Here is a 56976-nt window from a genome sequence, read left to right as displayed (position 1 = left end):
GCCTGCGACGGCGCCGGCCGCGGTGACGCACTCCGCGAGCGGGGGCAGGAGCACCGCGGGCAACTCGGCTTCCACGGCCGCGTCGCTCCGCGGATCCCCCGGGTCGTTCGGAAGGTTTCTCATGGGCCGGGTGCCTTCCGCCCTTGGCGGACGCGGTCCTGCCGCACCGCCCCTGCTGACGTCGCGGAGGGTCCGGTGGCCGCAAAGGTGGGAGTCGGGCCGCCCGCACGGGGCGGTTCCGGACTATCCGAGCGTACCTCCGCATACCTGCGGCCGCCGTGCGGAGCGCGCCCGGGCGGGGCCACCGCGGGGCGGCCCGTCAGAAGAAGCCGCAGGTGGGCGCCTCGCCGTGCGGGGCCTCGGCCTCGACACCCGCGGGGGCGTAGATCTCCAGCCGGGTCCCGTCCGGGTCGCGGAAGAAGATCCCGCCGGAGGACGCGCCCTCGGCGTGCGCCACGACGCCTTCGTGGACGAAGCGCGCCCCGAGGGCCCTGACCCGGCTCTGCGCGGCCACCACATCGGCCAGCGAGTCGACCTCGAAAGCCAGGTGGTGCAGACCGGCGCGGGTGTGGGCGAAGGGCTCGTCGGCCTGCTGCCACAGGGTCAGGACGACCTGGCCCGCATGGCCGAGGAAGCAGTGGCCCCGGGCCGGGTCCTCGGCGATCAGCTCGAAGCCGAGGACCTCCTGGTAGAAGGCGCGGGAGACGGCCAGATCGGTCACGCTGATGCCGATGTGTCCGGCGCGCGGTGTGGATGCCATGGGAAGTTCTCCTGTCGGCTAATGGATGAACTCACGAGTTGACATTAGAACTGTAGTGGCTCGGGCATCGCGTCCCGGACGCCGGGACATCAGCGGAGGACTCCGCAGCAAGACAGCGGGCGGGGAGAGGGCGGCAGACGGATCGTCAGCCGAGCGTCCGGACCGTGCCCGTCCGCGCGGACGTCTCGATGGCGTCGATCAGCCGGTGCTGCCGCAGTGCGTGGTCGAAGCCCGCCACGGTGCTGGTGCCGGCGCGCAGGTCCTCGGCGAGGGCGGCATAGGTCTGCGCGACGTTGTGCGCGGGCCCGGTGAGGGTGCGCGGGACGCGGCCGTAGTAGGCGTCGGGCACGGGCATCTCGGTGACGCCGGTGTCGGCGTCACGACCGCCCTGGAGCCGCAGGTCGGCGACCTGCAGGTTCCCGTTGGGGCCGTCGGCGGTGAGCACCAGGTCGCCCCTGGTGCCGTTGATCTCCCAGTGGAAGTTGTCCCCGCGCGAGAAGGCGCCGCGGTAGTACACCGAGGCCACCGCGCCGAGTCCGAGCGCGCCGCTGATCGCGATCTGGTCCGGTGCGGTCACCGGCCGGACCTCACCGGTGTCCGACAGGTGCACCTCGGGGCGGGCCGTCCCCAGGCGCGCGGTCACCTCGGTGAAGTCGCCCAGCACGAAGTTCAGGGCGTCGACGGCGTGCATCGCCGGCACGGTCAGCGCGGTGGCACCCTGCGACGCGTCGAACGTGTAGGCCTGCGCGCCGGTGGTCTCGGGCCCCCACGCCACACCCGAGCCCACCATGGTGGTCCCGAGGACCCGTCCCACAAACCCTTCCTCGACCAGGTCACGCACATAGCGGATGACCGGGGCGTTGCGCGCCTGGAGGCCGATGACGGTGCGGGCCTGCGCGGCCGCCGCGTCGGCGGTCAGGCTCTCGGCCTCGCCCAGGGACACGCCCAGCGGCCACTCGCAGTAGACCGTCTTTCCCGCGGCGAGCGCTGTCGAGACCAGCGGCCGGTGATAGGGGACCTTGACGGCCACGACGACCAGGTCGACGTCCGGATGGGACACCAGATCCCGGTCGTTGTCGAACGCGAGCGGGACGCCGTACTCGGCGGCCGCCGCTTCGGCGGAGGCCTGACGGGTGGTTGCGACCGCCCGCACCTCGAAGCCGTCGAGGGCGCGCAAGGCCGGCAGGTGGCTGAGCGAGGCCCAGCCGCCGCTGCTCGCGCCGATAATGCCGACGCCGATGGTCTTCATGGGATGTTCCTTTGCTTGGATGCGCCGGCGCGCAGGTGCTGCCGGCGGACTGCCGAGGGACCGGGCCGGTCCGGGGCGGGGGTGGAGGTCAGTCGGCGAAAGCGGGGGTCAGTCCGCGGCGGCCGGGGGAGGGAGCCGGAAGCCGGGGGAGGAGGTGTGCGCCGATGCCGAAGAGGTTGGGCGTCAGCCGGTAGGGAGTGCCGCCGGGCGTCGCCATCGGACCTCCTGTCCCGGTCTGCCGGTGCCGAGGTCAGGCCACATCGACGACGACCTTGCCGCGGGCGTCACCGGTCTCGACGGTCCGGTGGGCGTCGGCGACGGTCTCGAGCGTGAAGTGGCGGGGATCCACCAGGGGAGTCAGCAGACCCTGGTCCACCAGCGCCGTCACGTTGGCCATGATCTGCCCGTGGTGCTCGCGGGCCCGGCCGGTCAGCATCGGCAGCAGGGTGAAGACGCCCGAGTAGGTCGCGCCGCGGAACGACAGCGGGGCGATGCTGTGCGTGCCCCAGCCGAGCGCGCTCACCACGTGGCCGGTGTAGTAGCGGGCGGCGGCGAAGGACGCGTCGAGGGTGGCGCCGCCCACGGTGTCGAAGACGACGTCGAAGCCCTCGCCCGCGGTGTGCGTCTCGACGTACTCCTCCACACTCGTGGAGGTGTAGTCGATCGGTGTCGCGCCGAGCTTCTCGATGGTGGAGAGGCTGCGGGGGGAGCCGGTGGCGAAGACCTCGGCGCCGCGCGCCCGGGCGATCTGGATCGCCACGTGCCCGATGCCCCCGGCGCCGCCGTGGACCAGCACCTTCTGGCCGGAGTCCACGGCCGCCCGGTCGACCAGCCCCTCCCAGGCGGTGATGGCCACCAGGGGGAGCGCCGCCGCCTCGCGCATGCTCAGCGAGGCCGGCTTGGGCGCCAGGAGCCGGGCGTCCACGGCCGCGTACTCGGCCAGCGAGCCCTGCAGGTCGCCGACGCCGCCGGTGAGCCCGTACACCTCGTCGCCGGGGGCGAAGCCGGTGACGTCCGGGCCGACGGCCGCCACGACGCCCGCCAGGTCGAGGCCCAGCACGGCCGGCAGGACGCGTCGTGCGTGTGCCGCCTTGCCCGCCCGGATCTTGGTGTCGAGCGGGTTCACGCCGCTCGCCCCGACCTTGACGAGAACCTGGCCCGGGCCGGCCGTCGGGGTCTCGATCTCGGTCAGCCGCAGGGGCGTGTCGAACTCGTTCAGGACGAGAGCGCGCATGGTGACTCCTCAGGTCGGTCGCGACCGCGAGGCCCGGGGCCGCGGCGGCACGTTTCCACTGTCGTTCCGACCCGGCCGCTCTTCATCTCGGGCGGGGCGGGGCCCGGCCTGAGACAAGGCCGGTCCGGGCTGGACGCACCCCAGTATGTGCACATGCATGCTTTTGCGAGTGGTCTTCCGGACCCCGGCGCATTTTCTCAGGACGCTCGCGCACAAAGCGGGGTGCGGGGAATAGCCCAGGCCTGGTACGCGCTGGCGCCATTCCCTGGCAGGGGCCAGGACACGGAATTCACGAGCGCGACCACCCTTTCCCGGAAAGGGATCGCGCGTCGCGGAAGACCGGAACCGCCGAAAACACCGGAAACGCCGGAAACACAGAAAGGATGGCGCATGCCCGCCAACGACATGAGCCGCCCCACCGTCCTGCTGGTCCACGGGGCATGGCACGGCGCCTGGTGCTGGGATCACCTCACGCCCGAACTGGAGCGTCTGGGCTGGCAGACCGCCACCGTCGAGCTCCCCAGCGCCGCGCCGGACGCCGGGCACCACGCGGGCATGTACGAGGACGCCCGTGCCATCGGCGAACGCCTGGCCGCACTCGACGGCCCGGTCACCGTGCTCGCGCACTCCTATGGCGGCATCCCCGCCACCGAGGCCGCCGCCTCGGCCGCCAACGTGACGCGGCTGATCTACCTGTCGGCGTTCCAGCTCGACAAGGGCGACTCGCTCGGCAGCCAGAGCGGCGGCACGCTGCCGACCGGGCTGACCGGAACTCTGCCGCCCAACCCGGAGCCCCGCGAGTACTTCTACAACGGCGTGCCCGACGAGGTCGCCGCCTGGGCCGCCGGGCGGCTGGTCCCGCAGAGCATCGCGTCCTTCAACGAGCCCCTGAGCGCGGCCGCCTGGCAGTCCGTCGAGTCCCGCTACATCGTCTGCGAGCAGGACAACGCGCTCCCCGCCGGCTTCCAGCGGATGATGGCGGCCCGCTCCGGGCGCACCTACAGCCTGGAGGCCGGGCATTCCCCGTTCCTCTCGATGCCCTCGCGCCTCGCCGAGATCGTCACCGCCGACGCCGACGCCGCCACCTCCTGAGACGCCGCGTCCGGCACACCGAACGCCGGTTCCGGCGGGTCGTCACGACCCGCCGGAACCGGCGTCGGCGGTGCCCGCGGTGCCCGCAGGTGTCAGGGGAGCCGCACCACGGACTTCCCCGCGCCCGGCGCGCTCTGCTCGGCGATCATCCGCGGGACCTCCGCGAAGTCGTACACCCGGCCGAGCGGGACCGAGATCCGCCGGTCCCCGGCCAGCTCCGCCAGGCGTCCCCAGGCCGCGGCCTCCGCCTCGGGCGAGACGGGCGTGGCGAGGACGCCGACAGCCGAGTAGTTGCGCAGCAGCAGGTCCATCGCGTCCAGGGCCACCGGCCTGCCGCTGGCGAGACCGATGAGGACGATGCGCCCGTTGCGGGCGATCCCCCGCAGCGCGGCCGACGCCGTGTCGCCTCCCACCGGATCGAACACCACGTCGGCGCCGCGGCCCCCGGTGAGGTCCGCGATGCGCGAAGGGAGGTCCTCCGTACGGTGGTTGATCGGGTGATCGGCGCCGAAACGCGTGCAGAGGTCCAGCTTCTCCTGGCTCCCCGCCACGGCGATCACCGTGGCGCCGAGGGCCTTTCCGAGTTGCAGGGCCGCCCCGCCGCTGCTGCCGGCCGCGCCCAGCACGAGCAGCGTCTGCCCGGCCTCGACCGGAGCGCGTTCCACGAGACCCGCGTAGGCGGTGCGGAACGCGATGGGGAATCCCGCGGCCTCCTCGTCGGTCATGCCGGCGGGCACGCGCATCGTCGACTCCTCGCGCAGATAGGCGTATTCGGCGTATCCGCCCCAGCCCTCCAGGAACGCGGTGATGCCGGTGACCCGCTCGCCCACGGCGAACCGCGAGCCGGCCGGCGCCGCCACGACCTCGCCCGCCGCCTCCTCGCCGAGACCGAACGGCGGGTTGCCCAGCAGCGGGAACCGGCCGGCGGTCATCATGACGTCGGGGTAACCGGCGCCCGCCGCGCGGACACGGACGAGCACCTGGCCGGGCGAGGGCTCCGCCCACGTCATCTGCCGCAGTTCCACGGACTCTTCGGGGGGACCGAACCGCTCGAGACGCCATGCCTGTCCGGAAAACATTCCGCTGTGCTCCTTGTGCGAGACCGAAAAGTTCAGTGTCGTGCCGGCCGCGCCTCGCGCGGTGCTTCCAGGGACGCACGAACAAGAGGTCCGGACGCGCGCGCACGCATTTCGCGCGTGCGGCGGGAGAGATCGGGCTGTGTGCCATGATGGAGGAACGCTGGCGCATACCCGGAGTTTCAAGGGCGACCTATGGATCCGTTGACCGATGTATTCGGTCTGCTCGACGTGCGGGCGGCCCAGTTCGCCCGTCTCGAAGCACAGGCGCCGTGGGGCATTCAATTCCACGGATATCGCCACATCAAACTCGGCGCCGTACTGCGGGGGAGCTGTGAGGTCTGGGCCGAGGGTCTGGACGAGCCCGTCCTGATCGAGCAGGGTGACTGCTACCTGCTCGGCAACGGCCGCCCCTACTGGCTGCGCAGCGGACCCGACGTGCCCCTGACGTCCAGCGCGGAGGTCTTCCGCAACTTCGTCCCCGGCGGCACGGTCCGGTGGGGCGCCGCGCCCGACACAGTCGTCGTCGGCTGCGGCTTCCACTTCGACGAGGCCAACGCCGCCGTCCTGCTGGACGTCCTGCCCGAACTGGTCCACGTTCCGGCGGCCTCGCGGCCGGCCGAGCCGATCAGGAGCTCCCTGCGGCAACTGGCCGCGGAGACGGCGTCGTCCGGACTCGGATCGCAGCTGATCACCGAGCGGCTGGCGCACATCGTCCTGGTCCAGGTCCTGCGCGCCCACATCGCAGCCAAGGGGAACGCGGGCGGGGCGTGGCTGACGGCCCTGGCCGATCCGCAGATCGGCCAGGCCCTCGAGCTCATCCACGAGTCGCCGGCGATGCACTGGACGGTCGCGGAACTGGCGGCCAAGGTCGGGCTGTCGCGGTCGGGGTTCTTCGCGCGGTTCTCGAACCTCGTCGGCATGCCGCCACTGGAATACGTGGCCCGCTGGCGCATCCGGTCCGCGGCGCGGGACCTGCGCGGCGGCACACGGAAGATCTCCTCGATCGCGTCCGAATGGGGCTACAGCTCGGAGAGCGCCTTCAGTCACGCATTCAAGAGGATCATGGGCACGTCGCCCGGCCGCTATCGGGCGGTCGCCCGGGCCGGCCCCGGGGCGGACGCCTCCGGGTGAGACGCCGTCTTCCCCGTCGCCGTGCCCGGCGAGCTGTTCCAGCGTCGGGTGCGGTCCCAACTTCTGCGGTGGAGACGCATTCTCCTTGCTGCACTCCGCGAAGCGGAAATACCGTCATGTGCCACGGCTGGACGGCGCCGCAGGAATTCCGGACGGTCGCGCGCACGCTTCAAGCGGTCTCGGGCGGTTTCAGGCGGCCGAGGCGCCGGCGCGGGCGTAGAAGGCGGCGAGCGCGGCCGGGTCCTTGACGTAGACATCGATCTTCCGCGTCGTTTCGCCGACGACGTCATGCAGTTCCACCATGGTGAGCGGGAATGCCTCCCCGGTGGAATGGGCCGTGAGCGTCCCGGTGAGGGTTCCGACGACCCCCGCGGCGCTCTCGAAGACGTCGAATGCGGTGATCTCGACCGCCGCGTACGTCATCATCGCGCCCAGCACCGCCTGCGCGAACACGTCGCGGCCGCGGTGGACTCCGCCGTAGGGGAGGGCCGGAGGTTCGTCCACGACCACCTCGGGATCGAGCCGCGCCATCACGCCGGGCACGTCGCCGGCGCGCAGAGCCTCGTACAACGCCCGCACAACATCGCCGCCACTCATCGAAGCCTCCAAGTTGCTGAGCACTTAGCAAGTAAGTTTGCGCGCTACGATTCTCCCGTGTCAACCGAGCAGAACTCCGAGGACAGGCCGGCAGCAGCCGTCGCCGCGCCCCCGCCCGCGCCTTCCCGGACGCAGGCGGAACGACGTGCACTGACCGAGGAGCGTCTGCTGGACGCCGCCTTCGCCATCGTCGCCGACCGCGGCGTGCGGGCCGTGACGACCGCCGCCGTCGGCGAACGGGCCGGCTACTCGCGGGGCATCGTCAACCACCAGTTCGGCAGCCGCGACCAGCTGATGGTGCGTCTGGCCGAGACCGTCCAGGGACGGTTCACCCCGGCGCCCGAAGGACGGCGAGGGCGCGCGCACGTGCTCAACGTCGTGGACGACTACCTGGGCACCGTCCGCTCCGACGCCAGGGCCATGCGCGTCTTCCTGCGCCTGTGGGCCGCCGCCGTCGGCGACGAGGAGCCGGGCCTCAGCGCCGCCTTCACCCGCCGGGACGCCTTCTTCCGCGACTACCTGCGCGACGCGCTCGCCGAGGGCCGGGCGGACGGCAGCGTGCGCGCCGACATCGACCCCGCCGCGACGGCCGTGGCGCTCGTCGGGCTCGTCCGCGGGATCGCCATGCAGTGCCAGGTCGACCCCGCCCTCGCGTCCGACGACCGGGTGCGCGCCGCCGCCCTGGCGCTCATCGACCACGGGCTGCCCGTGCGGGGCTAGTGCTCCGGCCGGGCGGGCCTCGCGGGTTGGCGGCGGCGGGCCCGGAACCGGTGGGAAAGGGCCTTCGCCGGGGAGGAAGGGGTTCAGCGAAGTGGCGTGAACGGCCTGCCCCGGCGGGGTCACTCACCCAAGGCCTACACCGGCACGCGGACGAAGCCCTCGGTCCAGTGGTCCTCATCGAGGCCGTACTCTCCGATCTGGAAGCAGTCCGGCTCGTCGGTGAAGCCCGGTAGAAGACGGGCGCGGCGCATCCGCTGATCGGCCGCGGCCTCGGAGGAGTAGATACCGAGCAGCTTGACGTCGTCGCCGTCCTGCTCGTCGATGAACACGCCCCCGTCGTCAAGGTGGATCGTCTCGCCGTATGGGCCGGCCTCGTTCTGGTGACTGATGTGCCAGAGGGGATAGACCTTCACGGGCGCAGGCTACCCGGCGCCCATCCGGTGAACGCTCGCGTCAGAGCTGAGGTCGTTGCCGTTCACCCGTGGCCGGGCAGGCACTCTTCACGGACCTGCGCGAGCTCAGTGGAAAGTGCGTCCGGGGCGTGGGGTGGGCCTGCGGAGATCGGGTCGGCCGGCCACCCGATGGCGCCGCACCCCTCCCGGTCACGCCACCGCCCGCCGGGTCATGCGGCGTGCAGCAGGGCCTCGGTCTCGGCCGCGGACAGCTCGGCGCCGTAGACCGTGGTGCCCGGCTGGTGCTTGCGGCCGCCCTCGCCGAGCCGCCCGGCGTCCACCGGGTCGAACCCGATGTCCCGGATCAGGCCGGCGACGACCGCCTTGGCCTCCTCGTCGGCTCCGGAGACGGGGATCGCCAGACGCCCGGGATCCCCCCGCGGCCGCCCGCGGTCCCGCAGGTACTCCCAGTAGATGGCGTTGAACGCCTTCACCACGTCCGCACCGGTGAACGCCTGGATCTTCTCGCTGGACGTCGTGCTGTCCCCGTCCAGCTCGGCGTCGTGGCCGTCCCGCTCGGGGTAGTAGTTGCAGGTGTCGATGACGACCTTGCCCCGCAGCGTCTCGGCGGGCAGTTCGCGGTGGCGCCCGTACGGCACGCTGACCACGACCACCTGGCCGAACGCCGCTGCCTCCTCGACCGTGCCCGCCCGGACCGGCCCGCCGATCCCGGTGACCAGCGCCTGCAGCGTCTCCGGTCCCCGCGAGTTGGCGAGCACCACCTCGTGGCCGATCCCGGCGAAGTGCCGGGCCAGGGACGAGCCGATGCGGCCCGCGCCGATGATCCCGATACGCACGATGTCCTCCTGGTCGCTCGCGCGATTCCCGCCGCGACCGCCGGCCCGGCCGGCCGCCGGACCCACGGCATTCCGTCAACGGGTTTCCCGGCACGTCCCCGGGAAACCGGCACGGCGTTCCCGCCCCAGCGCCCCGCGAACCCGGGTTCCCCGAGGCCGCCCGCGCCGATTCGTCCGCGCCGACCAGTCCCCGCCGACCCGCCCATACAGACCCGCCCGCACCGGCCGGGCGCATGCCGCCGTCGCCTTCCGTGGGACGAACGCGACCGAGGGGGTAGCCGGTCCGTACAGGCCGACCGTGCGGCGAGGAGGCGACGATGCCGGATCCGGGACGCGAAGGGACGACGGCGGCGGGCCGCCAGGACGCGGCCACGACACGGGTCGAGGACCCGCCGCTGCTGTCCGGACACGGCCGATTCGTCGCCGACCTGCGCGTTCCCGACTGCGCCGACGCCGCCTTCGTCCGCAGCCCCGTGGCGCACGGCCTCCTGCGGTCGGTCGACCTGACCGCGGCACGCCGGGTCGACGGGGTGCTCGGCGCCTGGTCCGCCGCGGACCTCGACGACGTTCCCCTCGTGCCGCCGATGATGCGCCCTGAGCCTGGCCACGGCCGCGCGTGGCCTGCCCTCGCCACGGACCGCGTCCGGTACGCGGGCGAAGCGGTCGCGGTGGTGGTGGCGGACGACCGCTACCTGGCCGAGGACGGCCGGGACGCCGCGCGCGTGTCGATCGACGCCCTGCCCGCCGTGCTGGACCCCGCCGACTCCGCCGGCGACGAGGTCCGTCTTCACCCGGGCGCCTCGAACGTCGCCATGGAGACCACCGTCGGCGAGCCCGTCGACCCGCGGGTGTGGGACCGGGCGGCCGTCGTCGTGCGGGCGCGGTACCGGCATCCGCCGCTGTGCCACACGTCGATGGAGGCCCGGGCGATCCTCGTGCGGCCCGAGCCCGCGGGGGCGCTCACCGTGTGGTGCTCCCACCAGGCGCCGCACCGGCTGCGGAACGACATCGCGGAGGTGTTCGGCCTGCCGCCCGGGGACGTACGCGTGGTCGTGCCCGACGTGGGCGGCGCGTTCGGCGGCAAGAGCGAGACATGGCCGGAGTACCTGGCGGTGGTCCTCGCCGCACGCCGGCTGGGCCGCCCGGTGCGCTGGGTGGAGGACCGTCACGAGGCGCTCACCGCCGGCCCGCGCGGACGCGCGCAGACGCAGGACGTACGGCTGGCCGCCGACGCCACCGGCCGTTTCCTCGCCATGGAGCTGCGCACCGACGCCGCCGTGGGCGGATATCCGCACACCGGCTGGTTCCTGCCCGAGGTGACCGCCCGGATGGCCGCCGGCGCCTACGCCACCCCACACGTCCACGTGCGGGCGCGGGCGTTGCTGACGACGACACCGCCGCTGTGCCCCTATCGCGGCGCGGGCCGGCCGGAGGCGGCCTACGCGGTGGAGTGCACCGTGGACCTGCTCGCCCGATGGCTCGGCATGGACCCGGCGGAGCTGCGGCGCCGCAACTTCGTCCCACCGGACCGCTTCCCGTACGACACGCCGACCGGCTTCCGCTACGACAGCGGCGACTACGCGGCCGCCCTGGACCTGGCCCTGGAAACCGCCGGCCACGGGCACTGGCGCGCCGAGCAGGCGCGCCGCCGCGAGCACGGCGGCCCTCCGCTCGGCATCGGCATCTGCGCCTACGTCGAACGCTCGGGAGCCGGCGGCGAGTTCGGCGCGGTCGAGGCGCACGCCGACGGGACCTTCACCGCCACCTCGGGGTGCTGCTCGACCGGGCAGGGTCATGCGACGAGCTTCGCCCGCGTGGTCGCGCGCGAGCTGGGCGTGGACCGGCACCGCGTCCGGGTGGTCGAGGGGGACACGGCCCTCGTGCCGCGCGGCGTGGGCTCCTTCGCCTCCCGCTCGATGCAGAACGGCGGCGAGGCGCTGCTGCAGAGCGCGCGGAGCCTGGCCGGGGAGGCCCGCGAACGGGCCGCGGCCCTGGCCGGCGTCCCTGCCGGCGACGTCACTCTCGACGGGGGCACGCTGCGAGCGGGCGGCCGGACGTTCACGTTCGCCGACCTTGCCAGGCGCGAACCGCTGCGCGCCGAGGCACAGGTGGAGCCTCCGCAGGCGTTCCCCTTCGGTGCCTACGTGGCGGTGGTCGAGGTCGACCCGGAGCTGGGATCGGTACGCGTCCTGCGGCTGGTCGCCGTGGACGACTACGGCACGGTGATCGACCCGCTGATCGTGCGCGGCCAGACCTACGGGTCGATCGCGCAGGGGCTCGGCCAGGCGCTGTGTGAGGAGAGCGTCCACGACGAGGACGGCGTGCCCAGGTCGGTGTCGCTCCTGGACTACCTGCTGCCCACCGTCGCCGAGATGCCGGAGGTGGCGCAGGCGGAGACCTGCTCGCCGGACCCGAACACCGCGCTGGGCGCCAAGGGAGCCGGTGAGGCCGGGTGCATCGGCGTCCCGCCGGCCGTGGTCAACGCCGTCGCCGACGCGCTGCAGATCGACCCGCCGGCCCTGGCCATGCCCCTGACCCCCGAGACCTGCTGGGAGGCCGCGCGATGAAACCGGCGGCGTTCGCGTACACCGCGGCGAGCACGCTGGAGGACGCCTTGCGGGAACTGGCCGCCGCCCCGGAGGAGTCGCACGTCCTGGCCGGCGGGCAGAGTCTGGTGCTGGAGATGAACCACCGCGCCGTCCGGCCCACCCGGCTGGTCGACATCAACACCGTCCCCCATCTCGGCCTGCTGCAGACCGATGACGCCCCGGACGACGGGGCACGGCTGCGGGTCGGCCCCCTGGTCCGCCACCGGGCTTTCGAACAGCCCGTGGACGAGGGTCCCTTGGGGCGGCTCCTGGCGCTCGCGGCCCACTGCCTCGCGCACCCGCCGATCCGGGCCCGCGGCACCATGCTCGGCAGCCTGGCCTACGCCCACCCCACGGCCGAGTGGCCCACGCTGGCCGTCACCCTGGGCGCCGAACTGGACCTGCGAAGCGTGCTGGGACACCGCACCCTGGCCGCGGAGGAGTTCCTCGCCGGCCCCTTCACCACCGCGCTCGCGCCGGGGGAGATGCTGACCGAGGCCCGCTTCCCCGTCCTTCCCAGCGCCACCGGCGTCGCCTTCCTGGAACACCGGCCCACCGCAGCCGGGTTCGCGGTGCTCTCCGTCGCCGTCGCCCTCCGCGTGGCCGACGGCACGGTCGTCGACGCCCGGATCGGACTGGCCGGCGCAGCCCCGCGACCCGTGCGCGCCCCCGCTGCCGAAGGGCTGCTGACCGGCCGGCCGCCGACCGACGAGGCGATCACCGAGGCCGCGGCGGCGAGCGCCGAGACGGTCGCGGACCCGCCGGCCGATCCGCCCGCCGGCATCCCCTTCCGGCAGCACGCCGTGCGGGTCCTGACGCAGCGGGCCCTGCACCGGGCCCGCGACGACCTCACGGAGCGGACATGAGGATCACGCTGACGGTCAACGGCGAGGAACGCCGCCTGGACGTCGAACCCCGGCGCACCCTGGCCGACGCACTGCGCGAGGACTGCGGCCTCACCGGCACGCACCTGGGCTGCGAGCACGGGGCGTGCGGGGCCTGCACGGTCCAGGTGGACGGCACCGCCGTCCGCGGCTGCCTGTTGTTCGCCGTCCAGTGCGACGGCAGCACCGTGCGCACCGTCGAGGGCCTCGCGGCGGCCGACGGCACGCCCCACCCGCTGCAGACGGCGTTCAGCCATGAACACGCCCTGCAGTGCGGCTTCTGCAGCCCGGGCTTCCTCATGCTGACCGCCGCGGCCCTCGACGAGGACCCGGCCGTCGCCGACGATCCCGACCGGCTGCGCGAACTGCTGGCGTCCAACCTCTGCCGCTGCACGGGCTACGCCGCGATCCGCCGGGCCGTCCGCCGCGCCGCCGGCAGCGGCGGGACCGAACCTCCCGCCGGCTGACGGACGGTGCCACCCTGTGGTCAGGCGGGCCCGGCGATCGTCCGGCCCGGCATCGGCTCCGCGAGCGCGGCCCGCCGGGCCGGGGCTTCGAAGGGATCGGCGAAGTACTGCGTCTCGTGCACCACGTGGTCACCGTCGAACTCCATGACGCTGACCGAGAACGTCGGCACGCCGTCGTAGGTGATGACGCATTCGCTGACCCACAGGGTCGCGTGGCCGGTGATCCGCGTGACGGTGAAGTGCCGGTCCGCCGGGTGACCGCCGCGCTGCGCCGCGATCGTGCCGCGGCCGTGGAACCGCTCACCCGATTGCGGGTAGTCCAGGATCGCGTCGGCGGCGTAGACGGCGTGTTCGGCTTCGGTGTCCCCGCGTTCCGAGGCCTGCCAGTGCTCCTCGATCGCGGCCCTGATGCGGTCGTCGGCATCCATGGCATCGTCCTTCCGTGGCGGGGCCAGCCTAACCGCCGGTCAGAGAGGAAACCGGGATCGACGGGGCGTGGCGGCGGGGGCGACCGCGGCGCCGGTGGCCGCGGGCGGCGGGCCGGGCCTGCGCAGGGAGACCCCGGCGACCTGCACGACACCCCCTCCGCGCTGCGCGACCACGTCCGGGCCATGTGCCGCCGCCACACCGAGGCACCGGCCCGGGTCGTCGCCGCGGAAAGGGGCCTGGCCGCGGACGATCCCGCCTGCAGCGCCCCGGCCCCCTGCGCCCTCGAAGCGCCGCGCACGGCCCGTGGCCACGACGACCCGTGTCAGGCCGTCGCCCGCGCCTTCGCCCTTCGGGAGGACGGCCGGTCCTCTCCCGGTCCGGGCGACCGGCAGGCGAGTCGACGAGAGCGGCGACCACGGCATGCCGAAGGGGCTCCCGGGACGGATTCCCGGGAGCCCCCTCACGTGCCGGCCATGCTCAGGCGGCGGGCCGGTGCGCGCTCAGTGCCGCGCCGTCACCTTCATCGTGGCGGCGAGCGACGGCACCGCGTACGGGGAGTCGGTGCCGACGGTCAGCCCGCCGGCGTACGTGCCGGTCCGACCGACCTTCCCGGCGTCGAAGGCCACCCGTACGGTCACCGTGGCGCCCGGCGCGACGGTCACCGAGTGCGGCGCCGACAGCCACGCGGCGCTGCCGGAACTGCCGCAGTCGCCGTACCCGGGAAGCTGCTCGACGCCGGTGACCGGATTGTTCATGGCGTCCGAGCCGCCCACCACATACAGCCCGCACGCGCCGCTGCCGCGGTACGCCAGGGTGTTGGCCGCGGGCAGCGCCGACCAAGCGTCGGTCGCCGGGTCGTACTCCTCGCCCTGGTTGGTGAGTTCCCCGCCGCTGACACCGCCGACCAGCTGCAGCCGGCCGCCGGAGGAGGCAGAGGACATGGCCCAGTTGGGGTAGGGCAGGTCGGCCCGCGCGGTCCAGGTGCCCGCGACCGGATCGAACGCGTACGTCGCCGCCGTCTCCTGGCCGCTGACCGGATCGGAGCCGCCCGCGCAGACGACCTGGCCGTCGATGCCGGCGCAGGAGAGCCACGTGTCGGTGACCGGGTAGTCCGCGGCCTGGCTCCAGGAGTCGGTCCCCGGGTCGTAGACGTAGGTCGCCTGCGAGACCGGGAAGCAGTTGCCGCCGCAGCCCGCGATCACGTACAGCCGGCCACCGAGCACCGCGGTGCCGCCCGCGACGACGCCCGAGGGGAGCGGCGCGACCGCGGTCCAGGTGTCGTGCGCCGGGTCGTACCGGTACACCGCGGCCGACGCGCTGCCGGTGCTGTCCCAGCCGCCGAAGACGTAGACGCTGCCGCCGATCGCCTCCACGCCCGGCTTCTCCAGGCCCTGCGGCATGTTCGCCAGCCGCCGCCACCCGCCGGTGGCCGGGTCGTGGACCGAGGCCTTGAACAGCAGGCTCCCTCCGTCGGTGCCGCCGAAGGAGTACACCTTGCCGTCGACCGTCACCGAGCCGCTGTCCATCACCGGTCCGGGCAGGGCGTCGGAGACGGTCCAGGCCGTACCGCCGGCCACGGGCGCCGCGTCCGCCGAACCGGCCTCGGCGCTCCGCGGCGTGCCAGTGAGCAGCGAGCCGCGGGTGAAGTCGCCCCCGGCGTGCCGGACCCGCGCGCCGCCGGACGTCGCCGTGCCGGCGGCGTGCGAGCCGGGCGTGTACGAGCCCTCCTGCGGGCTGAGCAGGACGTGGACGGGAGCCGTGCCGGTGTTGCGGAGCGTCACGGTCCGGGTCGTGGATCCGCCCAGTGGCTGGGTGACCCGGAGCGGGCCGCCGGAGACGCCGATGCGGCCGGCGCCCAGCCGCCAGTCCTTCCCGGTGACGCGGTCGCGGGCCACGCTGATCTTCGCCGTGGCCGCGGTGTAGGCGCCGTCGGTGACGCCCAGTGCGGTGCGGCCCGAGCCGTCGGCGGCCGAGGCGGGCGCGAACAGCTCGTAGGCCCCGGCGTCCGTGGTGTCCGCCGGGGTGCCGGCCACTCTGACGGTGGCGCCGGTCAGTCCTGTGCCGGTGTTGGCGTCGGTCACGGTGCCCGCCACGAGGCCGCCGGCCGTGGTGTCGCAGGAACGCTCGCCGATGAAGACGTCGTCGACCTTCCAGAACCAGGAGTGGACGGCGTCGTACCGGAACCGCACCCGCACGTCGCTCTTGCCCGCGGCCTGCGGGAGTGCGACGACCTCGGGCCCGTAGGAGATCGTGCGGGCCATGTGCCAGACCGAGGTCCAGCTCTTCCCGCCGTCGACGCTGACCTCGACGTACGCGTTGGAGTTGTACAGCGGTGAGGTGAAGGAGTTGGCGAAGGACACGATCGGCGTGGCGTCACCGCTCATGTCGAGCACCGGCGAGACCAGGGTGGTGGTCTCGTGCGTGTCGTTGCCGCCGTTGCGGGAGTCGACCTCGGCGAACTGACCGGTGCCGCCCGTGTCGTTGCCGTAGTGCCCCGGGTCGTCGAACCGCCAGGTGATGCCGGAGCCGCTGTCGTCGGTGACGGTCCAGCCGTCCTGCGGCGTGGCGCCGTTCCAGCCCTCGAAGTCGGTCGTGGTGCCCGCGTAGCCGTAGCGGTAGCCGGGCGCGGTGCAGGCCGTCGCGTCCACGGGCAGCGTCACGTCGTGGCGGACGTCGCGGGTGCCGACGGCGACCGCGGCGTCCGCGGCCCGGTAGCCCGGCAGGGACGACGACACGTGCAGCGTGTACGACCCGTTGTCCGGCAGCCGGACGGTGTACCGGCCGGTCACCGGGTCGGTGTGGACCGCCGTGCCGGGGTAGCCGCTGACGGCGACCGTCGCGGCGAGCGGCCAGCCGTGGCCGGACGCGTCGGTGACGGCGCCGGAGACGGCGTGGGTGGGCAGGGCCCGCAGGGTGAACGTCTCCTTCGCCGTGCCCCCCGCGGCCACCTTGAGCGTCGCGGTGGCCGTCGCGTAGCCGAACTGCGCCACGGTCACGGTGTACGAGCCCGGTGCCGGGGCGAGCGTGAAGGCGCCCGAGGCGTCGGTGGTGGCACTGTACGTGCGGCCGCCGGTGCCGGTGCCGGTGCCGGTGGCGGTGACGGTGGCGCCCGTGACCGCCTTGGAGCCGGTCGCGCGCACGGTTCCGCTCACCACGCCGTGCGGGCCCTGGCGCAGCGCGCCGACGCCGGCCGGCGAACCGAGCCCCGTCGGGCCGTCCCAGCCCGCGCGGGCGGTGCAGAGCTGGTTGCCGCAGTACCCGTCGGAACCCGCGGTCACGTCGTTGAGGTCGGCGGCGTTGGCGTCGGCGTACGGGTACGTCACCGGGTAGGTGCCCGGCGTCGGGGTGCCGGCGAGCGCGTACATCGCGGCGACGAGCGGCGACGACAGCGAGGTGCCGCCGTACCGGGCCCAGCCGCCGACCGCCGTGGAGTTGTAGAGGCCGAGACCGGTGGCCGGGTCGGCGTCGGCGGAGATGTCGCCGATGGCGCGGTCGGCGCAGCCGGTGTCCAGGGCCTGCTGGTACGCCGGCCGGGGCTCGTACTGTGAGCAGCCCGAACCGCCGGAGGCCCAGGCGGCCTCCGTCCAGCCCCGGGCGGTGGTGGCGTCACGGGTCAGCGTCGTCCCGCCGACGGCGACGACATTGCCGTTCGACGCGGGCCAGTTGACGATGTTCCCGTAGTCGCCGGTGGACGCGGTGACCGCGATCCCGGGGTGGTCGTAGTAGTGGTCGTACGCCTCCGGGGTGCTGATCTCGTTGGGCACGCCATAGGAGTTGGAGATGGCCACCGGGTGGTGCGCGGCGGCGGTGTCCGTGGCCTCGCCGAGGTCGTCCAGGGCCGGGGAGTCGGCCTCGACGAGCAGGATGTGGCAGCTCGGGCAGACGGAGGAGACCGCGTCCAGGTCGAGCGAGGTCTCTATGGACCAGTCGGGGTTCTCCGGCGGCAGGTTGTGGCCGCCGGCCTGGTCGAGCTTGCCGAAGCAGCCGTTCGCCGTGGTGCACGCCGGGAGGCCGTAGGTGCTGCGGAAGACGGCCAGGTCGGCCTCGGCCGTCGCGTAACCGCCGGCGTCGACGATCGCGACCGTCGCGCCGGAGCCGCCCGAGGGCAGGTGGTACGCGGCCTGGAAGTCGGCCGGGGTGAGCGAGCCGGCGGGCGGCGCCGGGGAGCCCGCGGCCAGGGCGCCGTGGGTGTTCGTCGCGCCCATGAGGTCGCAGGTGGCGTACGGCGCGTCGCCCTTCTGCTCGGAAGGGGGCACGGGAAGGGCGCAACCGGCGGGCTTGTAGGTCGCCGTGCTCTGCGGTGTGCCGCCGCTCGCGGTGGCCACCGCCTGCGCGGGGACGGCGGCCGTCAGGCCGAACGCCGCCGCGCAGGCGATGGCCACCCCGGCGGCCCACATGCGTGTCCGTCTGTGCATCGCTCTCCTCGGGAGGGTGCGTCGGCCGGGCCGACTCTGATGGGGGCGCCGGTCAGACCGGCCGGTACTCCACGCCGGGCTTCCGGCGGGAGGGGCGCGGAGGGTCCGCGGTCTCCGCCGGGGCCGGATCCTTGGTGCTGCCGTCGGCGGCGGCCTGGGTACCGCCCCGGGGGGAACCGCCGGCCGCACCGGTCGCCGACGGCGGCGCGGCCGCGGGCTCCCGGCCGCCGTCCGCCGCAGGGGCGTCGTCGGGCACGCGGCCCTCGCCGGGCTCGTCACCGTCCTGCGGAGTGCCGCCGTCCGCCGGCTCGTCACCGGACGGTGCGGACGCCGCCGGAGCCGCGCCGGGCCGTCCGGCGGCCGGCGGTTCCTCGCCGAACCGCTCGGCACCGTTGCCAGAAGTCATCGCGGCAGCTCCGTTCTGTCCCAGAGCCAGCAGTGAACGCCGCGCGACCAGGGGCGGACAATGCGCAGAACTACCCGGGAAACCCCGGTGACGGCACGGCGGTCAGCCCGTCGTCAGGTGCGGCCGGGGCGCGTTCCCCGGTGGGGGCACGTCACCGGACTCCACGACGGCGACGGCGAGCGCCGTGCGCGAGGGCGCGTTCCGCTTGCGCATCGCGGAGAGGACGTGCTTCTCGACGGTGCGGGGCGAGAGCCCGAGTACGCGGGCGATCTGGGCGCTGGTCCGGCCCTCCACCAGCAGCCCCACCACGTCGAGTTCGCGCGGTGAGAGCCGGTCGCCGTACCCGGGCCTGCCCGCCCGCCCCCCGATCCGGACCCCCTCGTCCGCGAGGCGGCGCCGCACCCGGTCCGCGTCCCCGGTCGCGCCGAGGGAGGTGAGGCCGTCGAAGACCTCGCGCAACGCCGCCACGGCCCGGTCCCGTTCACCGGCCGCGAGCCGGCAGCAGGCCGCGTCCTCACGGGCCAGCAACGCGTCGTGGGGGCGGGGGAGGGCCGCCCAGGCGGCACCGGCCTCCTCGAACCGCCCGGCGGCGTCCGCCGGTTCGCCTTCGGCCCGGGCCAGCAGGGCCGCCGTCAGCTTCCCGGCGGCCGCCGCCATGGGCGCGTCCAGGCCGCGCGTTCCCGCCGTGAAGGCCGCGGCCGCGCGCCGGGCCTCCGCCACGCGCCCGGTGGCGAGCAGGGCGCGGATCCGGAGCGGGGCGATCTCGGCGGCCCAGAGCCAGAGTTCCTTCGCCGCGACCAGCCGCCAGGCGGCCTCGGTCGCGGCGAGCGCCTCCTCCGGCCGGCCGGCCGCGACGGCCAGCCGCGCCACGACGGCGGACGGATCACGCGAGCCGTCCGCGGGGCCGCGGGGACGCCCCACGGCGATCGCGGCCCGCACCCGCTCGCTCGCCTGCCGGTGGTCGCCGCGCGCCGCCTCGTCCAGCCCGAGCAGCAGCAGGGCGTCGGCACGCAGCACGGGTTCGTCGGCGTCGAGCGCCGAGGCCGCCCAGTGCACCGCGGCGGACCTGGCGCCGGTGAGCCAGTCGAGGTGGGCGAGGGTCGCCCCCACGAGGTCGTGCAGCCGCAGGTACTGGTGGCGCCGGGCCAGGGCGGCGGCCGCGTCCAGCCGCTGCCGCGCGTCACCGTAGCGGCCCCACAGCATCGCCGCCTCACCGATGTTGGCGAACCCCCGGGCCTGCTGCAGCACTTCGCCGGGGCTCGTGCCGTCCGCCGGGAGCCCGCGGGCCGCCGTCCAGCCCTCCGGGTCGCCCAGCACCAGCAGGGTGTCGGCGCGGTCCACCAGGAAGGAGAGCCGGTCCTCGGGCACCGGGTCCGGCGGGCCGGCGACCAGACGCCCGGCACGCTCCAGCCACTCACGGTGGTGCGCCGCGGGGTGCGCGGTGGCCAGCGGGCGGGCGAGCATCATCATCGCCCGGACCGCGGCGGCCGGCCGGTCCCGGACGAGTCCGGGCACGATCCGCTCCATCTCGGCCGAGGCCGCCTCCACGTCGCCGGCGTGGAACATCAGCCGGGCGAGCTGCCAGGCGGCCTCCGTCCGCTCCTGAGGCGTGAGTTCACCGTCGGCGGCCTCGCGCAGCGCCGCGACGAGCTCACTCAGCGGGGCGTTGCCGGGCGCGGCGTACAGCGGCATGCGCTGCACCAGCCGGGACACCGCCGCGCCCCGGGCGGCCCGCCCGGTGAGGACGTCGAGCAGCAGGACGAACGCCGTCCGCGGGTCGCCCGACGAGACCGCCCGGTCCGCCGCCTGCTCGGCGTACACGGCCCAGCGGCCGTCGTCCCCGGCCTCCCGGAAGTGCCGGGCCAGTTCGGCGACGCGGCGCACCGGTTCTCGTTCGAGGGCCTCTCCCGCCCGCAGGTGCAGGCGGCCGCGCTCGAGGCCGCCGAGGGCGTGGTAGACGGTCCGCGCGGCCAGGATGTGGCGGAACCCCACCCGGGAGCCGCGGTCCTCGTGCAGCAGGCCGCCCGCGACTGCCTCGGCCAGACCGCTCTCCGCCTCGTCCAGGGACACACCGGCGACCTCGGCGACCAGGGTCGGCCGCTGGTCCCCCTCCAGCACCGCCAGGGCGGCGAGCACCGCACCGGTCGCCGGACCGAGGCGCGAGGTCCGTTCGAGGACGGCGTCCCGGATGCTCGGCGGCACGACGAGCTCCGCGAGGTCGCGCCGGAGCCACGCGCCGTCCTCCCACACCAGGTCGGCACGGTCGTAGAGCAGACGGACGCACTCCTCGATCGCCAGCGGCAGCCCGTCCGTGTGGCCGTGGAGGAACGCGGCGAACTCCGCGGAGACCGGCTCGCCCCCCAGCATCGAGGACACCAGGTCCGCCGTCCCCGCCGTGTCCATCGGACCCGGCTCCAGGCGCGTGACGCCGCTCTGCGCGACCAGGCGGCGCAGCAGCGAATCGGGACGGACGTCCTCGGGCCGGTAGGTGAGGACCACGCGCGGGTGTGCGCGGCGGGCGCACAGGAACAGCAGGAGCTCCAGTGTGGTCTCGTCGGCCCAGTGGGCGTCCTCCACCGCGAACAGCCCGACGCCGAGGGCGTCGATGAGCTCGACGAGCGCGCGGAGCAGGCGGTGCCGGGCCGCCGCCGCGTCCGGCAACGGCTCGGGGGCAGGCGGCAGTTGGTCCGCCCACTCGGGGAACAGCGGTCGCAGGGCCCCGGCCAGACCGGTGAGGGACAGGTCGGCGACGCCGCCGGCCAGGGTCCGGACGGCGTCGACGACCGGGCCGAGGGTGTACGGCTCCCGGAAGGGCAGGCACACCGCGACCAGGGCCGTCTCCGGGCGCTGCCGCAGCAGCTCGGCCAGCAGCCGGCTCTTGCCGATGCCCGCCTCGCCCGCGACCACGACCGGACCGGGACGCTCGTCGAGGGCCCGGCCGAGCAGCGACAGATCGCGGACGCGGCCGACGAGGCGGGGAACGCCCAGGCCCGCCCGGCGCCCCGAGGCACTTCCCGGTGCCGTTCCACTCATGTGCGCCTCCGCTCCGCCGCCCCGGCGGCACACATTCTGCCCGTAGCACCTTTGCCCCGAGCGTGGGCGTCGGGTGAGCCGGCCCCTCACCCGGTGCCGTGGGCGGCGCGCGGCGGATAACGTGGCGTCGTGGCACAGCGCATGAGCACGGTGGTTCTGATGTGCGGTCTTCCGGGAGCGGGCAAGACCACATACGCGTCGGAACTGGTCCGGCAGGGGTATGTCCGGCTGTCGATCGACGAAGCCGTCTGGGAACGGCTGGGGCATCGCGACGCCGGGCTGGTGCTGGAACCGGCGGCTTTCGACCGGCTCAAGGAGGAGGTCCGCGCCGAGCAGCGGCAGGAGCTGGTCGAGCTGATGCGGGCCGGGCGCGACGTCGTGGTGGACTACAGCTTCTGGAGCCGGGCGGCCCGTGACGACTACAAGGCCCTGATCAGCAGCCACGGCGGCCGCTGGGAGCTGGTCCACCTCAAGGCCGACCGGACGACTCTGGAGCGTCGCCTCCAGGCCCGGAACGGCGAGCAGGGCGCCAACTCCGTCACCGTGGACGCGGGGTTGCTCGCGCGTTACGTCGCCCAGTTCGAGGAACCGGTCGGCGAGGGCGAGCACGTCGTCCGGCCGCCGTTCCCGGACTGAGAGGCGCTCGTCCTCGATTCCTCAACCTCGGGCGTGGGCTTCGATGAAGGGCCGGAGGAGCGCCAGGGTCCGGTGCGGATCCTCCAGCATGGGTGAGTGCCCGACGCCGGGGATCATCTCGACCAGGGCGCCCGGAACGCCGGTGTACTCGGCCGCGGAGGAGGGGCGCCACCTGCGGTCCTGCTCGCCGAAGAGCACCAGGAGCGGCTTCCCGAGGGCCGACAGCCGGTCCGGGAGCGGCTGCCGCGTCAGATAGTCGATCGCCCCCTGCGAGGTCGCCACCGTTCCGTGCAGGGTCATCGTCCGTACGTCGGCCACGAGGTGCGGGGGGATCTCATAGCCGGGCCGGCTGAAGGCGGTGCTCAGCGCCTTGCGGATCAGCGCGTCGGTCCGGACCCGCCACAGCAGCGAGCCGAGGCCCGGAGCGAGCATCAGCCGCCCGGCGAGCCCGTTCGAGACGAAGGCGCCGAGCCGGGGCCCGGTGTCGATCAACGCCAACGCGCCGAGCAGGCCGGGCCGTTCCTCGGCCAGCGCGGTGACGACCAGGCCGCCGGTGGAGTGGCCGATCGCGACCGCCTGTTCCACGCCGAGCCGGTCCAGCGCGGCGCCGACCCGGCGCGCATGGTCGGCGATCCGGTAGCCGGGACCGTCCGGTCGGGCGGACCGGCCGTGTCCGAGGAGGTCGAGGCGGACGACGTGACGAGCCGCGGCCAGTTCCGGCACGATCGCGTCCCACCAGGACGTCGAGGCGGCGAGGCCGTGGACGAGTACGAGAGCCGGGGCGTCACGCGGGCCGTCCTGCCGTACGTGAAGGTCCCCTGCTTCGAGGGGCAGCGGCGAGTTCTCGGTGGTCATGGGCCCACGATGGCGCCGGCAGGCCCGGATGTCCTGGACGAATGTCCCCGGGCGCCCGGCGTACGTAGCATCGAAGCATGGGATCCAGCGCGTACGGTCGCGTGGCGGTGTGGGACGTGGTGGGCCCCTCGCGGCCGAGCCGGCTGCCCGGGGTCGGCATGGCGGGTTTCCGGGACGGCGGTGCCGCCAAGGTCGGCCAGCGGGTGATCCCGCATCCGTCCGTGATGCTGGCCGTGGACTTCGGCGCGGGCACGCCGGTCGTCACCGATGCCCGAGGGCGGCAGCAGCGGGGAAGCGTGGTCGCCGGGCTCGGCATGGGCTCGGGGGGCTCGGCGTGGGTGCGGGGCGAGAACGTCGCGTGCCTGCAGGTCCGCCTGTCTCCGCTGCTCGCGCGCTCGTTGCTGGGCGTGACCCCGGCCGAACTCGACGGCGTCGTGGCCCTCGACGACGTGTGGGGCCCGGAGACGTCACGCATCCGTGAGCGGCTGAGCGAGACCACTTCCTGGCAGCAGCGCTTCGCGTTGCTGGAGTCGCTGCTCGAACGGCGTTACCAGGCACGGGCGTCGGCGGACGCTGAGGTCGCCTGGGCCTGGCGGCGCATCGTCGCCGCGGGAGGGACGGGACGCGTCGAGGGGCTGGCGGCCGAGGTGGGATGGAGCCGTAAGCGCCTGTGGTCCCGCTTCGGGGAGCAGATCGGGCTGCCGCCGAAGCGCGCCGCGCGACTCGTCCGCTTCGACCGTGCGGTGCACCGCCTGGTCGCCGGTGACGGCCCGGCGCGCGTCGCGGCGGAGGGCGGCTACACCGACCAGTCCCACCTGCACCGTGACGTGGTGGCCTTCGCCGGGGTCACGCCGACGGCCGCGGCGGGGGAGGCGTGGCTGGCGGTCGACGACGTGGCGTGGCCCGAGCGCCTCGGCTGACGGAGCGCGGCCGCCTCAGCCGGACGGCGGCGCGTCGAAGACCGGGGTGCCGGCGGTCTCGTAGGGGAGCGTGGCGATGAGGTCGGCGTGGTGCCGCTCCAGCGTCCGCCGCTGACGCGCGGTGTTCGGGTGCGGGGGACGTGCGGCCAGGCGCGCCATCCGTTCCGCGTGCGCCTCGGTGACGATGCGTGCGGTGGTCTGCCACACGGCGTCGTCGGGGACACGGGCGAGTTCGACGCCCTGCGGCTGCATGCCTTCGGCCAGCGCCGCGACGGCCCGGTCGTGGCCGTCGAGGAGCACCCAGCCGTCGAGGAAGGAGATCCACCACACCAGCACCGGTGCCAGGGTCCCTTCGCGGGCGTGCTTGCGGAGCGCCTTGACGCGGGGGGCGTCCGGCGACGGCAGCGGGCGCAGGGGCAGGATCCCGTGCCAGCCACCGCCGCAGAGCAGTTCGAGCGTGGCGTGCGGCCAGTCCTGGACGAGGTCGGCGCTCCAGATGCCCGGAGCGAAGTGGCGGCGTGCGGTGAGCCGCCAACGCCCCCCATGCAACGGGCCGTTCTCTGTGTCCTCCAGCTGAAGTGCGTACCGGTGCGGCCAGTCGGGTCCGGTGCGCATGGCCGCGGCGGACACCGGCGGCAGGGGAGAGCGGAAGCCGGTAAAGCGGTGCAGGCGCAGGTCCCGGCAGCAGCCGTCGCCCTCCACGCGTGCCCGGATCAGCGGCCGTTCGCCCTGCCGGAGGACCCACGCGCCGTCCCTGCGGGACTCGAAGCGCATCCCGGGCGGGCCGAGAGCCTCACCCGGCACGGCCAGGACGAGACCGTCTCCCGGCAGAGGTTCACGCGTTGCCCGTCGCATGGAACCAGTGTCAGCACGAGGGTGTCCTGTTCGGCAACGGAATACCGGGACGACCACCATCCGGGTCTGCGAGACGCGACACGGCCGGAATATGTTCTGAACATATTCCGCCCCGGCCCGCGCAGCCCTAGGATCTGCGCTGGTCCTCCGCGAAGAGATGTGAGGGGCCATGATCCTTGGGGGAGGGGCGATGCGAAACACCGCGGCAGCAGCATGCTCACTGGTGATTCTCACCGCGGCGGTCGGATGCGGCACAGCCGGGCACGCGTCGCCGGCGCGGAGTGCCGGCAGAACGGCCCACACGGTCGCGACCGTCACCACGGCCCCCGCTGCCGTCCGGAAGGCCGCCCCGGCCCAGGCCGCCGCAGCCGATGCCGACGCCAAGCCCGAGAACGACCCGGCCCGCCCGCAGTCCCTGCCCGATGGCCTGAAGGTCCTCTACCAGACCCACGGCGTACGCGGACCGGCACAGCTCACCACCCTCGCGCGGATCCCGCGCGGCACCCTCGGCGTCGTGGCCCTGTGCAAGGGCCCCGGCAGCATCCGCGTGCACCTGGGAACCATCGCCTCCATGGACGTCGCCTGCGGCACCCCCGGCGTCTACAACGAGATCGCCCTCGACGGCGCCAGGACCTCGGTGGCGCTCTCGGTGACGGCGAGCCCGCAGAACGCGTGGGCCCTCACCCTGGGCTGGACCTCCGTCATCGACCATCCCGCGGACTGAGGGCGGCCGGCGAGGACGAGAAAACGGCCCGGCAGGAAGACGCGTCCCGGCGCGAGAACGCGTCCCGGCGCGAGAACGCGTCCCCCACGCCGTGACGTGAAGGACGCGCCAGGTCCGGCCGGGCCCGCGTCCGGGCACGCAGTACAGCCTCCTCCCGCAGGTGCCGTGCGTGCCCGTCGCCGGGCGACGGCCTACGGTCACTCCTCGCGTTCGTACTCGGCTTCGGCGCGCTGGGCGTCGAGTTCCTTCTGGGCGGACTCGTAGACGTCGCGGACCAGCGATTCGGCCTCCTGCTGCGACGCCTTCTCGGAGAGACTCCTCACCCGCTCGACCCAGTCATCTGCAGATTCCGTCATGTCGCCCTCCTCCAGGACCGGGAAGACTGCGCTTGTGGCGCGACGGCTTCGAGGCGTCGCACCGGCGACTCCGTACTCAAAACCCTACGCCTCCTCCGCCCCGCGGACATGCGCGGACGGCAGGCCTCAGGCGAGGCGCCGGACGCGGGGCACGGGGCGGGGCATGATGCGGCGCCGGGACGGGCGAACGGACAACCGCACGCCCGCCCGGCCCCCGGGCGTCCCGGCTCAGCCGCCCGCGTACGCGGAGAGACCGACCACCGCCGCGGTCGCCGAGCCCACCGCCGTGTACCGCACATAGCGAGCGGTCACCGGCGTCGCGGTCACCGTCGTGCTCGATCCCGAGGCCGCGGCCACGGGCGCCCCGAAGGGCGTCCACGCCGTACCGTCGGCCGAGACGTCGATCCGGTAGGCGGTCGTCGCCCCGTAGGACTGGACGACCGTCCGTCCGACCGTCGTCGCGCCGCCGAGGTCGACGGTGAGGGCGGCCCCCGGCCCCGTCGCCTTCCAGTGCGTGCTCGGGCTTCCGTCGACGGCCGCGACCGCCGGGAAGCTCGGGTCGGCGGTGGTCGCGCTCACGTCCTTGCAGCGTGCGGCGTCGTCCGTCGGCGTCAGGTCGGGCCGCCTGGTGGGGACGGTCACGCTCTGGTGCCCGTGCAGCGTGGATGTCCGGCCCGCGGCGGAGACGGCCAGCGTGTGGCCGCCGCGCAGCGTCACCCGCGTGCCGTCGGGGCGGATCGAGATGTCGAAGGTGTTGCCGTGCCACTGCACCCCGGTGACGTCGATGCCCGGGATCTGCGGCGGGAGCATCGGGTCGAGGCCGACCGCGTCCGCACCGAACCGCAGACCGGTGAAGCCGTAGTAGAAGGCCTGCAGCACCCCGCCTATCCCCGTGGTGAAGGTGAACGCCCCACCCGCGCGGGTCTCCGCGAACTGGTCGAACGGCGCGTAGGTGTACGGGTCAAGGCTGCGCCTGAGGAACGTGTCGGTGACGCAGCCCGGCGTGCCGAGCCGGGCGCTGTCGATCAGGTTGATCGAGTCCGTCATCGAGGGGCCGTTGATGTCCGTGCGCGGCGTGTAGTAGTCGAGGTCGGCCTGCGCCTGCTCAGCGGTCATCGGGTAGTTCAGCGGGTACTGGAGCATGACGGTGTCGGCCTGGTTGATGGTGTCACCGCGATAGCCGTCGTACTCGGGGTGCACGCCGGTGGCCGGGTCCACGGCGACGCTCAGGCCGCCGGACACCTGCGCCCACAGCGGGTCCGCCTGCTCGCCGACCAACTGCGCCGCCTCGGTGGCGATGTCGAGACTGTCGATGGCGCCGGCGTTGGTGTACGCGCTGTTGTTCTCGTGGTCGTGGTTCTCGTCCGGCGACTGGACGTTGTCGAGGCCGTAGCCGCCCTTGCCGTCGGGGGTGACCCGGCTCGCCCAGAACGCGGCGACCGCCTTGATCACCGGCCAGCCCTTGGTGCGCAGCCACTGCAGGTCGCCGGTCGCCTGGTAGAACTGCCACTGCGCCAGGGCGACATCGGAGTCGATGTGGATCTCGCGTGGGTGGATGCCTACGTCACTGCCGGTGTCCGCGCTCTCCCACGGGTACTGCGCGCCCTGGTAGCCGTGCGCCTCGGCGTTCGCGCGGGCCGCGTCCAGCAGCGTGGAGCGGTAGTCCAGCAGGCTCTGCGCGAGGTCCGGATGGCCGGCCAGCAGCGCCGGGTTCATCCAGGTGTCGGCGTCCCAGAAGACATGCCCGTTGTAGTCGGCGGACGACAGCCCGCCCGGGGTCGGACCCCAGGTGACGCCGTCGCGGACCGAGGAGATCAGGTAGAACAGGCCCGCCCGCAGTCGCCGCGTGAGGTCCGGGTCCCCGGGAACGGAGAGGTCGGACTGCCACAGCCGTGCCCACGCGCGCTCGTGCGCGCTCTGGACCGGCTGCCACCCCTGCGCCGCGGCGCGTGCCGCGTGGCCGAGCGCGTCGGCCTGCGGGTCGGCCGGACCGTTCCGCACCAGGGGGGCCGAGCCCTGTTCGGTGTCGTTCGAGGACGCGACGCCGACGAACTTCACCGCCTGGTAGGTGTGTCCGGCCTGGACGCTGAGCTTCGCGCTCTGGGCCAGCGAGTCCGCCGGCACGTCGGTGTACGGCACGGTCACCGCGGGATCGCCGTCGACGCGCAGCACGGACGCCATCCCGGCCCGCATGCCGACCTGCTGGGTGGTGAGGGTCTCGCTCAGGGTGGCGGCCGGTCCGTCGACGTGTCCGGCCGAGACCTGGGTGAGGTTCACGGACTTGCTCAGCCGGTGGTTGACGGGCAGCGTGTCGGCGCGGCCGTCGAGCTCGTCGACCACGGACAGCGGTCCGCTCCAGTTCAGCGGGGTGATGTCGACCCGGGTGACGCCGAGATGAGCGTCGGCCTGGTCCACGAGCACCTGGTAGGTGAGCCGGGTGGCCCGGCCCGCCGGTGAGGTCCAGGTGAGGGACGTGGTGATGATGCCGCGCCGCATGTCCAGGGACTGCCGGTAGTCCGAGGTCGTTCCCGTCGGCGCCTTGGCGGCCGGATCCGTGCCGACCGGGGACAGGGAGATCTGGTCGACGTTGGCCAGGCAGCTGTCGCCGGTGGCACAGGTGACGGCGACGGTGTTCACGCCGGAGGTGACGGGCACGTCGAGCGTGGCCGTCGCCCAGGTGTCCCAGGAACTCGTCCCGGGGAGCTGGATCCTGACCGGTGCGCCTCCGTCGGCCTGGGCGCTGAGGGTCTGGGCGGCACCGCCCCCGGCGGAGTACCGCACGGTCAGGCGCGCGGTGCCGGCCGGGACGCCGGACACCGTCACGGTCGCGGTGGCGCCCGGCGCCGGGTGGCCGCCGGGGCCGTAGCCGGCGACGAAGCCCGTGCCGCCGTAGTCGGTGTGGTTGGTCGCGACGAACGCACCGCCGGACAGCGTGCCGCTCTCCGCCTCGCAGACGACGCCGAAGGCACAGCCGGCCGAACCGACGTTGCCGTAGACGGCGCTGCCGTCCGAGACCCCGAGCGTCGACCAGGCCGGGATGTTCACCCGCTGGACCGAGATTCCCGGTCCCTGTCCGTAGAAGCCCGCGAGCTGGGACTCGGTCAGCAGCGGCGAGGAGGAGAAGCCGGCGCCCTGTGCGGGGACGCGCGTGGAGAGGTATCCGTTGCCGAGGAAGGCGGGGGCGTAGTCCGTCGAGGGGTCGGTGGTGCTGAGCACCCAGCCGTCTTCGGCCTGGCTCGCCGCCGCCCGCGGCGGATCGAACACCCCGGTCGACACCGTCGACAGCAGGAGCGCCGCCACCGCCACGGCGACGGTGCGCCGGGCGTGCGGCGCCTCCGCGACGCGCGGTCGGCGTTCCGCCCGCGGGGCACGCCGAGGTCTCGGCGATCTCAGCAACGTCAGGGTTCTCACGGTCACGCCTCCGGGGACTGCGGCTCGTGGGGGGCGATCCCGCACTCTAGGGCGTGACCCGCCCCTTGCACGACATCGTTGTCAAAAATCGGGCGACGCCGGTTCGTGGAGCGTTCGAGGGATCGAGCAAGCGCCGCGCCGGCTGCGCGGTCGAACTCTGGGCGTTCGCCCGGTGTGGCCCGGCGGTATCGGGCGCGTTCAAGAGCCTTCTCGGTCTACTGGCACGTTTTATCGCCGACTTGGTCCGATCCATTGACACCGTCAGAGTGGGGTTCTAGCTTCTGGCCTACGTTCAGAGCACGACAGCGATGTCATCGGTCGCTTCGGCGGTGCGGACCCGACAGGACTCGATTCCCGCACGGCCTGCCCCGCTTCTGCAACGTTCCACCCCCATGACTGCTCATGAGAGGGTCCCCCCATTGAGAACGACGATCTTCAGGCGTAAGGCGGCCGCACTGCTGGCCGCGATTCCGCTGGCCGGCGTCGCATGGCTGGCCGCCTCCACCTCACCGGCGTCCGCCACGGGCGCCTCAACCCCTGCCGCGGTGCTCGGCTATCTGCACCAGATCAGCGGCAACCACACCATCAGCGGCGTGCACAACAAGGAGCCGCTGAGCAACCCGTCGCAGTACACCGCGCAGGCACACGCACTCACCGGCAAGTGGCCGGGGCTGTGGGGCGGCGAACTCGGCTTCCGGGCCGACGACATCGCGAACCGCCAGACGATGATCAACCAGGCGAGGACCGAGTGGGCCAACGGCTCCCTGGTGAACCTCACCTGGCACATGTGCCGCCCGGACGTGACCAGTTGCGAGTTCGACGGCGGCGTCAACGGCAGCAAGCTGTCGGACGCCGAGTGGCAGCAGCTCATCACCAGCGGCACGACGCTCAACAACGACTACAAGGCCAAGCTGGACACCGCCGTTCCGTACTTCCAGCAGCTCAAGGACGCCGGTGTTCCTGTGCTGTTCCGGCCGCTGCACGAGATGAACGAGGGCTGGGCGTGGTGGGGGGGCCGGTCCGGCCCCGACGGCAGCGCCAGGCTCTACCAGATCACCCACGACTACCTGGTGTCCAAGGGCCTGACCAACATCATCTGGGTGTGGAACGTCAAGGACACCGACGCCAACGGCGGTTCGGGCGGGGTGGCCGGCTTCTACCCGGGTGACGCGTACGTCGACGTGGCCAGTCTCGACCCGTGGGACCACGGCTTCCCGACCGGCGACTGGTACCAGGCGCTCCTCGCCGTCGCGCACGGCAAGCCCGTCTCCCTGGCCGAGGTCGGCACGGTGCCCACCCCGGCGCAGCTCGCCTCGCAGCCGCAGTGGACATGGTTCATGATCTGGGCCGACTACATCACCTCGGCCAACTCCGCTGCCGGTCTCCAGGCCACCTTCGGCTCCTCGCGCGTCCTCAGCCAGGGCCAGTTCACCATCCCCGGCGGGGGAGGGCCCACGCCGCCGACGACGCCGCCGGGTGGCTCGCGGACGGGGGCGATCACGGGTGTGGGCGGCACGTGTGTGGATGTGGCGGGTGCGAGCAGTGTGAACGGTACGGCGGTACAGCTGTACGACTGCAACGGCACGAACGCGCAGGTGTGGACGGTGGGTTCGGACGGCACGGTGCGGGCTCTGGGCAAGTGCCTGGACGTGACCGGTCAGGGCACCGCCAATGGCACGGTGCTGCAGCTCTGGGACTGCAACGGCTCGGGTGCGCAAGCGTGGGTGGCGGAGTCCGACGGGCATCTGAGGAACCCGCAGTCCGGCCGGTACCTGGATGTCCCGGGCGGTGACACCGCCAACGGCACGCGGCTGCAGATCTGGGACCGCAACACCAACGCCTGGCAACTCTGGCACCTGCCCGCCTGACACGAAAGGGACCCGGGGCCGTCCGACCACCATCCACGGGCGGCCCCGTTCTCGCTTGCCCGTTTTAGTTCCGGCAGATTCAAGCGCCTGCCTGTTCGGAGCGTCAAGCGTGAACGCCCACTCTCCCGGGCTCTGTCCACGGACATCGAATCACTAGACCGTTCTATGGACAGCGCTCCGAGTTCCGTCTACGTTAAGCAGCCATCGAGCCGCTTCGCCCCGACGACGAGACGTCCGTCGCTGCGCGGCATGCAGTGCGGCGCTTTCCGTTTCAGTGACGAGTTTCCGTGACAAGGGAGTGGGATCGGCATGCGAAGAACAGCTCTGGCGGCCACCGGTTTGGTGTTCGCCCTGGCCCTGTCCGCCTGCGGCGGGGGGAGCGGAAGCGGATCGTCCTCGGACGTGGTGAAGGTCCCCACGGACCCGTCGAAGGTCTCGGGCACGATCACCGTCCTCACCAACCGCACCGACCAGGTGCAGGACGGCACGCTGAAGCGCTACGCGGCGGAGTTCAACACGATCTACCCGCACGTGACGGTGAAGTTCCAGGGCCTCACCGACTACGAGGGCGACGTCAAGATCCGGATGAACAGCAAGAACTACGGTGACGTGCTGTCCATCCCCAACTCCGTGCCGCTCAAGCAGTACCCGACGTTCTTCGCCCCGCTCGGCACCGCCGCGGACCTGTCGAAGACCTACGACTTCACCGACCACGCGACGGTGGGCAGCCTGGTCTACGGGATCGCCAACATCGGGACCGCCAACGGCTTCGTCTACAACAAGGCGGTCTGGCAGCAGGCCGGCGTCACCACCTGGCCGACGACGCCGCAGCAGTTCCTCGACGACCTCAAGGCCATCAAGGCGAAGACCGGTGCCACGCCCTACTACACGAACTACCACGACGGCTGGCCGCTGACGAACTGGGGCAACGCACTCGGGTCGCCGAGCTGCGACCCGGCCGCCAACGACAAGCTCGCCGGCACCAAGGAGCCGTGGGCGCAGGGCCAGGACCTGAACGTCGTCGACTCGCTGCTCTACGACACCGTGCACGACAAGCTGTCCGAGGCCGACCCGAACACCACCAACTGGGAGAACTCCAAGGTGCTGCTCGGCACCGGAAAGATCGCCACCATGTGGCTCGGCTCGTGGGCTGTCGTGCAGATGCAGGACGCCGCCAAGAAGGCCAGGAAGAACCCCGACAGCATCGGCTTCATGCCCTTCCCGGCGCAGAAGGACGGGCACTTCTGCTCCGTCGTGCGCCCCGACTACCAGTACGCGGTCAACATCCACTCCAAGAACAAGGACGCCGCCCGCGCCTGGCTCGACTGGTACATCAACAAGTCCGGTGACGCGCAGGCCGCATTGTCCATCTCCTCGGTGAAGGGCTCACCGCTGCCCGCCGACCTCAAGCCGTTCCAGGACGCCGGGGTGCGCCTCATCCACCTCACCAACGACAGGACCGCCCTGGTGGACGAGATCGACAAGGCCTCGGAGATCGGCATCAACGACCAGGACTACCCGCAGCACATCGTGGACGTCGCCCGGGGTGCGGCCGGCGGCGACAAGGACAGCGTCTTCAAGGACCTCGACAAGAAGTGGTCCGACGCCCAGGGCACCGTCGGCTGACCGGAGCCGGCCGCACCACCGCTGCCCCGGCCCGGCGGAACCCAGGGCCGGGGCAGCTCCATCCCACGGAAGAAGGACCAGATGAGCGCACCGCGGACCGCGGGCCGCACTCCACCCGCCCGGACCCTGCCGCCACCGGACGCGGCCCGCACCCACCCGCGACCACCGCGCCGGCGGCCCGCGTCGCGCCGCCGGGGCGGCGCCTGGTGGTTCACCCCCTGGCTGTACCTGCTCGCCCCGCTCGCGCTGCTCGTGACGTTCACCTGGCTGCCGGTGGTGGACATGTTCTCGTACAGCTTCACCGACTGGGACGGGATCAGCCCCACCCGCGACTGGGTCGGACTGTCCAACTACACCGACCTGTTCACCCGGCCGCAGCTCTTCCAGGTCTTCTGGGTCAGCCTGTTCTATCTCGGGGCGTCGGCCGTGCAGATCTGCGCGGCGCTCTACTTCGCGACCGTCCTCAGCTTCGACACCCGCCTGCGGAACCTGTTCAAGGGCCTGCTGTTCTTCCCGTACCTCATCAACGGTGTCGCCGTCGGCTTCGTGTTCCTGTACTTCTTCCAGCCCGGCGGGACCCTCGACACCGTGCTGCACTGGTTCGGCGCCGGCCGTCACCTGTGGCTCGGCAACCCGCACCTGGTCAACACCTCGCTGGCCGGGGTGTCGGTGTGGCGCTTCATGGGGCTGAACATGGTGCTCTTCATCGGCGCCATCCAGTCCATACCCCCGCAGCTGTACGAGGCCGCGGCGCTCGACGGGGCCGGCCGCTGGCAGCAGTTCCGCTACGTCATCGCGCCCAGCATCCGGCCGATCATCAGCCTCAGCGTGATCCTCGCGGTGTCCGGGTCGCTGTCGGTCTTCGAGATCCCGTTCATCATGACCGGCGGCTCCAACAACAGTGAGACCTTCGTCATCCAGACGATCAAGCTCGCCTTCAACTTCAACAAGACCGGCCTCGCGTCGGCCGCCGCGGTGGTGCTGCTGCTCATCGTGCTGCTGGTGACGTGGCTGCAGCGCCTGCTGTTTCCCGACGAGAGGGTGGAACAGTCATGACCGCGATCGACGGCCCGGCGATAGCGCGGGCACCGCGCAGGCCGGGGACCAGGGCCCTCGTCCGCCGGCGCACGGCGGTGTTCCTGAAGTACCTCTCGCTGGTGCTGGCTTCCGCGGTCGTGCTGGTACCGCTGGCCGCGGTGCTGCTCACCTCGCTGCGCACCAGCACGGAGATGGCCGACGGCGCGGCGCTGGCCGCACCGCACAACTGGTTCAACCTGCACAACTACGTCGTCGCGTTCAACGACGGGCACATGCTGCGGGCTCTGTGGAACACCTCGTTCATCCTCTTCTTCTCGGTGCTCGGCACGGTCCTGATCGGCTCGATGACCGCCTACGCCATCGACCGCTTCCCCTTCCGGTTCAAGAAGCTCGTGATGGCGCTGTTCCTGATCGCGTCGCTGGTCCCCAGCGTCACCACGCAGGTCGCCACCTACCAGATCGTCAACCGGCTGGGGGTGATGGACACCCGCTGGGCGCCGGTGCTGCTGTACATGGGCACCGACATCGTGTCCATCTACATCTTCCTGCAGTTCATCCGGTCGATCCCGGTCTCGCTGGACGAGGCCGCGCGCCTGGACGGCGCCAACTCGTTCACCATCTACTGGCGCATCATCCTGCCGCTGCTCAAACCGGCCGTCGCCACCGTGGTGATCGTCAAGGGCGTCGCCGTCTACAACGACTTCTACATCCCGTTCCTCTACATGCCGGACGACGACCTCGGCACGATCTCCACCTCCCTGTTCCGCTTCAAGGGCCCCTACGGCGCCCACTGGGAGGTCATCTCCGCGGGCGCGGCGCTGGTGATCGTGCCCAGCCTGGTCGTCTTCCTGGCCCTGCAGCGCTTCATCTACAACGGCTTCGCCGCCGGCGCCACCAAGTGACGCCGGAGGGTCCCCGCCGCATCGCATTCCCCGCCACCGCCGAGCCCTCCGGGGCCCTCCCGGGCCGCCACACAACCTACGGAGACCGCATGAAGGTCAGCACGCCGCTCACCAGCGGCTGGACCCTGCGCCTGGACAGCTCCAGGCACCTCCCCCCGCACGCACCGGACACCGTTGCGGGCGCGGCCCTTCCCGCTGCCCCGCCCGCCGTCATTCCCGCCGTCATCCCCGCCACGGTTCCCGGCTGCGTGCACACCGACCTGCTGACCGCGGGCCTGATCCCGGACCCCTTCCTGGACCGCAACGAGACCGAGGTGGCCTGGGTGGGCCGGGCCGACTGGACGTACGGCACCACCCTGTCCGCGTGCGCCGCCGGCCACGAGCGCACCGAGTTGGTCTTCGACGGCCTCGACACCGTCGCCGAGATCCGCCTCGGCGACATCGTCCTGGGCCGTACCCGCAACATGCACCGCTCGTTCCGCTTCGACGTCACCGACGCCCTCGCCGCGGGCCCCGCGCCCCTCACCGTGGCCTTCACCTCCGCGTACGAGGAGGCCGAACGGGTCCGCGCGCTCCTCGGTGACCGGCCCGGCGCCTACGCCGAGCCGTACCAGTTCGTCCGCAAGATGGCCTGCTCCTTCGGCTGGGACTGGGGGCCGACGCTCGTCACCGCGGGACTGTGGCGCGAGCCCCGGCTCGAGCAGTGGTCGACGGCCCGGATCGCCGAGGTCCGCCCCCGGGTCACGGTCGGGCAGGACGGCACCGGAATCGTTTCCGTGGAGGTTCACGTGCGGCGCGCCCCCCGTGGGGAAGGCCGTACGCTCCGTCTCGCGCTGAGCGTCGCCGGCACCGAAGTTCGGGCTCAAGTCCCCTCGGACGCAGTCGAGATGACCCTCCGGGTCGAGGTGCCCGGCGTCGAACGGTGGTGGCCGCGCGGCCACGGTGACCAGCCCCTCTACGGCTGCGTGGTCGCCCTCGCCGACGACGCCGGAACGCCGCTCGACCGGTGGGAACGCCCGGTCGGCTTCCGCACGGTGGAGCTCGACACCTCCGCCGACGACCACGGCAGCGCCTTCACCCTCGTCGTCAACGGGACACCGCTGTTCGCCCGCGGAGTCAACTGGATCCCCGACGACGTCTTCCCCTCCCGTATCACACCCGAATGCTACCGACGGCGCCTGGAACAGGCGGCCGCCGCCGGCGTGGACCTCGTGCGGGTGTGGGGCGGCGGCATCTACGAGAGCGAGGACTTCTACACGGCCTGCGACGAACTGGGCCTGATGGTCTGGCAGGACTTCCCGTTCGCGTGCGCCGCCTACCCCGAGGAGGAACCGCTGCGCTCGGAGGTCGAGGCCGAGGCGCGGGAGAACGTCGTCCGGCTGATGCCGCACGCCTCCCTGGTGCTGTGGAACGGCAACAACGAGAACCTGTGGGGCTTCCGCGACTGGGACTGGGAGCCCGACCTGGCGGGCAGGTCCTGGGGAGAGGGGTACTACCTGGACCTGCTGCCCCGCGTCGTCGCCGAGACCGACCCCACCCGCCCGTACTGGGCGGGCAGCCCCTGGTCCGGCTCGCGCGATCGGCACCCCAACGACCCGCGGCACGGCACCGCCCACTCCTGGGAGGTGTGGAACCGCCGCGACTACACCCACTACCGCGACGACGTGCCCCGGTTCGTCGCCGAGTTCGGCTGGCAGGCCCCACCCGCGTACGCGACGCTGCGACGCGCGCTCAGCGACCGTCCGCTGACCCCGGACGCGCCGGGGATGCTCCACCACCAGAAGGCGGAGGACGGCAACGGCAAGCTCGACCGCGGGCTGGCCCACCACTTCGCGCCGCCCGCCGACTTCGCGACCTGGCACTACCTCACCCAGGTCAACCAGGTGCGGGCGGTGGCCACGGGCGTCGAGCACTGGCGCTCGCACTGGCCGCTGTGCGCCGGCACGATCCTGTGGCAGCTCAACGACTGCTGGCCGGTGACCTCCTGGGCCGCGATCGACGGCGACGGCCGCGAGAAGCCGCTCTACCACGAGCTGAAACGCCTCTACGCCGACCGGCTGCTGACGCTGCAGACCCGCGAAGGACGGACCGTCCTCGCGGCGGTCAACCAGAGCGCCGAGCCCTGGACCACCACGGCGCTGGTGCGGCGCCTGGACGCCCACGGCGGTCCAGGGGCCGAGGAACACGTTCCCGTCCAGGTGGCGGCCCGATCCGTCGCTCTGCTCGAACTCGACCCGGAAATCGGAGAATTGCGTGATCCGCAGCGTGAGTTGCTGGTCGCCGACGCCGACGGGCTGCGTGCCGTGCACGTCGCGGTGCCCGACCGCGCGTTCGCCTATCCCGCCGCCGAGATGACGATCAGCGTGACGCCAAACCCCGGTGGAGCACGCGTGACGGTCACCGCGCACACCCTGGTCCGCGACCTGCTGCTCCAGGCCGACCGCCTGCATCCCGAAGCGCGCACCGACCGCGGTCTGGTGACGCTGCTGCCCGGTGAGAGTGCCGAGTTCGCCGTCACCGGGTGGAACGGCGCCGGCCCGGAGGCGCTGCGCGCGGCGCTGCGATGCGTCAACACCTCCGCCGCGATGGACCAGGTCGCCGACCCGGTGCGGTGAACCCGCACGCCGGTGCGGCGCGCGGCGACGCGGAACTCTGCGCGCCGCACCGGGGGGTGCGCCGACGGCCGGGAATCCCGGATCGGCGGTGCGTGGGGAACGCGGCCTCCGCTCACCTCGGTGCGTTCAGGTGCCGCCTCCACGGCCCGGGCGCGACCCTTCCCCTACTGCGGCAGCACGCACACCGGTGCCGTGACGGCGAACGGCGTTCCGGCCGGCGTCAGCGCTCCCGTCGCCTCGTCCCGCGCGAAAACCGCGACCGTCCCGGAGTTCTGGTTCGCGGCGAACAGCCAGGCGCCGCTGGGGTCCAGGGCGATGTGCCGGGGATAGGCGCCGCCCGAGGCGACCGCGTCGAGGAGACGCAACCGACCCCCGCCCGCACCCACCGCGTACCGCGCCACACTGTCGTGGCCCCGGTTGGACACGTAGACGAACGCGCCGTCGGCCGAAACAACCACCTCGGCCGGGTAGTTGGGCGCGGAGCCGCCGCCCCCCGGCACTGTCGGCAGCGACGTGCCGTGCGTCACCCTGCCCGAGTCCGGGTCGTAGCCGCACACCGTCAGGGAGTTGCCCAGTTCGTTGGCCACGTAGAGGTGGCGTCCCGAGGGGTGGAAGGCGGCGTGCCGCGGCCCCGAGCCCGCGGTGACCTGTGCCGTCGAGACGCCGGTGAGTTTCCCCGTCCCGGTGGCGAGGCGGTAGGTGTAGACGGTGTCCGTGCCGAGGTCCACCGCCAGGACGAAGCCGCCGGTCCGGTCGTTGAGCACCATGTGGGTGTGCGGCCCGCTCTGCCGGTCGGGGTCCGGCCCCGAACCGGTGTGCCGCACCAGATCGGTCCGGCGCCCCAGCGAGCCGTCCGCGGCGAGCCGGTGGACCGCCACACTCCCCGAGCCGTAGTTCGCCGTCAGTAGGTGGCCGCCGGCGGCGTGGACCGTCAGATGGCACGGCCCCGAGCCGCCGGTGCCGCCGCTGTTCAGGACACGGGGAGCGCCGCCGGCGACGGCGACCGCGGTGACCTGGTCCTGGTTCTCGTCGACCGCGTAGAGCACGTCACTGCCCCGGGCCGCCAGGAACGAGGGGTCGGCCACCGTGGACAGCGCCGTCGAGCGGTGCACCGAGCCCGACACCGGGTCGTACACGGCGACCTCGAGGCCGGGGCCTCCCGAGGAGGTGTAGGTGCCGACGTAGAGGGCCCGGATGGCCGCCCGGGTGGCGGGCGGCGCCGGCGTCCGCGCGGGCGGTGCGGCGGGTGCGGCCGTTCCGGCCTCGGGCGCCGCCGTTCCGGCGGCCCGGGCGCCGACTCGGTCGGGCTCGGCGTCGGCGCGGCCCGAACCGGCCACACCCCCGAGGGCGACGGCCGCCGCCGCTCCCAGGAGCCGCCGCCTCGCCAGCCCGGAGAGACCCGGCGGTGCGGTCCGCGGACCGTTCTGCTCGTCGTCACTCACGACAGGTGGCCTTTCCATGTGGGGGAAGCCGCCGGCCGGGCCCGGCGCCCGGGCGGCGACCGCTGTCACCCAGCCTGGTACGTACCTGACGTTCGTGCCAGACCGCCTGGCCCCGCCCCCGTCACGGCTGCCGCGCGGCCCCTGCCGATTGCCGGTCCGCGGCGATCAGGGCCGCTCCGATCAGACCCGCGTCCGCGCGCAGGGCCGCCCGCTCGACGCGGACCCCGGCGGCGAACGGCAGCACGGCGTACGACGCAAGATGCCGGCGCAACGGCGGGAACAGCACGTCGTGGGCCTCGGCGACACCGCCGCCGATGACCGCCACCTCGATCTCCACCAGGGTCGCGACCGCGGCGATGCCGGCCGCCAGCGCTCGCGCGGAGGTGTCGAACGCGGCCAGGGCGACGGCGTCACCGGCCCGGGCGTCGGCGGCGAGTCCCGCGCCGTCGGCCGTCCCGCTCGGCTGCCAGCCGCTCCGCAGCGCCCGCCGGGTGAGCGCGGTGCCGCTCGCCAGCTGCTCGACGCAGCCCCGGCCGCCGCACACGCAGGGGTCACCCAGCAGGTCGACGGTGATGTGCCCGAGGTGGCCGGCGTTCCCGGTGGGACCGTTGCGGACGGCGCCGTCCATGACCAGCCCGGCGCCGACGCCGGTGGAGACCACCATGCACAGCGCGTCCCGGCAGCCCCGGGCGGCGCCCAGCCGGTGCTCGGCCGCCGTCATCGCGACCGCGTCCCCGCACAGCACGACCGGCAGTCCGGCGGCCTGCGGCAGGTCCCGCACCCGGTCGACGACGGGGAATCCGCGCCAGCCGGGGATGTTGACCGGGCTCACCGTGCCCCGGGCGACGTCGATCGGGCCCGCGCTGGCGATGCCCAGCGACGCCACCTGGTCCCACTGCGGCCCACCCGCCAGGTCCTCCAGCACCGCCCGGACGGCCAGGAACACCTCCTCGGTGCCGCCGCCGGGGGTGCGGTGCTGCGCCCGGTGCAGGATCGTGCCCCGTTCGTCGAGCACGGCTCCGGCGATCTTGGTGCCGCCGATGTCGAGGGCGGCGAGCAGCCGGGCCCCGGCCGGCGGGGGAGGGGCCTGCGAGGCCTCGCGGGCGCTGGTGACCATGACTGGATCTCCGTCCGGATGGTGAGGAGGGACGAGGGGAAGGGGGCGGGGAGGGGTGGGTCTGAGGCGAGGTCTCTGGGAGTCCGACGGCCCTCGGACGGTTCGGGTTCCGGCCGGCGGGAAAGGTGCGTCGTTCGCGGCGTCGTCTCGGACATCGAGGCGGGCGCCGCCGGGCCTGTGTGGGCGCTCGACCCGCGCGACGCCGGTCAGACCCAGTCCGACATCGCGGCCATGAAGCCGGGGAAGTCGTCACGGTGGATCGAGTGCCCAGTCCCCGGGACCGTGCGCAGCTCGAACCCGCGCGCCCGCAGTTCCTCCTGCCGGTCCGGTGGAACGCGCTCGCTCGGGTCGGCGAGCAGCACCAGCGACGGCACCGGGGCGGACACGGGCAGGCCCGGCGGCGACGCGAGAACCGCCAGCGTCGCCGTGTCCCAGAGCTCCAGGCACCGGGCCTCGTCGTCCACCGCCGCGGCCTCCCACCGCGGGTTGGCCGCACGGATCTCCTCACGCGTCGCATGCCGGTACGCCCGGGCCCCGGACAGGTCATGGGGTTCGGTGCGCCACGCCGGGTCGCTGTAGACGGCCCGGCCGATCGTCAGGCCGCGGTGGAGCGCGCGTTCCAGCACGAGCGCGCCCAGGGAGTGGCCGATCGCGATCCGCGCGCCGTCGGGGCAGGACGCGGCGAGGGCCGCGGCCATGTCGTCCAGGCGGTACCGGGGTTCACCGTCCGGTCCGGCGGCGCGCGGACTGCGCCCGTGACCCGGCAGATCCACACCGACCACGTGATAGCCCTGGCCGGCCAGCGCGGGTCCCACCCTGCGCCAGGTGCGGTGGTCGGCCATCACACCGTGGACCAGCAGTGCCACCCGGTCGCCCGGGGAGCCCCAGGTGTGCGTCGCCAGTTGCATCGTCGTCTCCAGGTGTCGCGGAACGGCGGGCCGGGTGGCCGTTCCCCGTTCGCTGTCTTCTTGAACGTTTTATAGAGCCCAGATGGGTGCCGCGTCTACCGGGCATCGTGGTCTTCTGAGAGGTGGATTGTGTGTCCGGCACGCCTTCGGCTCGGGCAGGCTGGAGCGGCCTTTCGTAAAACGTTCGAGCGAACGAGGTCTTGGGGCGGGTCGCGTAGGCCGTCCGAGCTGGTGGGGCGCGCCACGCGGCCATGGTGCTCCGTACCGGCGAGGGCTATTGTGGTCGGCGTCGTACCGGTCCAGGCGGGTGAAGATCGCAGCTACTCGCGCGCTCTAGCTCGTCGGGCACTCCGCTCCGGCCGGGCCCGGCATCCCAAGCAACGACCTGAAGGTGGACATCCTGGTGGCTCGGACGACAGCGTCGGGGGAGGGCCGCAAGGCCACGATCAAGGATGTGGCCAGGCTCGCCGGGGTCTCGCCCTCCGCGGTGACCATCGCCGTGCACGACAAGCCGGGCGTCTCGTCGAAGACCAAGGAGCGCATCCTCCAAGCGGCCCGTGATCTGGGCTGGAGCCCGAACCAGGCCGCCCAGTCGCTGTCGGGGCGTGCCGTGCACACCGTCGGGCTGGCCATCGCCCGGCCGGCCCGGATGCTCGGCCTGGAACCCTTCTACATGGAGTTCATCTCCGGCATCGAGAGCGTGCTGTCCCGGCACTCGTGCTCGCTGCTGCTGCGGCTGGTGGAGCCCGAGGAGGAGATCGAGGTCCAGCGCGGGTGGTGGCAGGGCAACCGGATCAACGGCTCCCTCCTCGTCGACCTGAGGGTGGACGACCCGCGGATCCCGGTGCTGTCCGAGATCGGTCTGCCGGCCGTCGCCGTCGGGCACCCGTCGCTGGCCGGACCCTTCACCTCGGTGTGGACCGACGACGCGGCGGCGACGGCGGAGGCCGTGCAGTATCTGGCCGCGCTGGGGCACCGCAGGATCGCCCGGGTCAGCGGGCCCGCAGAACTCGGCCACAGTGCCATCCGCACCAAGGCGTTCACCGAGACGGCGGAGCAACTGGGCGTCACCGCGCGCACGGTGGTCGCGGACTTCTCCGCGGACCAGGGCAGCCGTGCCTGCCGCACCCTGCTGCTGTCGCCGGAGCGGCCGACGGCGATCGTCTTCGACAACGACCTGATGGCCGTCACGGCGCTGGGCGTCATCGCGGAGTTCGGCCTCTCGGTGCCGCACGACCTGTCGGTGCTGGCCTGGGACGACTCCCAGTTGTGCCAGCTCACCCGGCCCACGCTGTCGGCCATGCAGCACGACATCTTCTCCTTCGGCGCGGACGTCACCGAGACGCTCTTCGACGTGATGGCGCACCGGGAAGCCGTCTCCCACGCCGCCCAGGTCCCCAGCCTCGTCCCCCGCGGCTCCACCGCCCCACCTCCGGCCTCGACCCGGTGAACCCGCACGGTCGGAGCGCCAAGGCCCGTCACCTGGCCGGTGAGGGGCGTTGCCGCGAGTCGGGGTCTACGCCGGGACCAGGTACGGGAACGCGGGGGTGCGCTGGGACCGGGCGACGGCCGGGCGCAGGCCGGAGGGGACGGCCGTGTTGGTGACCAGGGAGAGCATCACCTCAGGGGCGTTGTCGGACAGGGTGCGGCCGTTGCGGGTGGTGAAGCCGTAGGTCGCGGGGGTTGCGACGGTGTAGGGCAGGACGTCGGGGAACAGGCTCTCGGCCACGGTCCGTCCGTAACCCTCGGGGTCGTCCGACGTTCCGCTGGCCGCGACCACCGCGGCGACCTGGTCGGCGATGGCCTGGCAGGCCGCGGCGCGGTCCTCGGAGGGGTGCCGGGTGTTCGCCGGGTTGGAGAAGTCGGTGTCGCCCGGCCAGAAGATCGGCCACATCATGGGATGCCCGGCGCGGTTGATCTGCCGCCACCCGCCGGCGTCGGTGGCCAGCTTCGTCGCGCACCACACCCCGATCCGTGTGCCGGGCCGCAGTTGCGCCTGCTCGTGCGGCACCTCCAGCACGATCGTCTCCACGCTGGTGCCGGCGAAGCTGTTCTTCGCCTCGCCCGGGCGCCAGTCCGACAGGTCCACCGCGGTCCCCTTCGCGATCGCCGCGTTCACCACGGCCAGCAGCGACAGGTCGATGTAGAAGGGGTCGGCGACGCGCCCGGCCCAGAGCCGGAGCCCGCCGGCCTCCGCCGTCTCACCCGTACGCCCCCGCAGTTCCCGCTGCCCTTCCGCACTGTCGTCGCGGGCGTCGTCGGCGGTCAGGCTGTGCAGGCGGAACTCCTGCCGCCCGTCGCCGTCGGGCTCCCCGAAGGAGATCCGGTAGGTCAGCGTCTCGACCTCGGCGCCGTCGACATGCACCTTGAACTCGTAGCGCGCTTCCGGGTGGAAGCCCGGCTGCGCGTGTACGCCCGTGATGTCCGAGTTGACGTCCATCACCAGGACCGTGCCGGTGTCGGCGGGGAACACGTACAGGTCGTCGATGTACAGCTGGCCGTTCTGTGCCGCCAGGGGAGTGTCGAGGTGGTGGGACATGAGGAGGACCCTTCTGCTCGCCGCGCGGTCGTCACGGCAGCGGAGACTCGTCCCGGACGCCTGTCTCTCGCGACATCGTGGTGCAGTCCGGGATAACCGGATATGTCGCATAGTGTCATGAAGGCGTGCCGGACTGGGCGCACGCGGGGCCGCGTTCCGTACGTGCCGACGCCGACGTCACCGGCCGTACGGCGACGGGTGGATTCTTCATGAGCGGCATGAGCGCTGTCCGATTTCCGGGGTAGCCCACTCTGGGGAGCCCCCGGGCAGTCCCAGGAGGCTCCAGCGCAGGCACCGGTTCCGACCGGCGAGGACAAGGAGACGCACCATGCCGGCCATCGAAGTCCCGGAACGCCGGTTCCCGCCGCCGTCCGTCCCGTCACGACCTCCCCGGAATGCGAGGACCGAAGCGCACATGAGCGAGGAACGCACCACCCGAGACCTCGACCCCGAGCACACGCCGCCCGACGGTGTCGGCGACGACCTGGTCGAGGCGCTGGGAACCCTGTCGGAGGCCCTGGAGACCGTGGAGCGGGCACGAGGCCGGCTCTACGACTTCCACCAGCTCACCGGCGGCGCGGACCTCACGCTCGGGAAGGCGGTCGACCAGTTGCGCCGGGCCGGTGCGGCCGACGAGGCCGACGCGCTGGAGCGTGAGATCGTCGGCCGCAACGTCCTGCCGGGCATGTGGACGTTCCAGATCGTCGAGGCCTACGACGACACCTACTACCGCGCGTTCGTCGACCTCGAACGGCAGATCCGCGAGCGCCTGGCGGCCGGCCGCCGTCACCTCTACGAGGCCCGCATGAAGCAGGACCGCCGCACGCCCGGCCACCCCGACCACACCGCTCATCCCTGAGCCGAGCGGGGCCGTGAACCCCGGCGGCACCGCCGGGGTCCGCCGTGGTCAGTGGGCTGCCGTGGTGGGCAGCGGCGCCGGCGCCGTGGGGGCGGTCTCGGGGCGTGCCAGGGGGCCGGGGCGCAGGAGGGCGCCGCAGAGAACCGCTCCGGCGGCGTAGAGGCCGGCGCACCACCAGAAGACGGTGGTGTAGCTGTGGATCGCCGCCGCCTGGAGGAGCTGCGGGGTCGGCCGGCCGTGCAGGTGGCCGGACAGATAACGGCCGGCGGCGCCCGCCGCGATGGAGTTGAGCAGCGCGGTGCCGATCGAACCGCCGAGCTGCTGGCCGGTGTTGATGCTGGCCGAGGCCACCCCCGCGTCGAGCGGCGCGACGCCGAAGGTACCCGTCGCGGCCACCATGCCGAAGATGAGACCGTTGCCGGCGCCGGTGACCAGCAGCGGGCCGAGCAGCGCCGAGGCGTAGGTCGAATCGGCGCCGATCCGGGTCAGCCAGACCATGCCGGCCGCGGTGAGCAGCATGCCGACACCGACCATCGGCTTGGGGCCGAGCCGGGGCAGGATCCTGGTGTTGCCGAGCGTGGCCACGACACCGCTGACCAGCACCGTGGGCAGCATGGCCACGCCCGAGCGGACGGCCGAGTAACCCAGCGTCACCTGCATGTAGTAGACGAGGAAGAGGAACAGCCCGAAGGTGGCCGCCCCGAGGATCAGGACGGTGAGGTAGGCCCCGCCGCGGTTGCGGTCGAGCACGACGCGGGGCGGGAGCAGCGGCTGCGCGGCGCGCGACTGGCGAAAGGCGAAGGCGATCAGCAGCGCGCATCCGAGCGCGAGGAAGCTCCAGGTCGAGGGCGTGCCCCAACTGTGCGACGCGGCGTTGGAGAACCCGTAGACCAGGCAGAACATCCCGCCGGACACCGTCACGACATCGGGGACGTCCAGCCGGCCGCCCTGCGTCCTGGGCCGGCGGCTCACCAGCAGCGCGCCTCCGGTGATCGCGACCGCCGCGAACACGGCGTTGATGTACATGCACCAGCGCCACGACAGGTACGAGGTCAGCGCTCCGCCGAGCAGCAGCCCCAGCCCGCCGCCCGCGGCCGCGACCGCGCCGTACACACCGAACGCCTTCGCGCGTTCCTTCGGATCGCGGAAGGTCGTGGCCAGCAGCGACAGGGCCGACGGCGCCAGCAGCGCGCCGAAGACGCCCTGGCAGGCGCGGGCCGTCACCAGCATCGAGAAGTCGACCGAGGCGCCGCCCACGGCGGAGGCCGTCGCGAAGCCGACCAGGCCGGTGAGGAACGTCGTCTTACGGCCGATCAGGTCGGCCAGCCGCCCGCAGAACAGCAGCAGGCTGCCGAACGACAACGCGTACGCGGTCACGACCCATTGCCGGTCGGCGGTGGTGAAGTGCAGGGAGCGCTGCGCCGACGGCAACGCGAGGTTCATCACGGTCAGGTCGAGGACGACCATGAGCTGGGCGGTGGCGATGACGGCCAGGATCCACCACCGCTTGGGGTCGGCGGCCGTCGCCCCGGCCGCCTCCGGGCCGGCCGCGGGAGTCGTGCTGCGTGAGGCCACGATCATCTCCTTGTCACATCGAACGATGCCCAGATGACGTCGGCGGACCGGGTTGCGTGACAGGGCGAGAATGTGACCTGGACAACCGGCCGGGAGTGTCACGCAACGGCGCCGGCCGGCGTCTTGTGGGTGTGCTGAGAGACGACAGGCAGGAGCCAGGCATGACCGAGCGCGGCGTCCGCACCCCCCGCACGGCCGAGCCGCCCGCTCCCGGAACGCTGGTTCCCGGGCCCCCTTCGCCCGACGCCGCGGACCAGCCCACCGAGACCTTCGTCGCCCACCGCAACCTCCTGTTCACCGTCGCCTACGAGATGCTCGGTTCGGCCGCCGACGCCGAGGACGTCCTGCAGGAGGCATGGCTGCGCTGGGTGGGCGTCGACCCGGGCCATGTGCGGGATCCGCGGTCCTACCTGGTGCGGATCGTCACCCGGCAGGCACTGGACCGGCTGCGTGCCATCGGGCGGCGCCGGGAGTCCTATGTCGGGCCGTGGCTGCCCGAACCGCTGCTGACCGCGCCGGACGTGGCCGAGGACGTGGAGCTCGCCGAGAACGTCTCGATGGCCATGCTGCTGGTGCTGGAGACCCTCGCGCCCACCGAGCGGGCGGTCTTCGTGCTGCGCGAGGTGTTCGGCCTGGACTACGACGAGATCGCCGAGGCCGTCGGCAAGTCCCGGGTCACCGTGCGGCAGATCGCCCACCGGGCCCGGGCGCACGTCGCCGCGCGCCGGCCCCGCGGCACCGTGTCCCCGGCCGAGGCCCGCGCCGCCTTCCACGCCTTCCAGCGGGCCGTGCAGACCGGCGACATGCAGCGCCTGCTCGACATCCTCGCGCCGGACGTGGTCGCCCTGAGCGACGGCGGCGGCGTCAGGCACGCGCTCCTGCGGCCGGTCGTGGGCGCGGGCAAGGTGGCCCGGCTGCTGGCCTCGGTCTGGTACAGGGCCGGTGTGGAACGTTCGGTCGAACCGGTCGAGGTGAACGGCGCGCCCGGGCTGCTCGTCCGCGTCAACGGCGAGATCGACGGCGTGCTGGCCATACGCTTCGACGGCGGCCGGGTCACCGGCCTGTACGGCGTGCGCAACCCGGAGAAGCTGCTGCGTCTGCACCGGGAGACCGCCGTGAGCCGCTGAGGCCTACCACGTGTCGTCCTCGCCCGGGGCGGTGCCGCCCGGCGGGGCACCGTCTTCGGGGGGCCCGGGGAGGTCCTTCCCGGTGCCGTTCGCCCAGGTCCGGACCCAGCCGATCAACGGGTAGCGGCCGAGCAGGGCACTCCCGAAGATCACGAAGCCCACACCGACCAGCCACGACTCGACGACCAGCACGGTCCCCGCCGTGCCGTAGCTGATCGCGTTGCTGACGATGAGCGGCGCGAAGACCAGGTACGAGAACGCCCGGAGTCCCACCAGCCCGATCATCGTGGCCACCGCTCCGGGCAGCAGGAGCCGCCAGGGCACCAGGCCCCGGAGCAGATAGCGCTGCCCCCACCAGAAGAACAGCACGCCGCCGCAGAGGTTCACCGGGATCCGGATGGCGGACCCGACGACACTGCTGGTCTGGGTGTCCGCGTACAGGTAGCCGACGAGCACGGCGCTCCAGGTCACCTGTCGCCACACCCGGTGGAACGCGCCGATCGAGACACCCCAGATCTTGGCGTATCCGGTCTGCACCGAGGACGAGAACGTCAGACCGAAGGCGACGAGTGCGATGAGGCTGAAGACGCTGGTGGCCGGCAGGACGTGCCCGGTGGGACCGAACACGTCGCCCACCGCGTCCGCGGACCGGCCGGAGAGCGCCATGGCGTCGGCCATCCACGAGGCGAAACCGTGGCGCTTCAGGGGGTCGGCCGCCGCCACGACGATGAGCAGCGGTACCAGGGCGACCAGGCCCAAGGCGGCGAACGCCAGGGAGCGGTGGAACAGCTCCAGCTCGGAGCCCCGCTGGTACAGCTCCCACCCGGGCGACCATGCCCGCCCCCAGGCTTCCCACCGGCTGGGAGGTTCTTCGTCCTCCCCGTGCGGGGCCCCGGACTCAGGCATGACGTTCCCTCCCCGCACAGGGCCCGGGCGGTCGCTCCCGTGCGCCCCGCCGAATGATCCCTCCGCGGTTCGGCTTCCGGGGGGCCGTCGACAGCGGCGCCCAAGAGCGGTACCACCCACGTACCTGATGACACGCCTCCGGCGTCCGGTTCCCCCGCTCGGCCCAGGGGACGAATCCTTCCGGCCAGTCGGGGGAGACGATCAGGAGAAGCACGCGATGGCGTGTTCGTGCGGGAAGCGGCAGCCGAGCAGGGGGCCGGAACAGGAGGTGAGGAGATGGCGGGGCCGGAACCGACGGCACAGTCGGCGGAACCTTCGGCGGATCGTGCGACGGAGAGCGACGAACGTGAGCACACGGTGGCCGTCGCCCACCTCACCGTCGCTCTGGAGGCGATCAGGACCGGCGCGTACGTCGTGGACGAGCCCGGCCGGATCGTCGCCGTCAACACCCTCGCCCAGCGGCTGCTGGGCTGGAGTGCGGAGGAGCTGATCGGCCACGACGCCCACGACCTGCTGCACCGCGGCCCGCGCGGCGAGCAGCTCCCGGCGACGCAGTGCGTGATGCGGCAGGCCTTCCATGCCGGACGCCCGGCCCAGGGCACCAACGAGCACCTCGCCCGCGCCGACGGCTCCGTTCTCCCGGTGTCCTGGATGATCGCCCCGTACGCCAACCGCGACCGGCGCGCAGACACCCTGGTGCTCTTCCACGAGTCCGAGCCCGCGTCACGGCCCGATGACGCCCCGCAGCCCTCCGCGGACGGTTCCGGCCGGCACGCCGAGCAGCTGACGGAGGTCGAGCGACTGGCCCTGCTGGCCGAGACCACCACGCAGGTGACCTCCACCTTCGACGTCGACGAGGCGATCCGCCGGCTGGTGGCGCTGGTCCTGCCCCGGCTGGCGGACTGGGCCGTCATCGATCTCATCACCGACCGCGACGAGGTGTGGCGCACCGCCGTGGTCCACGCCGAGCACGGCACGCTCACGCACCACGAGGACCTGCAGGGCCCGATGCCGCCGGTCCCGGAAGAGTCGCCGATGCCGCTGTCCCGCGCGCTGCGCGGGGTCGCCTCCACCCTCACGGGCCCCGAGACCTACCAGCGCTCCCCGGACTCCGGCATCGCCGTCGAGCAGCGCCGCCTCTTCGAGGTCAGCGGCATCCACTCCGCGGCCATCGTCCCGCTGCGCGGCACCCTGGACGTCCTGGGCGCCCTCACGCTGGGCCGGGACGACAGCCGCGCCCCGTTCACGATCGCCGACCTGCCGCTGATCGAGGACATCGCGCGGCGCGCGAGCCTGGCCCTGGACAACGCCCGCCTCTACCAGCGCCAGCGCGCGGTCGCGACCACGATGCAGAACCACCTGCTGCCGCAGGTCCCGCGCGTTCCCGGCCTGCAGATGACGGTGCGTTACCTGCCCGCGCCCGACGCCTCCCAGGTAGGCGGCGACTGGTACGACGCCTTCACCGTCTCCGAGGGGGCCACGGCTCTGGCCGTCGGCGACGTGGTCGGTCACGACCTGGAGGCCGCGGCCGGCATGGCCCAGCTCCGCAACATGCTCCGGGCCTACGCCTGGGCGCAGCACGAACCGCCCAGCCGGATCGTCGAGCGGCTGGACGAGGCGGTCCTGTCCATCACCGACGTCCCCATGGCCACCCTCGTCTTCGCCCAGCTCAACCGGACCAGCGAGGGTCCCTGGCAGCTGTCGTGGACCAACGCCGGCCACCCGCCGCCGCTGCTCATCACGCGTGACGGCCTGGCCGAGTACCTGACGGACGGGCACGGCCTCCTGCTCGGCACCGGCCTCAACGCGGCGCGACCGGACGCCACCACCGTCCTGCCGCCGGGCTCCACGCTGCTGCTGTACACCGACGGCCTCATCGAAGCCCCGGGCCAGACCCTGGACGAGGGCCTGAAACGGCTGCGCCAGCACGCCGCGGCCCTTGCCCACCGGCCGCTGGAGTCGTTCACCGACCAGCTCCTGCAGCGCGTCCACCCGCCCGGGCTCGACGACGTGGCGCTGCTCGTCCTCCGCACACCCTGAGCCGCCGGGCGCGGGCGGTGGGGACCCGGCCGTCCGCGGACACGGGATCCGTCACCCGGGTGCCAGCCCGACGGGCGGCCAGGCCACCCGTGGGGGAGGTTGGAGCTCTCCACTACCGATCCGGGAGCTCCTCATGCTGGTGAAAATGCTGCACGACCAGGGCCTGCGCTCGCATCACTGCTTCGACGCCGGGCTGATCTCGGTGGGGCTGGCGATCGCCTCGTGGTGCACGTCGATGAAGGCCGAGTCGCACGGTGTCGAGCGGGCCGACCGGTGGGGGATCTTCGTCGGGGAGTGGGCCCCGACGTTCTTCGGGCTCGGCCTGGCGCTCTCCGTCTACGAGAAGGACTGACCGGGCGCCGCCGCATCCCCGCGGGTTCCGCCGACGCGTGGCCGGAGTTCCGTCCACGCCTTCCGCACGTTCCGCCGCTGCTTCCGACGGCGTGTCACACAGACCGGTTGCGACCGGCCCGCGTTGGGCACGCGCTGAAGAGAACCACCACAGCGGAAGGCGGAGCGTATGACGGTCAAGCACCCCCGTGAGCACGGCAGGGAAAGCCGCGATCTGGAGATCAACCCGATCTTCAGCCGGGAACCCTTGCGGGTACCGCGGTATGCGATGCCCCACGGGGAGATGGAACCGGACACCGCCTACCAGTTGGTGCACGACGAGCTGATGCTCGACGGCAACGCCCGGCAGAACCTGGCGACGTTCGTCTCGACCTGGGCCGAGCCCGAGGCGCAGCGCCTGATGGCCGAGTGCGCCGAGAAGAACATGATCGACAAGGACGAGTACCCGCAGACCGCCGAGCTGGAGACGCGGTGCGTGCACATGCTCGCCCGGCTGTGGCACGCCCAGAACCCCCACCGCGCGGTGGGCTGTTCGACGACCGGGTCGAGCGAGGCCGCGATGCTCGGCGGCCTCGCGCTCAAGCGCCGCTGGCAGCACAGGCGGCGGGCCGAGGGCAAACCGGCGGACCGGCCCAACCTGGTCATGGGCATCAACGTGCAGATCTGCTGGGAGAAGTTCGCCGACTACTTCGAGGTCGAGCCGCGCTACGTGCCGATGGAGGGGGACAGCTACCACCTCACCCCCGAGAGGGCAGCCGAGCTGTGCGACGAGAACACCATCGGTGTGGTCGCCGTCCTCGGCTCGACCTTCGACGGCTCCTACGAACCCGTCGCCGGGATCTGCGCCGCACTCGACGACCTGCAGTCCCGCACCGGGATCGATGTGCCGGTCCACGTGGACGGCGCGTCCGGCGCGATGATCGCGCCGTTCGTCGATCCGGACCTGGAATGGGACTTCCGGCTGCCGCGCGTCGCCTCCATCAACACCTCCGGGCACAAGTTCGGGCTGGTCATGCCCGGCGTGGGCTGGGCGCTGTGGCGCGACGAGGAGGCGCTGCCGGACGACCTGGTCTTCCACGTCAACTACCTGGGCGGGGACATGCCCACCTTCGCGCTGAACTTCTCCCGCCCCGGCGCGCAGGTCGTCGCCCAGTACTACAACTTCCTCCGGCTGGGGTTCGACGGCTACCGCCGCGTCCAGCAGACCTGCCGCGACGTGGCCACCCGACTGGCCCGGCGCATCGGCGAACTCGACGCGTTCGAATTGATCACCGACGGCAGCGAGACGCCCGTCTTCGCGTTCCGCATACGCGACGGCGTGCGGAACTTCAGCGTCTTCGACGTGTCCGCGGCCCTGCGTGAGCGCGGCTGGCTGGTACCGGCCTACACCTTCCCCGAGAACCGCACCGACCTGGCGGTGCTGCGCATCGTGGTCCGCAACGGCTTCAGCCACGACCTGGCCGACCTGCTCATGGAGGACATCCGCCGGGTACTGACCCGGCTGGAGAAGCAGGGCGAACCGCACCGGGACGCCGACGACGCGGGCGGATTCGCCCACGGCGCCGAGACCAAGAACGCCCGGACACCCGGACGCGACTGACACATCCCGTCATACTGGTACACGGCTCATATTTCCCCGCGCGTACGGCCGCGGCTGACGGACTCCCACCCGACAGCCGCGGCTCGTGGAAGCCCGCGCACCGTTCATCCCCTGGAGCATCCATGTGCCGTCTGTTCGGCATGAGCAGCGCCCCGCGCCGCACGCACGCCACCTTCTGGCTGCTGGACGCGCCGGACAGCCTCAGCAGGCAGAGCCGTCAGGACCCCGACGGCACCGGTGTCGGCTACTTCGCCGACGACGGAGCCCCTGACGTGCACAAGGCGCCCATCGCCGCCTACCAGGACCGTGACTTCGCCACCGAGGCGCGGGAGGTCACCTCCCAGACGTTCCTGGCCCACATCCGCTTCGCCTCCACCGGCAGTCTGCTGATGCGCAACACGCATCCGTTCGAGCAGCAGGGCCGTCTCTTCGCGCACAACGGTGTCATCGAGGGCCTGGACCGTCTGGACGAGCACCTGGGCGACGACCGGAGCCTGGTCCACGGCGACACCGACTCCGAACGGTTCTTCGCCCTGATCACCCGGGAGATCGGCGCCCACGGCGGCGACGTGGCGGCCGGCATCGAGGAGGCCGCCGGCTGGATCGCGCGCAACCTGCCCGTCTACGCCCTCAACCTGGTCCTCACCACGCCGACCGAACTGTGGGCGCTGCGCTACCCCGACACCCACGAGCTCTACGTGCTCCAGCGCCGGGCGGGCGGCAAGCACGGCGGCAGGCACCTGGACCACAGCGGCAGCCAGGGCCGGCTCCGCGTCCACTCCCAGGCGCTGGCCGACGCCCCGGCGGTCGTCGTCGCCAGCGAGCGCATGGACGACAACCCCGAGTGGCAGGCCATGGAACCGGGTGAACTGCTCCACGTGGGACCGGACTTGGGCGTCAGCCGCAGCATCGTCCTGCCGGACGCTCCGACGCGTCTCCTCACCCTCGACGACCTGCGGCCCGAGGCCGCCGCCTCCCAGAAGGCCGCCTGACACCGACGCGGCGCGCTCAACACGACGGGATGCGGCGAACCGGCAGGTGCCCCAGGACCGGGTGCGGCACCGGAAGCTGACCGCTACGCGCGCGGTTGGGGCTGCGTCTGGGCTTGGCGCCGATCGCCGGTGCGGCGGCATCGGGCGTCAGGAGCGTCAGCAGCGTCAGGAGCAGGCGCGCCCGCCGCCGCTCGCGAAGCCGGGGTCGAAGGGCTCGAACGCGGCGTCGGCGAGCGCCATGCTGAAGGCCCGCCGTGTCTGCGGGTCCCAGAGCCAGATGCGATCGCCGTCGGGGCCGAACGTCAGCACCGGACGGGTGAGCGGCACCGTACCCCCGTACGACGCACCGGGAAAGCCGCGTTCGGGATGGGCGACGGGCGCGACGGGCCGGACGCACACCAGGACGGGGCGGAGACCGTAGTAGGACGGCGGCTCCTGGAGGTGGACCGCCGCGTTCTCGGCGTCGGCAGCGGCAGAGGTGTCGACGTGCACGGAGAACGGCACCACCACGAGGGCCAGGCCGAGGAAGAGCCCGGCAGCCGCGGCGAAGGCGGCGTTGCCCAGGTCGCGCGCGTCGGGACGGGCGTGGAACCGCCGGTTCCAGCCATGGGCCGCGACGCCGAACGCCACGCAGTACAGCACGCCCGTCACCGGCCAGGCTCCCGCCCACAGGCGGTCGGTCGCGCCCGCGTGCACCGAGTCGGACGGGATGCCGAACGAGCCGACGTACCGGTCCTGCACCAGCCCGCCGAGCCAGGTCACGAACGGCAGCAGGACCGGGGAGGCCAGGGGCAGGGCCCACAGGGCGGCCCGCCGGGCCGGAGAGTCCCGCAGCGCGTGGCGGAGACCCGCGACCAGCCAGGGCAGACCGAACAGCACGGTCACCGACCAGCCGAAGGGCTGCCACCCGGTGTGCGGCACGATGGCCAGGGCGGCGGCCGAGAAGGCCAGCAGGTTCCCGAGGTTCACCAGCAGAAGGTTGGCCCTGACATCGGTCGACGCCACGTCGGCGGGATCGACGTCGACGTCCGCGGCGTACACCTGACCGGCGAGCGCCCGGGTCCGCAGGTCGGCCTGCGCGCCGGTGCGTCCGCGCGGCTCGACGGCGCGGACCACCCGGCCGGGCCGCGGGACGCCGGGGGCGGGCCGCACCCGCCACGCCGTGTACCGCTCCGGTTCGTGCTCCAGCAGCACGGCGTCGCGGGCCCACATGTTCAGGGACGCGGCCACCGCCAGCCCGTCGACCAGGCCGAGCGCCCGTTCGACGGCGCCCTCGCGTGCTCCGGTCAGCCGGACCTCGACCACGCGGGCCACGCGCTCGGGCGGGCAGCCGGCCCGTTCGGGCTCCTCCGCGGGGCGCACCGGCCAGCCGCGGTGGGCGAACAACTCCGCGGCGAGGGCTGTCTCGTTGGGGTCGTCGGCGATCTCGACCAGGATCATGACGCGACGGTCGAAGGGCAGTCCGGAACCGGCCGAACCCGCCGGTGAGCCGTCCCCCGCGGTGGACCGTGGGCCGCCGCGGGAGAAGCCCTCGGCGACGGATCCCCAGGCGTCTCGTACGGTGCGGCGGGTCGGCGACTGCATAGCGCCCCACCCTGGAGGAAGCGGCCGCCTGCCGCAAGCGGACGTCCCTGGGCCCGGGAGACCAAGTGGCGTGCGCCGTAGTCGAGTTGTCAGGACGTCGGGTCGGGCGGGGCCGGTGGTGGCAGGGGAGTGGGGTCGGGCGCTCCGGCGGCCGGCAGGCCCGGTATCGAGTGGCCGGGCCGTGAGGTGGCGGGCGCGGGGCCGTAACCGCCGGCCGGAGCATCGAGGTCCGGGGATCGTCCGGCTTCGCGGAGCCGGTGGAGCCGGGCCGTCAGGAGCCGCATCACCGGAGTCCGGTTCTCGTGGGCGCTCTCGTAGCGGACGAGGGCCTCCACCTGGGCCTGGTCCAGCGTGCCGAGGTGGCGTTCCAGTCCGCGCATGGTCATGTGGTCGTAGTCGGCTACGGGCGGCCGGCCCAGTTCTGCCGGACAGCGCCGGCCGGGGATGTCATCCACCACAGTGCTCTCTCCCGGGGCGGCTCTCGGCCCGCGCATCCGTGAGGAACGCGGGCCGAGAGGGGATGGGCGCGGTCACCATCGATACCAGCGTCTGCGGCCCCCGCCCTCGGCTGCCCGGAACACGAACCCCAGGAGCCAGATGACCAGGACCGCGAGTGCGACCCACCACAGGGCCTTCACCGCGAAGCCGATTCCGAAGAGGATCACGGCCAGCACCAGTACGGCGATCAGAGCAATCATTCACAACACCTCCACTCGGCCGCTTGCCCCGCCGCCCGGCCCGAATGTCCGTACGGCCGGACGAATCCGGCCATCCGAACCTCTCGCAGGCCGGGCATGCGACAACGCGCTCGGGGCAGAGGACCCGCGAAAGCCTCGGAACATCACGGGAGGAACGGGTCATGTCGATGGACGCGATCGTGCTGCTGAAGGAAGACCACAAGGCCGTGCGGAAGCTCTTCCGTGACTTCGAAGCCGCCGGCGAGGGAGCCGCGGCCACGAAGAACCGGCTGGTGAAGGAGATCCTCGAAGCGCTCACCGTGCACACGTACATCGAGAACGAGGTGATGTACCCGCGGGTCCGTGAGCTGGTGCCCGATGTCGATGCCGACGTCCTGGAGTCCTACGAGGAACACCATGTGGCGGACGTGCTCTGCTCGGAACTGGCCATGATGAGCCCGCAGGACGAGCGCTTCGACGCCAAGACGACGGTCCTGATCGAGTCGGTGAGCCACCACATGGAGGAAGAGGAAAAGGAGTGGTTCCCCAAGGTCCGTGCCGCGCTCGGCCGCAAGGAGCTGCAGGAGATCGGTGCCGCGCTGCTGGAGGCCAAGGAGAAGGCGCCGCGCACGCCGGCGCATCCCCGGGCCCTGAAGAAGGCGGTGGACGCCCTCTTCGCCTGACCCGCCCGGGTCCCCGCCGTCACCGAGCCGGGTCGTCGCGCAGCCGGAAGCCGGCCCGTTCCTCCAGCAGCGCGACGGCCAGGAGCTCCCCGTCGGCGGAACCGAAGCGTTCGACGGTCTCCTGGTACAGCCGCCGCACACTCTCCGTCAGGTCGTGCGGGGTGCCGAGTGCGGCGGCCATGGACGTGACCGCGGCGAGCTGCTGATGGACGCGGTCGATGCCGTACGAGGTCAGGTAATCGCCCGCGAACAGCCCCGCCAGGTCACGGCGGATGAAGTCACTGCCCGCCGCACTGCCGGCGAACGCCCGCTGGAGGGTCGGCAGGTCCACTCCGGCGCGACGTCCCAGCAGCAGGGCCTCCGCCGTCGCCGCCGCCTGGCCGAACCACAGCAGGTTGACCAGCAGTTTGACCGTGTACCCGGTGCCATGGCCCCCGGTGTGGACGATGTTCTCGGGCGGCGCCAGATGCTCCAGGAGCGGACGGTGGTGCCGCAGCAGATCCGCCTCCCCGCCGACGTACAGCCGGAGCCGCCCCTGCCCGGCGTCCTCGGGGCCGCCGCCCATGGGGGCTTCGAGGACGCCGACACCGTGAGCGCGGGCCCTGCGGCGCACCGGCTCGGCCCCCTCGGCGGTGTTGCTGCTCAGGTCGATCCACACCGCTCCCGGCGCCAGGACGGCCAGGACGACGTCGTCGACGGCACTGTCGACCTCGGCCGGGCCGGGCAGCACGGTGAGCAGCACTTCCGCACCGGCGGCGCCGGCCGCCGCCGTGCCGGTCCACTTCGCTCCGCACGAGCGAGCGACCGCATCCCGCTCCGCGTTCTGGTCCGAGACGGTGACCTCGTGCCCGGCGCCGGTCAGGCGCCCGCACACGGGCGTACCCATCCGGCCGAGTCCGATCAGATGTATGTGCGCCATGACGGGATCATAGGCAAAGCCCACTTCCGCGCATCGACGCGCCCGGCGACTCCAATGGCCCTGAACTGCGGTTGGGCTGATCGGGTGACTCGTCGGCACGCCCGTCCACTCTCCTGCGCGGTGATCGCCATTCTGGTGAACGTGGCCGTTCTCGGGCCAGATTTAAGGAGAGTTGCAAGTGAGCAGTGGGACTGCCGCCGGTCTGACCGAGCAGGACGACTCGTACGAGGACGAACAGGCGCGCACCAGAAGCCCCGGCTCGGTGGTGGTCAAGTGGCTCAGCACCACGGACCACAAGACCATCGGCAGCCTGTACCTGGTGACGTCGTTCGCCTTCTTCCTCGTCGGCGGCATCATGGCGCTTCTCATGCGCGCGGAACTCGCCCGGCCGGGAACGCAGTTCCTCTCCAACGAGCAGTACAACCAGGCGTTCACGATGCACGGCACCGTGATGCTGCTGATGTTCGCGACCCCGCTCTTCGCCGGGTTCACGAACTGGATCATGCCGCTGCAGATCG

50 protein-coding genes (1 of these 50 only partly in view) are annotated in these 56976 nt (G+C 72.9%); 23 read left to right on the top strand and 27 right to left on the bottom strand.

Going from position 1 to position 56976, the window contains the following annotated elements:
- From K7862_RS26105 to K7862_RS26090, 5 genes are all read right to left on the bottom strand, one after another.
- Positions 1-123, bottom strand: partial view of an ATP-binding SpoIIE family protein phosphatase gene (locus K7862_RS26105; protein ID WP_222966782.1) — the beginning only. Its footprint begins 2196 nt before the window's first position; 123 of the gene's 2319 nt are visible here — the first part of the coding sequence; the start codon lies at positions 121-123; its stop codon lies beyond the left edge, outside the window.
- Between the two features lie 196 nt (positions 124-319).
- Entirely contained in the window at positions 320-760 is a 441-nt protein-coding gene (locus K7862_RS26100) for a VOC family protein (protein WP_222966780.1), read from the bottom strand.
- A gap of 145 nt (positions 761-905) precedes the next feature.
- The gene (locus K7862_RS26095) at positions 906-2009 is read right to left on the bottom strand and encodes a Gfo/Idh/MocA family protein (protein WP_222966778.1); all 1104 of its coding nucleotides are present in this window, start codon (positions 2007-2009) and stop codon (positions 906-908) included.
- 88 nt (positions 2010-2097) lie between these two features.
- Complete coding sequence (locus K7862_RS37830) at positions 2098-2226, bottom strand: hypothetical protein (protein ID WP_262413812.1); 129 nt, start codon at positions 2224-2226, stop codon at positions 2098-2100.
- 33 nt (positions 2227-2259) lie between these two features.
- On the bottom strand, positions 2260-3243 hold the full coding sequence (locus K7862_RS26090) for a zinc-dependent alcohol dehydrogenase family protein (protein WP_222966776.1): 984 nt from the start codon (positions 3241-3243) through the stop codon (positions 2260-2262).
- Positions 3244-3633: 390 nt separating this feature from the next.
- Here K7862_RS26090 and K7862_RS26085 point away from each other — a divergent pair, with 390 nt between their 5' ends.
- Positions 3634-4335 (top strand): alpha/beta hydrolase, encoded by a 702-nt coding sequence (locus tag K7862_RS26085; RefSeq protein ID WP_222966774.1) that lies wholly within the window; start codon positions 3634-3636, stop codon positions 4333-4335.
- Between the two features lie 92 nt (positions 4336-4427).
- Here K7862_RS26085 and K7862_RS26080 read toward each other — a convergent pair whose 3' ends face one another.
- Complete coding sequence (locus tag K7862_RS26080) at positions 4428-5414, bottom strand: NADPH:quinone oxidoreductase family protein (protein WP_222966772.1); 987 nt, start codon at positions 5412-5414, stop codon at positions 4428-4430.
- Positions 5415-5615: 201 nt separating this feature from the next.
- Between K7862_RS26080 and K7862_RS26075 the strand changes: the two genes are divergently transcribed.
- Positions 5616-6545: an AraC family transcriptional regulator gene (locus K7862_RS26075; protein WP_222966770.1), complete on the top strand. Its 930-nt coding sequence runs from the start codon at positions 5616-5618 to the stop codon at positions 6543-6545.
- 189 nt (positions 6546-6734) lie between these two features.
- On the opposite strand, the gene K7862_RS26070 is transcribed toward K7862_RS26075, so the two are convergent.
- Complete coding sequence (locus tag K7862_RS26070) at positions 6735-7142, bottom strand: nuclear transport factor 2 family protein (RefSeq protein WP_222966768.1); 408 nt, start codon at positions 7140-7142, stop codon at positions 6735-6737.
- Positions 7143-7199: 57 nt separating this feature from the next.
- On the opposite strand from K7862_RS26070, the gene K7862_RS26065 reads away from it, so the two are divergent.
- Entirely contained in the window at positions 7200-7862 is a 663-nt protein-coding gene (locus tag K7862_RS26065; protein WP_222966766.1) for a TetR/AcrR family transcriptional regulator, read from the top strand.
- A gap of 134 nt (positions 7863-7996) precedes the next feature.
- On the opposite strand, the gene K7862_RS26060 is transcribed toward K7862_RS26065, so the two are convergent.
- Positions 7997-8275 carry a DUF7336 domain-containing protein gene (locus tag K7862_RS26060; protein WP_222966764.1) on the bottom strand — a complete coding sequence of 93 codons (279 nt, stop codon included), beginning with the start codon at positions 8273-8275 and terminating at the stop codon, positions 7997-7999.
- A gap of 209 nt (positions 8276-8484) precedes the next feature.
- The gene (locus K7862_RS26055; RefSeq protein WP_222966761.1) at positions 8485-9111 is read right to left on the bottom strand and encodes an NADPH-dependent F420 reductase; all 627 of its coding nucleotides are present in this window, start codon (positions 9109-9111) and stop codon (positions 8485-8487) included.
- Between the two features lie 317 nt (positions 9112-9428).
- On the opposite strand from K7862_RS26055, the gene K7862_RS26050 reads away from it, so the two are divergent.
- The 3 genes from K7862_RS26050 to K7862_RS26040 are packed head-to-tail and all read left to right on the top strand — an operon-like array spanning position 9429 to position 13050.
- The gene (locus tag K7862_RS26050; protein WP_222966759.1) at positions 9429-11678 is read left to right on the top strand and encodes a xanthine dehydrogenase family protein molybdopterin-binding subunit; all 2250 of its coding nucleotides are present in this window, start codon (positions 9429-9431) and stop codon (positions 11676-11678) included.
- The gene (locus K7862_RS26045) at positions 11675-12565 is read left to right on the top strand and encodes an FAD binding domain-containing protein (protein ID WP_222966757.1); all 891 of its coding nucleotides are present in this window, start codon (positions 11675-11677) and stop codon (positions 12563-12565) included. Before K7862_RS26050 ends, K7862_RS26045 begins: the two co-directional genes overlap by 4 nt.
- Entirely contained in the window at positions 12562-13050 is a 489-nt protein-coding gene (locus K7862_RS26040) for a (2Fe-2S)-binding protein (RefSeq protein WP_222966755.1), read from the top strand. Before K7862_RS26045 ends, K7862_RS26040 begins: the two co-directional genes overlap by 4 nt.
- Before the next feature lie 20 nt (positions 13051-13070).
- On the opposite strand, the gene K7862_RS26035 is transcribed toward K7862_RS26040, so the two are convergent.
- The 4 genes from K7862_RS26035 to K7862_RS26020 all read right to left on the bottom strand — a co-directional run bounded on the left by K7862_RS26035 (position 13071) and on the right by K7862_RS26020 (position 21333).
- Entirely contained in the window at positions 13071-13478 is a 408-nt protein-coding gene (locus tag K7862_RS26035; protein ID WP_222966753.1) for a nuclear transport factor 2-like protein, read from the bottom strand.
- 501 nt (positions 13479-13979) lie between these two features.
- Positions 13980-17894, bottom strand: a complete 3915-nt coding sequence (locus K7862_RS26030; RefSeq protein WP_222966751.1) for a carboxypeptidase regulatory-like domain-containing protein — start codon at positions 17892-17894, stop codon at positions 13980-13982.
- 52 nt (positions 17895-17946) lie between these two features.
- Positions 17947-18300: a hypothetical protein gene (locus tag K7862_RS26025; protein WP_222966749.1), complete on the bottom strand. Its 354-nt coding sequence runs from the start codon at positions 18298-18300 to the stop codon at positions 17947-17949.
- A 102-nt stretch (positions 18301-18402) separates the two neighbouring features.
- Positions 18403-21333 carry a helix-turn-helix transcriptional regulator gene (locus tag K7862_RS26020; RefSeq protein ID WP_222966747.1) on the bottom strand — a complete coding sequence of 977 codons (2931 nt, stop codon included), beginning with the start codon at positions 21331-21333 and terminating at the stop codon, positions 18403-18405.
- A 129-nt stretch (positions 21334-21462) separates the two neighbouring features.
- Between K7862_RS26020 and K7862_RS26015 the strand changes: the two genes are divergently transcribed.
- A complete protein-coding gene (locus tag K7862_RS26015; RefSeq protein WP_222966745.1) occupies positions 21463-21969 on the top strand; it encodes a P-loop nucleotide/nucleoside kinase family protein in 507 nt (168 codons plus the stop codon).
- A 21-nt stretch (positions 21970-21990) separates the two neighbouring features.
- Here K7862_RS26015 and K7862_RS26010 read toward each other — a convergent pair whose 3' ends face one another.
- A complete protein-coding gene (locus K7862_RS26010; RefSeq protein ID WP_222966743.1) occupies positions 21991-22824 on the bottom strand; it encodes an alpha/beta fold hydrolase in 834 nt (277 codons plus the stop codon).
- Positions 22825-22901: 77 nt separating this feature from the next.
- Between K7862_RS26010 and K7862_RS26005 the strand changes: the two genes are divergently transcribed.
- Positions 22902-23744: a helix-turn-helix domain-containing protein gene (locus K7862_RS26005; RefSeq protein ID WP_222966741.1), complete on the top strand. Its 843-nt coding sequence runs from the start codon at positions 22902-22904 to the stop codon at positions 23742-23744.
- Between the two features lie 15 nt (positions 23745-23759).
- Here the strand turns inward: K7862_RS26005 and K7862_RS26000 are convergent, their stop codons facing one another.
- Entirely contained in the window at positions 23760-24599 is an 840-nt protein-coding gene (locus tag K7862_RS26000) for a hypothetical protein (protein WP_222966739.1), read from the bottom strand.
- Positions 24600-24822: 223 nt separating this feature from the next.
- On the opposite strand from K7862_RS26000, the gene K7862_RS25995 reads away from it, so the two are divergent.
- Positions 24823-25323, top strand: a complete 501-nt coding sequence (locus K7862_RS25995; protein WP_222966737.1) for a hypothetical protein — start codon at positions 24823-24825, stop codon at positions 25321-25323.
- A 197-nt stretch (positions 25324-25520) separates the two neighbouring features.
- Here K7862_RS25995 and K7862_RS25990 read toward each other — a convergent pair whose 3' ends face one another.
- Both K7862_RS25990 and K7862_RS25985 read right to left on the bottom strand, forming a co-directional pair.
- On the bottom strand, positions 25521-25679 hold the full coding sequence (locus K7862_RS25990) for a hypothetical protein (RefSeq protein ID WP_222966735.1): 159 nt from the start codon (positions 25677-25679) through the stop codon (positions 25521-25523).
- Positions 25680-25907: 228 nt separating this feature from the next.
- Complete coding sequence (locus tag K7862_RS25985; protein WP_222966733.1) at positions 25908-28979, bottom strand: discoidin domain-containing protein; 3072 nt, start codon at positions 28977-28979, stop codon at positions 25908-25910.
- 530 nt (positions 28980-29509) lie between these two features.
- Between K7862_RS25985 and K7862_RS25980 the strand changes: the two genes are divergently transcribed.
- From K7862_RS25980 to K7862_RS25960, 5 genes are all read left to right on the top strand, one after another.
- Positions 29510-30958 carry a glycosyl hydrolase gene (locus K7862_RS25980; RefSeq protein WP_262413811.1) on the top strand — a complete coding sequence of 483 codons (1449 nt, stop codon included), beginning with the start codon at positions 29510-29512 and terminating at the stop codon, positions 30956-30958.
- Between the two features lie 309 nt (positions 30959-31267).
- On the top strand, positions 31268-32584 hold the full coding sequence (locus K7862_RS25975; protein WP_222966729.1) for an ABC transporter substrate-binding protein: 1317 nt from the start codon (positions 31268-31270) through the stop codon (positions 32582-32584).
- Between the two features lie 81 nt (positions 32585-32665).
- Complete coding sequence (locus K7862_RS25970) at positions 32666-33640, top strand: carbohydrate ABC transporter permease (RefSeq protein ID WP_222966727.1); 975 nt, start codon at positions 32666-32668, stop codon at positions 33638-33640.
- Positions 33637-34524 (top strand): carbohydrate ABC transporter permease, encoded by an 888-nt coding sequence (locus tag K7862_RS25965; RefSeq protein WP_222966725.1) that lies wholly within the window; start codon positions 33637-33639, stop codon positions 34522-34524. The genes K7862_RS25970 and K7862_RS25965 overlap by 4 nt, the downstream gene beginning before the upstream one ends.
- A gap of 89 nt (positions 34525-34613) precedes the next feature.
- Positions 34614-37139 carry a glycoside hydrolase family 2 protein gene (locus tag K7862_RS25960; RefSeq protein ID WP_222966723.1) on the top strand — a complete coding sequence of 842 codons (2526 nt, stop codon included), beginning with the start codon at positions 34614-34616 and terminating at the stop codon, positions 37137-37139.
- 164 nt (positions 37140-37303) lie between these two features.
- On the opposite strand, the gene K7862_RS25955 is transcribed toward K7862_RS25960, so the two are convergent.
- The 3 genes from K7862_RS25955 to K7862_RS25945 all read right to left on the bottom strand — a co-directional run bounded on the left by K7862_RS25955 (position 37304) and on the right by K7862_RS25945 (position 40606).
- Positions 37304-38581: a lactonase family protein gene (locus K7862_RS25955; RefSeq protein ID WP_308012191.1), complete on the bottom strand. Its 1278-nt coding sequence runs from the start codon at positions 38579-38581 to the stop codon at positions 37304-37306.
- A gap of 121 nt (positions 38582-38702) precedes the next feature.
- Positions 38703-39698, bottom strand: a complete 996-nt coding sequence (locus K7862_RS25950) for an ROK family protein (protein WP_222966719.1) — start codon at positions 39696-39698, stop codon at positions 38703-38705.
- 206 nt (positions 39699-39904) lie between these two features.
- Positions 39905-40606 (bottom strand): alpha/beta hydrolase, encoded by a 702-nt coding sequence (locus tag K7862_RS25945; RefSeq protein ID WP_222966717.1) that lies wholly within the window; start codon positions 40604-40606, stop codon positions 39905-39907.
- A gap of 403 nt (positions 40607-41009) precedes the next feature.
- On the opposite strand from K7862_RS25945, the gene K7862_RS25940 reads away from it, so the two are divergent.
- A complete protein-coding gene (locus K7862_RS25940; protein ID WP_222966715.1) occupies positions 41010-42056 on the top strand; it encodes a LacI family DNA-binding transcriptional regulator in 1047 nt (348 codons plus the stop codon).
- Positions 42057-42122: 66 nt separating this feature from the next.
- Here the strand turns inward: K7862_RS25940 and K7862_RS25935 are convergent, their stop codons facing one another.
- Positions 42123-43145: a DUF4331 family protein gene (locus K7862_RS25935; protein WP_222966713.1), complete on the bottom strand. Its 1023-nt coding sequence runs from the start codon at positions 43143-43145 to the stop codon at positions 42123-42125.
- 415 nt (positions 43146-43560) lie between these two features.
- Between K7862_RS25935 and K7862_RS25930 the strand changes: the two genes are divergently transcribed.
- Positions 43561-44004, top strand: a complete 444-nt coding sequence (locus K7862_RS25930; protein ID WP_222966711.1) for a hypothetical protein — start codon at positions 43561-43563, stop codon at positions 44002-44004.
- 48 nt (positions 44005-44052) lie between these two features.
- Here K7862_RS25930 and K7862_RS25925 read toward each other — a convergent pair whose 3' ends face one another.
- Positions 44053-45585 (bottom strand): MFS transporter, encoded by a 1533-nt coding sequence (locus tag K7862_RS25925; RefSeq protein ID WP_262413810.1) that lies wholly within the window; start codon positions 45583-45585, stop codon positions 44053-44055.
- Between the two features lie 155 nt (positions 45586-45740).
- Here K7862_RS25925 and K7862_RS25920 point away from each other — a divergent pair, with 155 nt between their 5' ends.
- Complete coding sequence (locus K7862_RS25920) at positions 45741-46706, top strand: RNA polymerase sigma-70 factor (RefSeq protein ID WP_222966709.1); 966 nt, start codon at positions 45741-45743, stop codon at positions 46704-46706.
- Between the two features lie 3 nt (positions 46707-46709).
- Here the strand turns inward: K7862_RS25920 and K7862_RS25915 are convergent, their stop codons facing one another.
- Positions 46710-47612 (bottom strand): YhjD/YihY/BrkB family envelope integrity protein, encoded by a 903-nt coding sequence (locus tag K7862_RS25915; protein WP_262413809.1) that lies wholly within the window; start codon positions 47610-47612, stop codon positions 46710-46712.
- Positions 47613-47888: 276 nt separating this feature from the next.
- On the opposite strand from K7862_RS25915, the gene K7862_RS25910 reads away from it, so the two are divergent.
- The 4 genes from K7862_RS25910 to K7862_RS25895 all read left to right on the top strand — a co-directional run bounded on the left by K7862_RS25910 (position 47889) and on the right by K7862_RS25895 (position 52595).
- Positions 47889-49652 carry a SpoIIE family protein phosphatase gene (locus tag K7862_RS25910; protein ID WP_222966707.1) on the top strand — a complete coding sequence of 588 codons (1764 nt, stop codon included), beginning with the start codon at positions 47889-47891 and terminating at the stop codon, positions 49650-49652.
- Between the two features lie 133 nt (positions 49653-49785).
- A complete protein-coding gene (locus K7862_RS25905) occupies positions 49786-50004 on the top strand; it encodes a hypothetical protein (RefSeq protein ID WP_222966705.1) in 219 nt (72 codons plus the stop codon).
- A gap of 168 nt (positions 50005-50172) precedes the next feature.
- Positions 50173-51603 (top strand): glutamate decarboxylase, encoded by a 1431-nt coding sequence (gene gad, locus K7862_RS25900; protein WP_222966703.1) that lies wholly within the window; start codon positions 50173-50175, stop codon positions 51601-51603.
- 122 nt (positions 51604-51725) lie between these two features.
- Positions 51726-52595 (top strand): class II glutamine amidotransferase, encoded by an 870-nt coding sequence (locus tag K7862_RS25895; protein ID WP_222966701.1) that lies wholly within the window; start codon positions 51726-51728, stop codon positions 52593-52595.
- A gap of 165 nt (positions 52596-52760) precedes the next feature.
- Here the strand turns inward: K7862_RS25895 and K7862_RS25890 are convergent, their stop codons facing one another.
- The 3 genes from K7862_RS25890 to K7862_RS25880 all read right to left on the bottom strand — a co-directional run bounded on the left by K7862_RS25890 (position 52761) and on the right by K7862_RS25880 (position 54877).
- Positions 52761-54179, bottom strand: a complete 1419-nt coding sequence (locus tag K7862_RS25890; RefSeq protein ID WP_222966699.1) for a hypothetical protein — start codon at positions 54177-54179, stop codon at positions 52761-52763.
- An 89-nt stretch (positions 54180-54268) separates the two neighbouring features.
- Positions 54269-54634 (bottom strand): DUF8129 domain-containing protein, encoded by a 366-nt coding sequence (locus tag K7862_RS25885; protein WP_222966697.1) that lies wholly within the window; start codon positions 54632-54634, stop codon positions 54269-54271.
- Positions 54635-54709: 75 nt separating this feature from the next.
- Entirely contained in the window at positions 54710-54877 is a 168-nt protein-coding gene (locus tag K7862_RS25880; RefSeq protein WP_222966695.1) for a hydrophobic protein, read from the bottom strand.
- A 161-nt stretch (positions 54878-55038) separates the two neighbouring features.
- Between K7862_RS25880 and K7862_RS25875 the strand changes: the two genes are divergently transcribed.
- The gene (locus tag K7862_RS25875; protein ID WP_262413808.1) at positions 55039-55539 is read left to right on the top strand and encodes a hemerythrin domain-containing protein; all 501 of its coding nucleotides are present in this window, start codon (positions 55039-55041) and stop codon (positions 55537-55539) included.
- A gap of 19 nt (positions 55540-55558) precedes the next feature.
- On the opposite strand, the gene K7862_RS25870 is transcribed toward K7862_RS25875, so the two are convergent.
- Entirely contained in the window at positions 55559-56458 is a 900-nt protein-coding gene (locus K7862_RS25870; protein ID WP_222966693.1) for an NAD(P)-dependent oxidoreductase, read from the bottom strand.
- Between the two features lie 178 nt (positions 56459-56636).
- On the opposite strand from K7862_RS25870, the gene K7862_RS25865 reads away from it, so the two are divergent.
- Positions 56637-56976, top strand: a 340-nt coding sequence (locus K7862_RS25865; protein WP_222966691.1) for a cbb3-type cytochrome c oxidase subunit I, incomplete at its 3' end; no start/stop codon positions are given.

Origin of the sequence: Actinacidiphila acidipaludis (assembly GCF_019890725.1) — a bacterium.
Classification (GTDB): domain Bacteria; phylum Actinomycetota; class Actinomycetes; order Streptomycetales; family Streptomycetaceae; genus Actinacidiphila; species Actinacidiphila acidipaludis.
Note: the sequence above shows the minus strand (reverse complement) of the source record. Positions and strands in the feature narration are given on the sequence as shown.

Bases quoted from the DNA above. Each gene is read 5' to 3' on its own strand.
- K7862_RS26100 (WP_222966780.1), bottom strand. From the start codon at position 760: ATGGCATCCACACCGCGCGCCGGACACATCGGCATCAGCGTGACCGAT.
- K7862_RS26095 (WP_222966778.1), bottom strand. From the start codon at position 2,009: ATGAAGACCATCGGCGTCGGCATTATCGGCGCGAGCAGCGGCGGCTGG.
- K7862_RS37830 (WP_262413812.1), bottom strand. From the start codon at position 2,226: ATGGCGACGCCCGGCGGCACTCCCTACCGGCTGACGCCCAACCTCTTC.
- K7862_RS26090 (WP_222966776.1), bottom strand. From the start codon at position 3,243: ATGCGCGCTCTCGTCCTGAACGAGTTCGACACGCCCCTGCGGCTGACC.
- K7862_RS26085 (WP_222966774.1), top strand. From the start codon at position 3,634: ATGCCCGCCAACGACATGAGCCGCCCCACCGTCCTGCTGGTCCACGGG.
- K7862_RS26080 (WP_222966772.1), bottom strand. From the start codon at position 5,414: ATGTTTTCCGGACAGGCATGGCGTCTCGAGCGGTTCGGTCCCCCCGAA.
- K7862_RS26070 (WP_222966768.1), bottom strand. From the start codon at position 7,142: ATGAGTGGCGGCGATGTTGTGCGGGCGTTGTACGAGGCTCTGCGCGCC.
- K7862_RS26050 (WP_222966759.1), top strand. From the start codon at position 9,429: ATGCCGGATCCGGGACGCGAAGGGACGACGGCGGCGGGCCGCCAGGAC.
- K7862_RS26045 (WP_222966757.1), top strand. From the start codon at position 11,675: ATGAAACCGGCGGCGTTCGCGTACACCGCGGCGAGCACGCTGGAGGAC.
- K7862_RS26040 (WP_222966755.1), top strand. From the start codon at position 12,562: ATGAGGATCACGCTGACGGTCAACGGCGAGGAACGCCGCCTGGACGTC.
- K7862_RS26035 (WP_222966753.1), bottom strand. From the start codon at position 13,478: ATGGATGCCGACGACCGCATCAGGGCCGCGATCGAGGAGCACTGGCAG.
- K7862_RS26030 (WP_222966751.1), bottom strand. From the start codon at position 17,894: ATGCACAGACGGACACGCATGTGGGCCGCCGGGGTGGCCATCGCCTGC.
- K7862_RS26025 (WP_222966749.1), bottom strand. From the start codon at position 18,300: ATGACTTCTGGCAACGGTGCCGAGCGGTTCGGCGAGGAACCGCCGGCC.
- K7862_RS26020 (WP_222966747.1), bottom strand. From the start codon at position 21,333: ATGAGTGGAACGGCACCGGGAAGTGCCTCGGGGCGCCGGGCGGGCCTG.
- K7862_RS26010 (WP_222966743.1), bottom strand. From the start codon at position 22,824: ATGACCACCGAGAACTCGCCGCTGCCCCTCGAAGCAGGGGACCTTCAC.
- K7862_RS26005 (WP_222966741.1), top strand. From the start codon at position 22,902: ATGGGATCCAGCGCGTACGGTCGCGTGGCGGTGTGGGACGTGGTGGGC.
- K7862_RS26000 (WP_222966739.1), bottom strand. From the start codon at position 24,599: ATGCGACGGGCAACGCGTGAACCTCTGCCGGGAGACGGTCTCGTCCTG.
- K7862_RS25990 (WP_222966735.1), bottom strand. From the start codon at position 25,679: ATGACGGAATCTGCAGATGACTGGGTCGAGCGGGTGAGGAGTCTCTCC.
- K7862_RS25975 (WP_222966729.1), top strand. From the start codon at position 31,268: ATGCGAAGAACAGCTCTGGCGGCCACCGGTTTGGTGTTCGCCCTGGCC.
- K7862_RS25970 (WP_222966727.1), top strand. From the start codon at position 32,666: ATGAGCGCACCGCGGACCGCGGGCCGCACTCCACCCGCCCGGACCCTG.
- K7862_RS25965 (WP_222966725.1), top strand. From the start codon at position 33,637: ATGACCGCGATCGACGGCCCGGCGATAGCGCGGGCACCGCGCAGGCCG.
- K7862_RS25960 (WP_222966723.1), top strand. From the start codon at position 34,614: ATGAAGGTCAGCACGCCGCTCACCAGCGGCTGGACCCTGCGCCTGGAC.
- K7862_RS25950 (WP_222966719.1), bottom strand. From the start codon at position 39,698: ATGGTCACCAGCGCCCGCGAGGCCTCGCAGGCCCCTCCCCCGCCGGCC.
- K7862_RS25945 (WP_222966717.1), bottom strand. From the start codon at position 40,606: ATGCAACTGGCGACGCACACCTGGGGCTCCCCGGGCGACCGGGTGGCA.
- K7862_RS25935 (WP_222966713.1), bottom strand. From the start codon at position 43,145: ATGTCCCACCACCTCGACACTCCCCTGGCGGCACAGAACGGCCAGCTG.
- K7862_RS25930 (WP_222966711.1), top strand. From the start codon at position 43,561: ATGAGCGAGGAACGCACCACCCGAGACCTCGACCCCGAGCACACGCCG.
- K7862_RS25925 (WP_262413810.1), bottom strand. From the start codon at position 45,585: ATGATCGTGGCCTCACGCAGCACGACTCCCGCGGCCGGCCCGGAGGCG.
- K7862_RS25920 (WP_222966709.1), top strand. From the start codon at position 45,741: ATGACCGAGCGCGGCGTCCGCACCCCCCGCACGGCCGAGCCGCCCGCT.
- K7862_RS25915 (WP_262413809.1), bottom strand. From the start codon at position 47,612: ATGCCTGAGTCCGGGGCCCCGCACGGGGAGGACGAAGAACCTCCCAGC.
- K7862_RS25910 (WP_222966707.1), top strand. From the start codon at position 47,889: ATGGCGGGGCCGGAACCGACGGCACAGTCGGCGGAACCTTCGGCGGAT.
- K7862_RS25905 (WP_222966705.1), top strand. From the start codon at position 49,786: ATGCTGGTGAAAATGCTGCACGACCAGGGCCTGCGCTCGCATCACTGC.
- gad (WP_222966703.1), top strand. From the start codon at position 50,173: ATGACGGTCAAGCACCCCCGTGAGCACGGCAGGGAAAGCCGCGATCTG.
- K7862_RS25895 (WP_222966701.1), top strand. From the start codon at position 51,726: ATGTGCCGTCTGTTCGGCATGAGCAGCGCCCCGCGCCGCACGCACGCC.
- K7862_RS25890 (WP_222966699.1), bottom strand. From the start codon at position 54,179: ATGCAGTCGCCGACCCGCCGCACCGTACGAGACGCCTGGGGATCCGTC.
- K7862_RS25880 (WP_222966695.1), bottom strand. From the start codon at position 54,877: ATGATTGCTCTGATCGCCGTACTGGTGCTGGCCGTGATCCTCTTCGGA.
- K7862_RS25875 (WP_262413808.1), top strand. From the start codon at position 55,039: ATGTCGATGGACGCGATCGTGCTGCTGAAGGAAGACCACAAGGCCGTG.
- K7862_RS25870 (WP_222966693.1), bottom strand. From the start codon at position 56,458: ATGGCGCACATACATCTGATCGGACTCGGCCGGATGGGTACGCCCGTG.